Below are 57671 nucleotides of genomic sequence, written 5' to 3'. Positions count from 1 at the left end.
CAGATTATAAGGATATTGTCTTTGAGCTCGTAGACATAATCGAGGGTATCACCAGTCGAGCTATAAAAGCGCGACATGATATCTTTGCCGGACTCTTCACCAAATGGCTTGAGGTGTCCAATCACCTCCAGTCCCTTGATCACGTGTCCGTTATGCTCAAAATCTACATGTTGCAAGAGAAAAAATCCTCCCTCCATCCATTCGTAGCTTACCTGACCCGTTGTATCACCGGAGAGGGTCCAGGTTCCAATCAATTTCTCTAAGCTTTTCAAATCGGCATCAGGCAAAACTGGCAGGTCTGCAACTTGTGGATTTGTCTTCTCTGTCATAGGTGGTCCCTTCCTGTAATCTGGCGAGACCATTTAGCGCTATTCTCAACTCGCCATGCCTATTCATCAACGCTTTACCCGACTGTCATACCAGGGTTTGCAGAAGCTCTTCAAGTCGAGAAAGGAGTTCTCTGGTCCCCTGCTCCATCCCGGAATTGAGATGCGCGTTGCGGTCTTCTTCACTCTGGTAGAGCGATCGACTCATCAGCGTTGTCTTACCGTTATCTTCCTCAAAGGTCAGCGTGACCACGGCTTCATGTCCCGGCATCCCTTCGAAGCCATCCGTGTAGACCAACTTTGTATAGGGCACGACCTCACGATATACTCCTGAGAAGGCATACTCCTGACCGGAAGTATCTTGCAAGACATAACGATAGGCTCCTCCTGGACGCAGATCAATCTGGCAGATTACCAGAGTCATATCCCTGGTTCGATACCAGTGCTGTACATGCTCTGGCCTGGTCCATGCCTCAAAGACTAGTCGAGGGGGTGCGTTAAAGGTCCGTGTGATAACGATCTCTTGATCCGATGGCGTCGCGAGGGTAGTAGCAAAACGCTCTGTCTCAGTCATGTTTCTTCTCTTTCTCTTTCTCCTGCAAACTGTCCAGATAAGTATCCAGATACTGGAACCGCTCATCCCAGAGGTGATGATAGGATTCTAACCATGCATAGACTTCTGCTAATGGTTCAGGCTGTAGCTCATACCAGTGCCGTTGCGCATCCTGGCGCACCCGCACCAACCCCACTTCGCGGAGTACACGCAAATGCTTGGAAATACCCGGCTGACTAATAGAAAGCAAGTCAGTTAACTCCCCCACCGTATGGGGTCGCTCACGGAGTAAGTCCAATATACGTCTGCGCATGGGATCAGCTAATGCATCAAAGGTTGTCATCATAAAATTAATATACCATATTAGTTATATAACTGTCAATGCATATAACCAGATCAGCATATAAAAGCCGCCAACCTTCCCGAAGACTCAGCACGTCAGCATACAGCCTTGATATATAATAGAGTGATTGAATGGGCACCATTGAAATGAGATTGAAAATGAAAATTGTAATTCCTGACGATTACCAGGATGCGGTACGCACCCTTGACTGCTTTGCCAGCTTGACTGGACATGAGGTGACAATCTACAACGATAGCACGCAGGATGTCAAAAAGCTGGCCGAGCGCTTTCAGGATTCCGACGCTCTGGTACTGATCCGCGAACGTACGGCGATCACAGAGGATCTGCTGTCCCAACTCCCTAAACTGAAGTTTATTAGCCAGACTGGTCGCGGTATGCCGCATATAGACCTGGACGCCTGCAATCGCCATGGTATTCCTGTCGCGGCCGGTGGCGGTTCTCCCTATTCTACGGCTGAACTGACCTGGGGACTAATCCTGGCGACGCTACGCCATATTCCACAGGAGGTTGCTAATCTGAAGGCGGGTCGCTGGCAGTCGACGCTAGGACTTGGCTTGCATGGTCGTGTACTTGGTATCTTTGGTTATGGCAATATTGGTAAACTGGTAGCCAATTATGGTCGGGCCTTCGGAATGCAAGTCATCGTATGGGGACGCGAAGGCTCCCTGAGCCGTGCGCAGGCCGATGGCTTCGCGGTCGCCAACAGCCAGCAGCAGCTGTTTGAGCAGGCCGATGTGTTGAGTATCCATGTCAAACTCCTTCCAGAAACACGTGGCATTGTCACAGCCAGCGATCTGCAACGCATGAAGCCCGACGCCCTGTTCGTCAATACCAGCCGGGCCCTATTGGTCGCACCTGACGCACTAGAGGAGGCACTCCACACTGGCCATCCTGGCTATGCGGCCGTCGATGTCTACGAAGTCGAGCCACTCACCACCTCTCCCTTACTTCAAATGGATAACGTTGTGTGTACGCCACACCTTGGCTATGTCGAGAAAGGTAGCTACGAAGTCTATTTTAAGGAGGCCTTCGACAACCTGCTCGCCTTCGCCGCCGGCAATCCCCTCAACATCGTCAATCCACAGGCTCTCGCCTGAAGCCACTTCTACAAATAGAAAAACAGGCCAGGGCATGATGTCCTGGTCTTCTTTCTCACATATCATATCCTAGCTCTTATTGCATCAGCGACTATTCATTCTTGTAAATATCTTAACTGCTATTTACCTATTATAAACGAGACAGGTTTGAGACAATTCTAAAACATAAATAAGACATCTTTATGCTAGTCTATAACAAAGTATTTTTAAAAGCTGGGAGATATTTTATGCTTAAGAATCTGTTTTGGAACCAGAAAGAGCGACGCGTTCGTGCTCTCTGGAGACTGCTATTGCTTTTTATCCTGGGCACTCCTGCGATTTACATAGTTGTCTATGCTCTCTACTTTCCTCTGGCTATTATTTTATTGCTTGTACACTTGAGAATGGCGCTTCCCCTGCTACAACTTGTCAATACTATGTTGGCAAGCGCTGTTGCAACACTTGTACTGACCTGGCTTGTAGTACGTTTTCTTGATCACGATCGTTTTAAGCACTTTGGATATCATCTCAATAAGAATTGGTGGCTTGATTTTATATTTGGATCCTTATTAGGAGTATTCTTAAATAGCGCACTTGTGCTGGTTATGTGGCTAGCTGGCTGGATATCTGTATCACGGCTCTTTTTCAATCAAGTTACAACATTACCTTTTATCGTTGTTCTGGGGGCCTGGTTGCTCAATTTCCTGCTGGTTGCTCTCTTCGAAGAAACATTCGCACGTAGCTATCCACTACGTAACTTTGCTCAGGTCTTCAACACACCATCTATTGGCTCCCGGAGGGCCATCGTACTCTCCTGGTTACTTACATCGCTGCTCTTTGGTTTTGGGCATTATTCTAATCCACATGTCACTTTGCTGGAAATGATCAGCATCAGCATGGCAGGGCTGTTAATGGGACTGGGATACATTTTAACCGGCAATCTCGGTTTTGCCCTCGGTCTGCACATGACCTGGGATTTTACTCAGGGCAACATCTATGGCTTCCCCATCGCTGGACAGACTCCCAACAACCTGGCTTCCCTCTTCATTTTCCACCAGCATGGACCCATCATATGGACCGGTGGCATCGCCGGCCCCGATGGTGGTCTCCTCTCCATCTGTGCCTTCCTGCTTGGCATACTCATCCTCTTGGCCTATATCCGCTGGCGCTATGGAAAAATACAGCTTTTTACACCACTTGCCCTGTATAAAAACGAGCAGACGAAAGCTACCAAGTTAAATAACACAACGAGTCAGGCTGAAATTTAAAGTGTATATTCCAGCCTGACAACTAGCTTAAGCTGATTTGCGAAGGATGCTGACCTGCCTGAATAAGTCAGGTCAGCATCGATACTTTATTGGGGAGCACTCAAGACATATCCAAGAGATTGTTCAAAGGTCTGGCCTTCACAATTAGCATCGGTCGAGATGAAGTGGTCACTTCCAGCTCGACAACGGTAGATGTGGGTTGTAGCGACACCGCCTGGTTGTGTACTATAGATCCAGCCTTCAGTTCGCAGGACGGTATAGCCTTCGCAGTTAGAGTTGGGTGAGATAAAGTGATCTGTTCCAACGCTACAACCATACAGGGCAATGGTGCCGCTCTGACTATTGGTATAGAGATAACCGAGGGTACTTTCTAGATGATATCCGGAGCCGACGCTACCGCTGGTAATCCAATGGTCTGCGATGGCAGTGTTGTAGTAACGATTGAGAGCAGGTGTAGCTGTACCTGTATAAGCAATGGATGGTGTCCAGCTGGTGGTGTCGTAGGTGTTGTCGCCATTGTTGGCGATTTCGAAACGCACAACGTCCTGGGCGCTGACGGCAAGGCCGTCAAGGTTGCTCTCACTACCATTCTGGTCGTTATAGGCGATGGTCTGCGACCCCCAGATGACGCTCCCATTTTTGGTGATGCGTGCGACAATCCCATTGCCGCCATCAGTATCAACTTTGAGGACACGACCACGGATACTGATGGTGCCTCCAGCTGGCGCTGTCCAGGTACGCCCAACCCAGCATGCCGCACAGCTATCTGGATGCATGCCAAAGCGGGTGATCTGCGGGACAGATGAGGTGGTTGGTTTCCAGGTGCTGGCACTGGTATCATATGGCAGATTGCTCCAACTGCTACCATTGCTACTGGCTTGATAGGACCAGTTCTGCTGCCCTTGCGTGCCACTGAAGTCGTTGCTTGCGTTGTATAGCGCGCTGGCGGCGGTAGCCTGGATGTTATTGGTTAGCGTAAAACCGTTAAAGTTGGCGCCTCCAGCGGTAGTCGTCAGCCCGGCTGCTTCGGAGTATAAATTATCACGGATAGTTCCGGTTGGTGTGATGTCATTGCCCAGTCGTTCAATACCTCCGTTACCATTGTTACGAAACAGGTTTCCGGAGACCTCGCCATTAGTACTCTGATCGCTACTACCATGGATGGCCAGAAACTCAATGCCGGCGCCCGCGTTACCGGCAATGTAGCTATTGCGGATACGTACCTGATTATTGCAGCATTCATAGTCAAATCCGGTCTGGTCAGGTGAACTGGTGTTGGGAACATTGGTCATGATACTGTTAACGAATGTGACATTTTGCAGGCGACCAAAGATAATCCCTGCGGTACCTGTGGGACTATGGCAAGCGGCCTCGTTGTTGAGTTGGGAGTTCAAAATAGTAACGTTCTGCATGTTGACCAGGCGCATACCTTCATCACAACCGGCGGCAGGACCATTGTCATCATGGAGATACAGGTTGCTCAGAGTAACATTCTGGACCAGATTGTGTCCATCGCCGCCATCACTGGAGGTTATGCCATTAAACCAGTCGAATGAGATGCTGTCCTGGTTATGCGTACCTTCGATAGCGTCCAATTTGATATCCTGGAGCGCATACTGGCTGGATGTGAATGTAACACTACCGGTAATCTCGATGCCGGCGGAATTCCAGATGCGGTCATTCTGGCCACTGGTCGTGTTGCCTTGATGGATGCCACGAATGTCGTGCACATAGATATTAGAGAAACGCAGTCCCTGGTGTGAGAGGGTACTGTAATAAACCAGGATGCCTGTGCCTGCTGAACCAAGCTCCAGGTTGTTGACGCTCCAGTAAGATGGATCGTTCATACGGATCGCACGCTCGGCTTCATTGCCATTGCGGATAATCTTTGGACGCGCTCCTGTTCCATAGGCATCGATCCTGGCATAGCTGGTGGCGCTTCCAGAGCCGTTGATGGTCATCTGCTGGTTCCAGCTAGCTCCACGTGCGAGCAATATCTGGTCGCCTGCTCCAAAAGTACGGCTATTGACTGGCGTGAAATCACACCAGGGCGCGCTTTGTGTGGTACCGGAACCTGCATTATTACAATTTGTGCCACTCTGATTGTTTATATAATAGGTCGTGCTGGCTGCCCGTGCTACCTGGACAAAATTCAGCGTGAGTGCAGCTACCAGCAATGCAACCACAAAACCACTGATAGGCCAGTATCCCAACTTCCTTATTGGCATGTGCTTCCTCCCTTTTGTGCTGAGAAAACATAAACTGGACAATTATGGACGGTTCCGAACAACGTTGTTCCATAAGCCAAACATATAGTAGAGCTCAGGAAAAGCTAGATGAGGAGGGCACCTCCTTCGATTGGTAATATAATGCCGGTAATAAAAGCTGCTTCGTCCGAGACAAGGTAAAGGACGCCGTTGGCGTAGTCCTGGGGGACGCCATGACGTGGGATCAGGGTGTTACGCAGGAGCAGGGGAACTCCACTTCTGGCCCAGGCCTCTTGCTGTACTTCGACGTTCTGGTTGATGGCAGTTGCGGCTCCCAACGGGGCCACGGCATTGACGCGTACATTGTAAGGCGAGAGCGCCACAGCTAGCGCTCTGGTCAGGGCATCAACCCCACCTTTGGAGGCGATATAATGTACCTGGTGTGGACTGCAAAGTTGGGTCGAAACGGTAGAGATATTAATTATGACTCCGCTCTGTTGCTCTTGCATGATTGGAGCTACGGCCCGCGCCAGATAAAACATACTACTAAGATTGACGTTCAGGGTCTTGCTCCAGATCTCGTCTGTAATTGATAAGAGATCTCCAAACGGGCAGATGCCAGCGTTGTTGACCAGGATGTCGATGCGTCCATAATACTCGCTGATCTCCTGAATAGCAGCATTGACCTGTTCGGACTGTGAGACGTCGATCTCGATGGTCTTGACTTGCCGACCCAGTTTCTCAATGGCATGCACAATCTGGTCTGACTCTTCATCCAATTTCCAGTCCAGGATGGCAATATGCGCGCCATGCTCGGCCAGGGTCTGGGCAATACTGGCTCCGATCCCTCGGGCCCCACCGGTTATGATCGCGACCCGCCCATCTAGTTTAGGCATAGTGTATTGTCCCTTCAGGCTGGTCTGAGCACATCTTCATTTAAATGCATACCCAGTCCTGGCTCTTCACCAGGCCGAATACGCCCATCAATTGGATCAGGAATGCCCAGCACGCCTGCAGCCGGACGCCCGCTATCCCGGTTCCAGGTGCGTACCCATTCAGCGAATGGACAGTTGACCTGACTCTTGATCAGATGCAGGCCCGCAGCCTGCAACCCTCCTGCGTGTGGACAAACAATCAATCCCCAGGCTGAGGCCATGGCACAGATCTTGCGCGTCTCGGTGATGCCCCCAACCCAGTTGATATCAGGCTGGAAGACAGAGATAGCTCCAGTTGCCAGTAGGTCGCGATGTCCCCAACGTGAGTATTCATGTTCTCCAGTTGCCAGCGCAATCGGACCAGTATAACGGGCGAGCTTTTCATAGCCATGAATATTGTCCGGGGTCAAAGCCTCCTCGATCCAGCGTACTCCATAGGGTTCGACCAGATCGATCATGCGAATGGTGTACTCAACATCCCAGGCCATATAACAGTCCAGCATAATATCGCGCTTCTCGCCAATGCGCTCACGACATTCTTTGACCAGATCGCGATTCTTGAGTAGTCCTTCGCGCCCATCAGCAGGACCATAGGGCATGGCAAGCTTGACGCCAAAGAAGGCAGCGTTATCCCAATCGACTCGATCATTGGTGGTTTCGTAGACTGGCATATCCTCTTTGGTGGCTCCCCCCAATAGGCGATAGACCGGCTGCTGGAGTGCTTTACCAAGGATATCCCATAACGCGCAATCTACGGCACTGATTGCGAACATGCTCAGTCCTTTGCGTCCATACGGTAAAGAGGCACGGAACATCTGGTCCCACAGGAGCTCGATATCGCTCGGATCTTCTCCCACCAGCAAGCGCGCAAAGTGTTGCTCGATGATGATCTGTACGGCCGCGCCACCATCAGCCACGGCCAGTCCCTGGATCCCTTCGTCTGTATCTATCAGGACCGCTAATCCCGAAAAAGGAGCCATCCAGGACGAGCGCCGGGCTGCATAACGTGGATAGAGCGACATCGGATTGGCAATGACCGCTTCCGATAACCACGAGGGCTGCGATGATAACTCCTCTTTTAGTTGTAATGTTCGGCAATGAACGCCGGTAATCTTCATGATCCAACCTTTCCAGTTGAAGGCGCCCACAAATGTGACATGCCCCCATGGCAGAAGGCATGTCAATCGGCTGCTTATTTGGCCCAGCTTTCGCTCTGCCAGTTCGGATTCTGCTGAATTTGATAGTCGGCCGCCGCTTTCCAGGAGGCGTCTAGCTTGCTCTGGGTGGCGGACAGGCTGGTGGTGCCCAGCAGGTATCCTTGCATGATCTGGGTATAGTCTTGCCCTTGCTGCGGTGAAAGTCCTTGCAGGGAGTAGCCAGCCGATTTTGGAGCTTCACCCCAGGGGCCATCGGAGAAACCTTTGATCACACCGGGAGCGGTAATGCCGGTGATTGAGGGTACTCCGGTAGTGGCGGTAATCCAGCTCTGGGCATATTTGGGTGCGGTCATGAATTGCAGGAAGCGTACCGCATATTTGAGGTGATCACCTTTAACGGTTGATGGGATCATGTAACTGGTTCCACCGGTGGTGACACCAAATTGAGCTGGCTGGTTGGTCGAGAGTGGGGTGGTCTCAGTGGTGATCGTTGGGAAACCCATACTACCAACTTTAAAGGTGGCTTTGGATACTTCGGCGGCTCCGAAATTGACGCCCCAGGCCATGGCGGTACGACCAGCCAGGAAATCATCCAGGTTGACGCCCGCACCTGATAAGCCTTTGATACCGGACCAGTTAGGGGTCGCTCCGTTGGCATACATGTCCTTGGCCAGTTTCAAAGCTTCGACGACTTCGGGCAGGTTGGCATTAAGCTTGCCGCTTTTCACCGCTCGGATCAGGTCTTTAGTGGTCAGGTTTGTATAAGTTCCGGGTTTTCCGGCGGCGTCAAACCAGTTGAAGTCGTTGTAATATTTGTTCATCATCTGGTTCAGGATCGAGCCAACGGGAAATGCAATGCCGATCTGTGAGTTGTCCATGGCCATGGGCGTAATGCCGGCGGCTTTAAATTTCTGGATGGCTGTTTCCCATTCCTTGTAGGTCTTGATTGGATAGCTGACTCCGGCTTTCTGGAAGAGATCTTGGTTGACAAACAGTCCTACGCTCACCAGGTTGAGCGGTACCCAGTACAAGTGCCCATCAGCGGCCCCTGAAAGGGTCGGATTGTAGGCTCGTGAGTCAAACCAGTCCATCCAGTGTGGCTTCTCGGTAGCATAGGGGTTGGGCTGCTGTAGATAACTATCTAACGGGGTGACCTGGTAGGGCTTGTAGCTGGTCTGGTTGAAGATCAGGTCGGGTGCACTACCGGAGGCCAGTTCGGTGGCTTCAATCTGTGAGAAGTTGGATAGTGGCAGGACGGTAATTTTGACTTTGACGTTGGGATTCAGCTTTTCAAATTGCTGGACCGCTGCATCCCAGCCAGTTCCAAAGCTTTTACCACTACTATTCCATTGGTTAGGACCGGCCAGCGTGATAGTGATTGGACCACCCTGGCTCTGCTGCTGATCATTGCCACAGGCCGAGAGCAGCATTGCTCCTAGCAAACAAAACAAACCCAGCAGATAGGTTGAACGCCGCACAGACATTGTCGTGTTCATAAAACATGAGTCCTTTCAAATACAACCAATAAAGAAAGATACGCGATAAATTCAGTTAAACTACCTGTGCTACCATACCTACTTGAGCATCTCCCCACCACCTACAACACCACCCACTCCAGCGATAAAGTAGCGTGAAGCCAGGAAATAGACGACGACCAGGGGCAGACTGGCCAGGACGTAGCCGGCGAACAGCGGTCCCCACAGGGTAACGTTCTGTCCCTGCAAAAAGGCCAGACCTGTGGTCACCGTTCTCAGGCTATCATCGGTCAGGGTGAGTAACGGCCAGAAGTAGTCGTTCCAGACATTGGTTAAGGTTAACAGGATGATGGTGCCGATGATCGGTCCTGAGAGGGGCAGCATGACATAAAAGTATGCCTGCCAGCCGGCCGCTCCGTCGATGTGGGCGGCCTCAAATAGTTCCTGCGGCACCTGCTGAAAAAATGTACGCATCAAAAATGTGGCAAAAATGGAGCCGCTGGCAATATACGGCAGGATCAATGCCAGCCGTGTATTGACCAGTCCCATGTCGCGGATCAGGATAAAGAGTGGGACCAGACTTGAGATGGATGGGACCATCAGGAGAATGGCGATCATGGTAAAGAGAAAGTTACGCCCCAGGAAGTTATAGCGGGCAAAGACGAAGGCGGCGATTGAACTGAGTACGAGTACACCAATCATCGAACTGATAGCGATGATCAATGAGTTCATGATATATACGCTGATCTGCCCCCATGCTACAGCATAGTTCTCAAAGTGTAATGGGAACGAGGGAATCCAGTAGGATGCGCGAAACTGGTCGTTATCCTTTAATGAGGTAATTAACATAAAGAGAAAAGGAAATAAGGTCAGGATGACCAATATCATCAAGATACTGCCGATGAAAAAATCACGACGTCCCTGGCGTGTTGACATGCTCAATGATCCTTTCAAGCTGGTGGGCACGCTTAACGATCTACAAGGGTGCTATATATTTATATGTAACAATCTATCCTTGCACAGGAAGAGAATTTTTCAGGCATCCATTATGCGGTTGTAACAGCTTGCCTTCTTGTACGTAGGGAGACCACACTAAAGAGCGCAGTAATCATGAAAAGGATGGATGATAAGGCGGCTGCATAGCCCCAATTGCCGTTGTAAAATGCTTGATTGACCATATACAGGGCTGGTGTCATCGTCGAGTAGGCAGGCCCTCCATTAGTCAGCAAGGCCATTGGAATCGCAAGCTGCACATAGTTGATGATGGCCAGCACAAACAGGAGCCGGAACTGGCCTGTTAGGAGTGGAATATCGATTTTCAGGATACGGGTAAACCAGGATGCTCCATCAATTGAGGCTGCATCAAAAATTTCACCTGGAATCGTCTGCAAGCCGGCCAGGAAGAGCAGGAATGGAGTACTGGCAATCCAGGGAAAACCCAGAAACATTAGTGAGTAGAGCGCGATATTTGGATCACCCAGCCAGTTGCGCTCCAGGCCACTTAAGCCGATTGCATGCAGCAGTGTATTGAGCATGCCAATATTCGGCTCATACATAAATCCCCATAGATAAAATACTACGACCATCGGAAACGCGATCGGCACAATCAACAGGGTGCGGAAAATAAACTGCCAGCGCTTACTTGAATGTGCCAGCACCAGTTCTGCCGCAAATAACGGCACGACCCAGGCCAGCGTTACCCCGAAGATAAAGAACTTGATGATATTAGCAAATGACAACACAAAGATGCTATCTAGGATCATGGCTGCAAAGTTCTTAAAGCCCACAAATGGAGAATCAAAACCTGGTCGCCAATCAAAAAATGCATGATAGAGGCCGCTAAAAGCTGGATAATAACTGAAGAATCCCAGGCACACAAAGAGCGGCAAAAGCGGAAGATACAACATCCATGTCCGCCGCAAGAGCCCGAATAGCCCCGCGCGTCTCTTTTTACGCACAGGACTCCCCACCTCAGCCTGATCAGGACGAAAAACAGTCTGCATGCCAATGCTCCTTCGACATCGATACAAAATAATCGCACCGCCTGCCGCGCCACTGCCAACAGACGACCCCGTGTTATTGTATGCAAATGGATGATCTCATTCATCCATAGAAGCTAGCAAACAAATAATAATTCGATTTAGTAAATCAGTTTACTTATCCAAAGTATAAGCATACATCCTTGATAAGTCAAGGCTCCCGAGAAATATTGACAAAAAATGCGCTGCTCGGTATACTTCGAATGAGGTAAATCGAATTAGTAAAACGTTTTTCTTAGGTATATGCGCGTATGATAGAGGGTACAGGTAGCTTTGGAGAACTCACAGGTAAAAAGACCAACGATACGTGACGTGGCTCTTCTGGCAGGGGTCTCTCGCACGACTGTTTCGCTGGTCTTGAATAATGTGGCAACGGCTAATATTTCGCCAGAGACGCGGAGCCGGGTGCATAACGCGGTGATGCAATTAAACTATCATCCTCTGGAGGCGGCGCGCAATCTGCGTACTCAGGCTTCTCAGACGCTTGGCGTGGCGATCCCGGATGCGAATAATCCACACTATATGCAAATTGTGAGTGGCATCAATAGTTATGCACAGGACCATGGTTATAGCACGTCGATCTTTATTACTGATTTCAGCGAGGATCGTGAACGACAATGTTTTACCTGGCTGCAGCAGAAGCGTAGCGATGCTTTGATCCTGCTTTCTGGCACTGGTCGCGCTCTACTTGCTGAGGTGCGCTCGCTCCATGAGCGTGGCTATGCCATCACTAGTCTCAGCTTCCGTCGCGATACGCTCTTTGATGCCGATATTGATAGTGTAGTCCCCCAGGCTACAACGGGTGAACAATTAGTATTACAGCATCTGGCTTCAGCAGGTCATCGGCGTATTGGCTATATCTATGGCGTCGCTAACCATCAATTGCTCAATGACCGTCTGCAGACCTGTCTGCAGATCCAACAGCAAATGGGCATTCCTGTCCAGGAAGAATGGATCTCTCGCTGTGGTCCTACTATCGATGATGGCTATAACGCAACATCCGCTCTGCTCGCGTCCCAACCAGTAGCTACACGTCCAACTGCACTGATCGTCGTCAATGACCTGCTGGCCATCGGTGTCCTAGCCGCTCTTGCCGAGCAAAAGATCCAGGTCCCCGCTCAGATGAGTGTGATTAGCTTCGATAATATTCCTCAGGCCAGATACAGCGTTCCACCTTTAACCACCATCGACTATAATGCCCGCCTCATCGGCGCGAAGGCCGCGCAACTCACCCTCGAACGTCTCAGCCAGCGTGACCGTCCACCTGTCTTGATGGAGGTACCCGCCCAACTCATTATCCGTGACTCAACCGGACCCGCCCCGGAGTCTACTTGATAACGCAGACATCAGACCTCATCTCTCGCTGCCTACTTTATCTAGCTTTTCGCTTTCTAGACACCGCAAACTCAGGATCATGTATTTTCAATATTTATGTATAAAAACAACGATTGCCGTAGATGTGAGTTATCAGCCCAAAAACCTACATATATAGTTAAATAACTTCATGTTCAATTTTTCCACATACCCACTTGTTTTGAGGAGGAACATGGCGAGGCGGTTGCAACCGCCTCGCCATGTTCCTCCTCAAAACAAGCGAGAGCCGTAGGCGCGAGGTGTGAGGGATAAAACTTGCACATGAAGTTATTTAACTATTCATATGGTATGATCATAGTTGACATTTGTTTGTTTTATAATTACATGAGTTACTACTGGAGGATAAATGACTGTCGATGCGGTAACAGATCTTCTTCCATCACCACCACTGGCACCAGGATTGCCATTACTTGGTAGCGCGCTGGCAATGCGTCAGGATCTAGTGGCTTTTCTTGTCGAACAATACAGACAGCTAGGACCAATTTTCCGCGTGCGTGCGCTTAACCAGGAAATGGTGGTTATGGCCGGGCCGGAGGCAAATACATTTGTTACAAAAGAGGGGACTGATAAATTCAGTTCTTATGAACTCTGGCATAAATTTGGCCTGGAGTTCGGCGCTGAACAGCACTTATCAGCTATCGATGGGGAAAATCATGCACAGCTGCGCAAGCTCTTTAAGCCAGCTTATTCAGTGAGCCGGTTACTTGCAGATATACCCATGCTGGTGGATATTGCCGAGGCTGTTCTTAATCGCCTCCCGGTTGGTGAAGAGATACCCGCCCTCTATCTTTTTCGCATGATTGTGACCGAGCAACTGGGGCGCGCGCTGGCCAATTATGCTCCCGGCGATAATCTACAATATATGATCACCTCAGTCCGCTTTGCACTAAATGTCTATGTAACCAAACAAATGCCAAACTTTATGCTGAAATTGCCAGTTTACCAGCGGGCCAGACAACATTATTTGAAAATGGGACAGGATATCGTTGCCGAGCATCGAGCTACTACGCGTACGACTAAAGATTTGATTGATGGTATTTTGACGGCCAGCCAGGATCCGGCTTTTCAAGAGATGTTGAGTAGTGAAGAGCAGATCGCCTTTGCCTCTCTCGGTCCATTCGTAGCGGGCCTGGATACGGCGGCAAATGAATGTAGCTTTATGCTCTATGAATTGCTAAAGCATCCTTCAATTCTGGAACAATGTGAAGCCGCGGCCGATGAGCTCTTCTCGCAGGGTCTCCCGACACAGGAACAGATTCGCGGCCATGGCGTGCTCCATTCTGCCATGATGGAGACACTACGCATGCACTCGATCAGTCCAGTCGTCAATCGTATCGCAGCCAAAGATTTTGCCTTTGCTGGTCACCAGATCAAAAAGGGACAAAATGTAATTATTGCGACTACGGTCAGTCATTTCCTGCCTGAGTTCTATCCCGATCCCTATACATTTGATATCGAGCGTTATAGCGCGGAACGCAAAGAACATAAACAGCGTGGCGCATACGCTCCCTTCGGCATCGGCACCCACCTGTGCCTGGGCGCGGGAGCCGCCGAAGCCCAGATCGTATTGGTGCTGGCAACCCTTCTACATAGCGTCCGTCTGGAACGTGTTGATCCCCAGGCATCTCTGCGTGTACGCAATGATCCCGCTCCCACCTTTGGCTACTCGTTCCGCGTACGCCTTCGTGAGCACCGCCACTAAACATACGCTGATTGTTATACCTTTACCTATCCAAGTAGCGCTTCACTCATTGTGCTAAGCGCTACTTTACTATCAGGAGCTAAAAACTATGGATGTAACCTTATTGCATTCTCCACATATGCGCCGCGTCATTGAGGCCATCAATCAAGATCAAATCAACGACTTCATGCCTCTCTTCACACAGGATGCTATCGTTATGGATGGCCCAACCTACTCAGGATACGATGCGATCCGTACCTGGGCACAACGAGAAACATTTGGCGTCCAGATGCATATCGATGTACTACAAGAAATAAATCCTGCCGGCACGCTCGTAGCACTACAAATCAAATCTACTGGTGGCTATACTGGACCTGCTACCTTTTCTTTGACCCTACGAGGAGAACTGATCGAGCGCTTGGAAATCCACTAGCATCACAACACCAACTCGTGAGGTGGACTGCTTTGTAATCCAGCATAGAAAGAGGGATTTATGGCATCATTGCTACCAGATCAGCAAACACTTGCCGCACATATCAGCACGTTGCTTCTTACGTTGGAGACGACGGCACAAGCCTATTTTCAGTCTGGCCAACTGGAACCGGCGCTTGAAATATGCCAGATGGGTATGCAATTGATCCAACGACCAGAAACTACTGCAACAGCACAGGCTCAGCTGAAACTTGTTTATGGAAATATGCTAGCCGTCAAAACAAATTTTGAAAATACCCCGATTGAAGATGCTCTCTTGGTGTTGGAAGAGGCAAAAGTTATTGCACAAAAGACGGATACTCCCCATCTGCTGGCTGATGCTTTGCAAAGCATCGGATATGCTCACTATATGGCCGCTTCAAACAAGCGCGAGGGAGACCCCCATCTGCTTCTACCTTACTTTCAGCAGGCATTAGAACATCGACGTCGCCTGCAAGATAATCGAGGTATGAGCGAATCTCTCTTTTATGTCGGACTCATTTCAGATGTCCTTGGCCAGATGGAGACGGCACGCACATACTATACCCAGGCCCTCCAGCTTGCCCAACAACATAATTATCCACGGGAAGCCTTTGAAGCCCTGCGTCATCTTGGCTTTCTTGAACAGGTACGTGGAAATTTATCCCAGGCACATCACTACTTTGCTGAGTCACTGCAACAGCTTGAGCAAGCAAACATCTATGTTTATCTTCCCTTCGCGCACATTGTCCTTGCAGATGTCTGTCTCGACCAGAAAAACACTGATCAGGCCTCCTTCCACTGTCAACAAGCATGTGAACTGGCAGAGGAGATGCATATCCAGAAAGCTCATATTTTTGCTTTGCTCACCCATGGTCGTATCTGCCAGAGCAAACAAGCATCAGAGCAGGCCAGAGAGGCTTTTGCACAAGCATATGCTATCGCCCATACTATCAAGCTCACCTATGCCATGCAGCAAGCATCTACAGCACAACAAAACCTCAGCAGCAACTGAACTGCGGCCTTCGCATTTGCAGAAGACACACAAACAGGTCGCGGCTTCTGCTCTTTGAGAGAATATCCAGGCCTTGCCATTTTCCACAGCGTATCTGCTCGTTATTATCCCTTCCCAAAAGGCTGTCATGCATTTTTTGCCAGCGCAGCCATGAGAAGAAAAACCATACATACCCCAGCGATCCCCTCCCTCATCACGACCACGTTCCCGTAGTTACGGCCCTCAGCGGCCGTTTGCCACCCGCCGCAGCGTGGTGGCCCGGTCTCCCCGCGATCCGGTTTCCTCTCGCCTGACACGTTCCCTCTCGCGGTGCCCAAACGGGACCTTCCTTGAGCGCACCATACAGAACCATCCGGCGCTATCGCAGGGGTTCCATCTCTGAGCGCCCCTGGTAAGAGGGTGCCATTCATTTTTTTTGCAACGGCATACGTCCCATCATGAACATGCTCAAGGACCTTCACATGGGGCGAGAAGACAGCGATCATGGTCGTAAACAGGGGCTTTGACATAGGGCGAGGAGACGGCAACCCGCAAGGGGATTGCCCTACATCTGTCTTTTTTTCTTGTTTCGTTATTTAAAATATACCATGGTACTCATCCATTTTTTGTATGATAAAGTGGCCTGGACATGACTATTGTAGGGCAATCCCCTTGCGGGTTGCCGTCTCCTCGCCTCTCGATTCGGTTGCTTCAACACGCTTCGGTTTCTCCGTTCCAGGCGGCACCCATGATGTGAAATGAATTGGGTCTCCGCTCTTCCGCTCATAGGTGTGGTTGCCAAAAAATGAATGGCACCCCTGGTAAGAAAACCTCTATAAGGACCCGTAAAAGTGTGCTATACTTGTCAGCATGAGTTACCAGATTTTGTTGTATTACAAATATGTTGAGGTTGCCGATCCGGAGGCGGTGAAGCTGTGGCAGCGGGTTCTGTGCCAGTTGCTTGGCTTGAAGGGACGCATCATTATTGCACCTGAGGGCATCAACGGCACGGTCGAGGGACCGGTTGCTAAGATCAAGCTGTATGTCCAGGCGATGAATGAGTATCCACCGTTCCGGGAAATCAATTATAAGCGTAGCGAGGGGACCGGCGAGGCTTTTCCTTCTTTGTCGGTGAAGGTGCGCACGGATATTATCAGTAATAGTGTGGCGGATTGGGGTGTCAATCCTAATCAGTTGACTGGTAAGTATCTGTCGGCGGATGAGTTGCATCAGTGGTATGAGAGCGGAAAGAAATTTTATCTGGTCGATATGCGCAATGATTATGAGCATAAAAGTGGGCATTTCGAGAATGCGATCCTGCCTGCAATTGAGAATTTCCGCGATCTGCCTGCTGTGCTACCTGAATTGAAGCAGTTGACGGATGCTCCGGTGGTGACGGTCTGTACAGGCGGCGTGCGCTGCGAGAAGGCTACGGGTTTGCTGCTCAAAAATGGGATGCAGGATGTCTATCAGTTGAAGGATGGCATCGTGACCTATATGGAGAAGTATCCTAATCAGCATTTTAAAGGCAAGCTGTATGTCTTCGATAATCGTATCTTGATGGATTTTGCCAGCGATCGCGAGCCGGAACATGAGGTTGTGGGTCGCTGTGTCTATTGCCAGCAACCATCGGAACAGTATATCAATTGTACCAACGATGCCTGCCATCGCCACCTGATCTGCTGCTCGGATTGTCTCGCTGAACATACTCCTTTTACCTGCCCCCAGGGTTGTCGCGCATAACTTGTAGCTGCCTGCACGCTGTGCAGGCTCTATGCGCAGCACCATAGCTGCGACTTTCACCACATTGCCAGACAACATCAACCCTGTTTCCAGTGCTCACCGATTACAATGATGCGCATCTCAGACACATAGCAGCAATTCTAGCTATCCCTTTTTGGCGCCTTTTACGCTATCATTTAGCTAACGACGATGTTACTCCCTATTTATGTATATCATTTTCAGGTATACGGAAAGGATGCACAAAAAATGATTGCTGCGGATATAAAACAATTCTTTGATGAAAATGGTTATGTGGTTGTAAAACAGCTTTTTACTGCCGCTGAGGCCGATTTTTTTCGGGATCATTATATGGATCTGCGCGCTAAGGGTAGTTATCCTGGTGATGTGGCGGGTGTTGATGCTGATAGCAATGATCCGTTAAAACGCTATCCACGTATGATCCATATGCACCACTGGGACGAGGCCAGTCTGCGTTTCTTGATTGATGCGCGTCTGAATGAGGTATTGACCTCACTGCTCGGTGGCGAACCCTATGCGGCACAGACAATGCTCTACTTCAAACCACCCAGGGCTCGTGGCCAGGCCCTGCATCAGGACAATTTCTTTCTGCGTGCCCGTCCCGGTACCTGCATGGCGGCCTGGATGGCCCTTGATCCCTGCGATGAAGAGAATGGCTGCATGAAAGTCGTTCCCGGTAGTCAGCACTGGCCAATTCTCTGCACCACTGAGGCTAATACGAAAGACAGCTTTACCAATATCCAGGTCCCGGTCCCTGAGCAAAAGGAAGTACGCTCAGTGATCATGGCACCCGGCGATGTCTTGTTCTTTGGTGGCTCGCTGGTCCATGGTAGCTATCCCAACCAATCCAGCGATCGCTTCCGCCGTGCCTTGATTGGACACTATATCTCAGGCGAAGCTGATACCGTCACCAAATATATGAAGCCTCTCTATCGTATGGACGGAACCACGCTTGACCTCAATTATAGTGCCGAGGGTGGTCCCTGCGGCGTCTGGGTCGATTCCGAAAACGGCCAGCCCGAAATCGCTCTCACCGGCACCCTTGCCAGCGTTGGCGGCACCGAGTAGACTCCACACAGTACTGTACACAACAATCAAGGATCCCTGGCAGTGTTACATTGCCAGGGATCCTTGATTACCTTAAAAGGCTGTCTCATACAGGACCAACTACTTGGATGTGGATCGTGTGCTATAACGATCAATCTGACTCCCAATTTGCATGCCAGCGCGCTCATAGAGGCGCAGTGCTCCATGCTGGTTATTCAGACTCACGGACAGCGCAACCGTACGTAGTCCACGTTGATAAAAATCTCGGATAGCATGCTGGAGCAGTGTCTGGCCTATACCACGTTTACGCCAGGCAGGACGCACGCCTAGCTGATCAATCCAACCAAGCGCAGGCTGCTGGGCTCCAATCAGAACTCCAACAAGTTGATCCGCCTCCCAGGCCAGATGCCAACAGGTAGGATCAAAATTGGCATGGTTCGTGTACACTTGATCCCAATGATTAAACGGTCGCTCAAAAGCCTCTTCGATTGTGGCTTTCACTAACCCATCATCCTGTCCCGGTTGAAAAGTTCTTACACTGATACCAGCGGGCCATAACACCAGTTGTGGCATCTGGCCCAGTTTGACCTTCATTTCGACCACGCTATGCTGATCCGGACTAAAATCCTGTTTTGTCAGGAGTCGGCGCGCACGTTCATTGCGTGGATTAATCCACGTGGTCATACTAAGCACATCCATTGCATAGCATTGTTGGAACCAGTGGTGAGCAAAGTCCAGCAACGCACTGCCAATCCCACGACCAACAAAAGCCGGATGCACGCCCGAGAAGGATTGGATGCCAGCATATTGCTGCTTACGCTCAGCATCCACAAAATTCATCGTGACACCCAGATAACCGACCAGCCGTCCATCAGGAGCAAACACAACACGACTATCAGCGGCCAGATTCATACCTCGCCATTCAGCCTCAATGTCATCAACCGTATAGTCCGGCTCATAATCAAGTTCCGGCGGATATTCAGTTTTATCCCGTAACGCAATCAAGGCGCTCAACTCTGCCGCATTCTCCATCAATGCAGGCCGCATACTAAAACCGGAGGTGGATAAGATGTCCATTCTTTCTTTCTCACTGTCCTTTTTGCCCTTCACGCTGTAAACACTCATACACATGAATAAGAACTGCTAGCAAATATGACAGAGGATGTCATGGTGCTGGGGTTATACTACCCAAACGATTTTGAGAAAGCAATAGACAATAAGAGGAGATTGCGATGAAATATGGTCTTGCTCTTCCAAATGGAGGAGTATGTGGCGATGCGCGGATCCTGGCCGAGTTGGGATGTCTGGCCGAAGAAGCAGGCTGGGATGGGGTGTTTCTGGAGGATTATATTGTGCATCAAAGCGCTGGAGCAGTGCCAACCTGTGATCCATGGATCGCGCTAGCAGCAATAGCCATCGGCACCAAACGCATCATATTAAGCACATCCGTGACACCACTCCCCAGGCGTCGACCTTGGAAGGTTGCCCGCGAGGCGGTGGCCCTGGATCAACTATCCAATGGACGTTTTATGCTCGGGGTTGGTTCAGGTGATGCCAACGAAGCTGGCTTCAGTCTGGTCAATGAGGCCAGGGATGCTAAAGAACGCGCACAAATCCTCGATGAGGCCCTCGATATCATCGTTGGACTGTGGAGCGGCGAGCCTTTTAGTTATCAAGGAAGCCACTTTCAGGTAGATAATATGACCTTCCTCCCTACCCCGGTCCAGAAACCGCGCATCCCCATCCTGGTCGGAGGTGGCTGGCCGCTCAAAGGACCATCGCTGCGCGCCGCGCGCTATGATGGCTGCTGCCTCTACAAACAACAACAACCCGGTAAGTCAGAGGATTGGACCCCCGCTGATGTACAGGAACTCAAAACATTCATTGAAAACCATCGTAGTGAACAGCAGAAAGCCACACCATACGAAATCAAGCTAGGCGGCCGCAGTCGCTCCGAGGACTGGGAGAAAGATCGTGCCTTGATGCGCTCATTAGCTGGAGCCGGCGTCACTTGGTGGGTAGAATATGTCCCTGCCGGTGAGTTAACAACTATGCGTGCAAGCATCGAACGCGGTCCCTTACACATTGAATAGCCTGTCAAATGTTTTGTATAAAAAAAGCAAGTGGCCAAACAATACGTTGGCCGCCTGCTTTTTGGTCTTGTGTGTTCCTAAGCTACTGGCAATAATTTCCCTGTTTTAACATCGTAGATATAACCACTCACGGTAATACTTTTAGGAATGAACTCAGAGTCTTTTAAGTAGGAAACATCATCGCGCACGGATTGCTCAAGGTTCGAAAATGGTAGAAAATCAATATTCTCAGCATTAATGTGCAGCTCTTGCTGGAGTTTTGTGCGCAGATCAGCATTACTAAACGTGAGCATGCCACAGTCTGTATGATGGATCACAACAATCTCGGTTGTCCCCAACAACTGCTCAGAAATGATCAGAGAGCGCAGAGCATCCTGTACCCGTCCACCTGCATTACGAATAACGTGTGCATCACCTTCTACCAGACCTAAAAATTTGGCTGGATCGAGTCGTGCATCCATACAGGTCACCACAGTAACTTTTCGTGCTGGTGGCATAGACAAATCCCCTTTACCAAAAGAGGCGGCATAGGCTTCATTGGCGGCTAAAAATTCATTGGTAACACTCACAGAATAATTCCTTTCGCTACATGCTAAAACTGATAAGCAGCTTTAAAGCTTTCGACCATCTATAACACTTCAACTTCATTCCTTTATTTCCCGATTAGCTCCTACCAAAATTACTGACATATGATTGTCTCTTCCTGGCCCCTATATTCATGCCTGACAACCCTTTAGTTTGTGCGGGCTGGTCGGCACAGCAGCACAAATGTGAGCAGGGTCGCCAGACTGAAAGTAGCGATGGCGATCGCCATAGGCAAAGCGGTACTACCAGCAAGTCCAACCAGAGGGGCAAAGATGGCCCCGATACTGAATTGCAACACCCCCAATAAAGCCGAAGCACTACCAGCGGCTTTCGCACCACTAAGCGCTAAGGTGGTTGCGTTTGGTGCGATCAGTCCCAGGCTGGCAGTGATGATAAAACAAGCAATCAGTACACCTAAAAAGCCGATGTCACTGACTACAGCTATAAGCAGTATCATACCGCCAATAACACTGGTAATGATACCCCAATACATAAGTTTATACGGCGTGACACGGTCAACCAGGCGACTGCCAGTCTGAGCGACCAGGGCCAGACCAAGGGCGTTAATGCCAAAGATAAGACCAAAAATTTGTGGTGAGAGGTGATAGACGTTTTGCAGTACAAACGGTGAGACCGAGATGTAAATGATGCCGGTAGCAAAAGCCAGGCTACAGGAAAGAGCATAACCGATAAAACGACGATCGGTCAGGAGTTCCCGAAATGCTTGCAGGATGATGGCAATGCCTCCCTTCTGGCGATGCTCTACTGGCAAGGTCTCGCCAAGTCCAAAGGTCGTGGCCAGAAAAAAGCTCAGACCGATAAGGGTCAATACAATGAAAACTCCACGCCAGGAGGTGAAGTTAAGTAGTTGGCTTCCAATCACGGGTGCAAGAATCGGAGCCAGGGCGTTGACCATCATTAGGAGTGAGAAAGAGCGTGCCAGGGCAGTTCCAGTATACAGATCACTGGCTATAGCCAGGGCGATCGAGATGCCAGCAGCCCCTGCGATACCTTGTATGAAACGGAATATGGTTAATATTTCGATCGTGGGAGCAAACGTACAGAGTAACGAAGCGACTACAAAGGCGGCTACCCCAATTAACAACGGCCGCCGCCGGCCCTGCGCATCACTCATTGGTCCCGCAATTACTTGTCCCAATGACAACCCCAGGATACAGGCGCTCAAGGTAATCTGCGCCTGCGCCATGGTCGCTCCCAGATCATGGCGCACCATCGGCAGAGATGGCAGATACATATCGGTGGCCAGTGGTCCAAACGCTCCCAATCCACCCAGGATCGCTATATGCCATGGCCGAATACGGCCGGACTTGCTTTCCTGCTGGTCCTTTACGAATTGCTTGCTTCCTTCAGTCTGAGGTGTGCTTGATGCTTTCTGATTGCTCTGTTCCATGGCTGAGAAATCCCTTCTGTGCATAATGATAGCGGCCTTACATTTGCCTTACTTGTCAGCCAGTATAGGCGAATGTTATAATGAGCGCAAATCATAATCCTCATAAGCTTATGAAAGATATACATAATGAATTTCTCACAACTACAATGCTTTGTGGCCCTGGCCAAGACGAGTAGCTTTACTGAGGCAGCCTATGAGGTTGACCTGACACAGTCAGCTGTAAGTCATGCGCTGGCCGCCCTCGAAAGCGAGTTAGGTGTAACCCTGCTCGAACGCAACCGCAAAGGTGTGGTCTCGCTAACTCATGTGGGGCAGAAGATTCTGCCTCATGCACAGGCGCTACTGGTGCAGTCAGAGACAATTGAGCAGGAGGCTCGTTCCGCGCAAGGATTGGTTAAAGGAAAATTGCGACTGGGGCATGTCCTCTCGCTCTGTCCTGGCTTGATTGCCAGACTACTAACTATCTTTCAACAACAATATCCGGACATAGAAGTAGTGCTTTTTGAAGGTTCAATGCAAGAGGTCTATGAGTGGATTGAAGGTGGTATCGTTGATGTCGGCTTCATCCTCCATCCCGCCCGCGCTATCAAAAGCACCTTGATTGCGACCGATGAGCTCTGCGTCATCCTACCATCCAATCACCATTTCCAGACAGAGACAGGGGTACCGCATAATAGACTATATGAATATGATTTTATTATGGCAAAGGCGGGTTGCTCGTTTCAGATGCTGGAGATGGCCGGACTGAAACTGGGTAAGATTAAGCCGCGCATACGCTATCAGGCCAGCGATAGCGCTACCATCCTGGCCATGATCCGTGAAGGACTGGGCATCGGGATCCTGCCCAGGATGATGGTGCCTAAAAAGCTTGAGGGTGTAGTCGCTCTCCCTCTAGATCCTCCCCAACAATTACAGATCGGACTCGCCACGAAATCCTCGGAAATGTCGTCGCCGGCGGCTAAACTCTTCATCCAGACCGCTTCTACTGTCCATAGCGACTGATAAGCCAGGCGGTGGCGACAAAAAGGATACCTTCAACGGTAAAGTTGATACCTCCAAGTGAGAAGTAGCTAAGCCCCTGTTCAAATGTGGGCTGAAAGAAAGATAGACAGATATAGGCACCACCGTACAACGTCATGCCAATGCCGATGGCCCAGGTTGCGATCAGAACCATCCATTGCGCGATATTGTATTTTCGTGGCCTTATAAAAGCCACAATCACACCTAGCACACATACGCCGACACCAAATCCGACCGCCCCTGGTTCATTTTTGGCCAGCACAAGTTCATAAAGTGTAAATCCAAGCATCCCAATATACGCCAGAACCAGAGTAATCATCTGCAGACGGGATTTACGTAACCAGTGAAATGGCCAGATCAATGACAATGGGAATAGTGCGGCTGTAGTAAACAAAAGGACCGAGAGGGTTGTAAGGAGGATATACAGCCATCGAGAAATGTTGGGAATATCAAAGGATCCTCCGCCAAAGAATAGCAGAGCGTGGAGGGTGGCAAACCATATTCCCCAGGCGCAGGCAGCATATCCCACCCATAGTATCCAACGTGAGGCTCGCGAGGACGAAGTATCTGTTCCCTTGTTCATGAATTTGATCATAGTGGTGACATCCTTTTTTCTAACAGCATTGTGCAAAAGAGGTCTGGTATGCCAGACATGTTCGGTCTTCTGTCACCAAGCATAGGGCAAGGAAGGTATGTTGTGATGGGTCCACAGTCCTGTTGATAATAAGACAATTGACCTGCTGCTCGTGTTCTAGTACGCTTAAACTAGAAATATGCATAGTTAGTTGTGAAAATCATTTGCAGAAATGAGGGTACTTTGACAATTTCAATGATAGCAGGACTCACATATCATGAAGCTTATCTAGCAGAAAAAGAACAGGCAGCGTTGATCTCGCTTATTGATCAGCAGTCGTGGATTACAGATTTGAAGCGACGCGTACAACACTATGGCTATCGCTATGATTACACTCGTCATACAGCCACCAGTCCTCAACTCTATCTGGGATCACTACCGGAATGGCTCGCTACGGTCGCACAAAGATTACACGCCGATGGATTTGTCGCTCAAGTACCCGATCAGGTCATTGTAAACGAATATGAGCCAGGACAAGGGATCTCAAGCCATATCGATTGTGTGCCCTGCTTTGATGATACGATACTTTCTTTAAGCCTGCTCTCACCGTGCGTGATGCAATTTACGCATACCTCTTCCACTCAAAAAGTGCCTGTCTTACTAGAACCCGGCAGTTTACTTATCATGCAAGGCGAGGCCCGCTATGCCTGGAAACATGGCCTACCCGCACGTAAGACCGATGTCTATCAGGGACAAGTACTCGCACGCAAACGTAGAATATCTCTTACCTTTAGAAATATCCTTGCGCATTAAATACCTTACAAGCTGGTTGTACCATATGGTTTATGCCATTACCATCATCCTTTCATTCACTTTTACCAGATTGGCGTTCATAAGTAAATAGAGCTCGACTTTGTACAAAAGTCGAGAAATGAGCTCGCAGTACGAGACAAATCAGGACCATTCTCAGCTCAAAGAGCGAAAAATGTACAAAGTCGAGTAGAGATAGTGTTTGCTTCGCATGAAATCCATGTCCCGCTGATCGTTTTTTCGCGCCTTTGGCGCTCCAACGGTTTTACGTGTGCTGTCAAAAAATGAGCTTTGCTCATTTTTTGACAGCACACGTAAAAGAAGCATGGGCCCGTCAGAGCCCGCGTGCGGCTAACTGCACGCTCCTCGATAATGATGAGCATCAAACACTATCACGATAAAATGCAGGAAAAATTATTTTATCTCGCTTTATTACATTAAGCCCGAAACATTCATTCCAGCTGTAGCTTATATGAATGCATGGCGGATCACCGTACGCATTTTGTCTGGGGCAACTCTCCGCATATCGTTCAGATAGATCTCATGATGCTTACCTTGAAAAATACATCCATGTTCCTCCATAAAACGATGCAGTTTCTCGATGGTTGGTCCTTCGTCTGCAAATGGACCAATATGCATGATCTGGGCAGCATTCCCTTCATGAAAACGCTCCAGGCGAATCTTTTCTAACGCAGGCAGCTTCTTTTTTCGTTGTGCTTGTTTGCATGCTTCATTAAACCATTCATTCGTCACACAATCCGGCTGCATAATCATCATTGTCCACTGCCAGTTTTCACGTGGAGCATCCCTCCCACCATCAGCCCACCAGAGGCCTTCAAGCGGCATCACAGGATAGTCAATACCTATTTCTTTCTTGAGCAAAAATTTTGTGGTATAGGCCAGCGAATACAATGCTTCGACTGCATCTTTGTATTCCTGTGCCGTGTTGGGATCACCTTTCCCATCCAGCATCAGAAAATTCATGTCAGGAATCTCTACGATTTCCACCTTCTGCACCGGTGGAGAATATAAGTGTTTTAAATCTACTTTGAGATCGAGTCTGGTTGGCTCAATGCTTCTACTCATAAACTCCTACTTTCTGCGTTCGCTTTTCGCTTGAACAGCTATCACTAACACATACATGTATCGCTATCCTGCATCTGGTAATAGTTCAATACCTTGTGCTTGACTCATAGCATACTTGATCCTCCCTGACACCTTTTGTCAGGGAGGATGCAACATGGTAAACTGAACTGAACATTTGGGATAAACAGAGGAGCATTGGGGATGAGAGCGGATCGTTTACTGATGATTTTGTTGCTGCTACAAGCACGTGGGCGCATGACGGCCCAGGAACTGGCTGGACGGCTGGAGGTTTCGGAGCGCACCATCTACCGTGATCTTCAAGCTCTCGGCCAGGCAGGAATTCCAGTTTATGCGGAAACAGGGACAGGAGGTGGTTACTCACTGATCGAACAGTATCAGACGCGCTTGACGGGCTTCACGAAGTCTGAAGTGCGCGCCCTGGCCCCATCTCAATCACCTGGACCGCTTCACGATCTGGGCCTGGGATCAGCCTTGGAGGCAGCATTCCTCAAACTTGAAGCCGTACTCTCGCCACATTGGCATGGAGACATAGATACGGTAAAACGCTCAATCCACCTGGATTCCACCGGCTGGCTCTGGACAAAAGAGTCTGTGCCGTTTCTGCCTCTGTTGAATGAGGCCCTCTGGCTTGGTCAGAAGGTGGAAATAGAATACCGGCGCCACGATGGTCAAATACGCCAGCGCGTCATTGATCCATACGGATTTGTGGCAAAATCTACGGTCTGGTATCTGATTGGCGCGGTTGATGGCCAGCTTCGGACGTTCCGCGTTTCGCGCGTATACGCGGCCCGCATGCTGGCGGAGACCAGCCAGCGCCCGCTAGACTTCGATGTGCGAGAGTATTGGGAAAAGTGGCATCGCACGCTGGAAGCTAGCTATACTCCCTATGCCGTCCGTCTCCGCCTGGCGCCAGAAGGAGTCCAGAGGCTCTTCGAGATAACCGATGAAACGGTACGAGCCTCGATGACAGAAGAGCCGCTCAGCGACGATTGGGGATGGCGTCTCATTACGATGACCTTTAGCTCTCTTCTTCATGCGCAAACAATTACGATGGGCGTTGGAAATCTCCTGGAAGTCTTAGAGCCGCTGGAACTTCGTGAAGCCATTCGTGCTCAAGCCCGGCAAATTGTTGCCCTCTATGAATAAGATGTGGGGCTGTCCTGTCTCCATTATTTATCGTCTCTACTCTTTACTATGAACAGAAAAATGAAATAAAGCATATCTGCAAAGAGACAAATAGAAAGGCCAATCTTCGATTGAGGATTGGCCTTTCTATTTCAACAACACTATCTACGTATCTGCCCCTCATCAAATGGTATCAATGCTTTATTTGGAGAAAACTTGCGAAAGATTTTTCTCGGCTTTCCCACGTTTAAACCAGCCGATGATCACGGCAACCAGGCTGATTGCGGCATTGACGATCAAAGTCAGCGAGATACCAATTACACCAGCCAGCCAACCAGTGAATAGATTCCCAATCGGGGTGGTGCCGTTAAAGACGAGCATGTAAACGCTCATGACACGACCACGCAGATGGTCTGGCGCCACGGTCTGCAAGGCAGTATTAGCGGCAGCGGTAAAGGTGATCATACAGAAACCGGTCACCATGGCGAGGGCCAGCGATAACAGATAGTTATGGGAAAACCCGACTAACCCCAATCCAATACAGAAGAAGGCGGCACGTGTCAGCATCTTCTTGAAATTAGGATTTTTGTGTCCAGTAGCAATCGAGAGTGCTCCGATCAGGGCTCCAATACCAAATGAAGATGAGAGCAAGCCAAACCCTTGCGCCCCCTGGTGCAACAGGTCGGTACTGACCAGTGGCTCAACAACATTGAAGTTGATGCCAAACAGCGATACGATCCCAACCACAGCGATAATCAAGAAAATCGCTGGTGTCCGCCAGACATAATTTAATCCTTCATGCAGACTCTTGAGCGGACCAACCTGTTCCGCATTCTTCTGGGGCTTACCAGCAAACAACTTTGCAGGATCCAACAGGAACAGGCAGATCAGAACAGGAATAAAGCTGATCGCGTTCCCAAGAAACAGTGGACCCTCACCAAAGCGTGCGATAATCAGTCCCGCAACGCCTGGACCTACGATTTTTGCCATGTTAAAGACTGATGAGTTTAGAGCCACCGCATTTCCCAGCGCTTTCCGCCCCACCATCTCTACCACAAAAGCCTGACGTGTCGGCATGTCGATTGAGTTATTGATGCCCAGCAGGAAGGCCAGGGTATACACATGCCAGATCTGCACGGTATGCGTTATATAGAGCACAAACAATGTAGTTGCTAATACACATGCGAATGTTTGTGTTCCAAACAGTACCCTGCGCTTGGGCAGCCTATCGGCGAGGACGCCACCAAACAAGGTGAACAGCAGCACCGGCAAAAATTGTAGTGCGCCAACCGTTCCCAATGCCAGCGAATTATGCGTCAACTGTAAGACCAGCCAGGACTGTCCGGTGGTCTGCATCCAGGTGCCGATCAATGAAATAAGCTGCCCAAACCAGAATAGCCGAAAGTTTCTATGCTGCAAGGCAGGAAACGCCTGCAAAAACTTTCCACCCTGCGGCTCGGTCAATTGACCAGTAATGTGTATTCCATTTCTTTCCGTCGTTTGCATTAATCCTTTTTCCCATCTATAATTTTTTAAATATATATAATCGCTATAAGAACCATCCATTTCTATTCCAAATAGAACAGTATAACCTCCCCTAAAAAAGTCACAGCCACCTATCCATCAGAACACAAAGAGGAGCCCATAAAAACAGAGTATCGGACAGATTTCCGAGGATGCCATACAAGCTACCCACCACCACGCATCTACCATCCCCTTTTAGCTCACTTATAGTATACAACAAGATTAACGTTAACGTCAATGTCATTCTATTACCTACAACATCGACCTGAATTTAAGTGTGAGCGTGCAAAAAAAGCCTTGAACATAAATAAATGTTTGAGTTTCATGAGGCATTCCTGATGTTCTCACCAGCATACTAGGAGATATATTGGTGAGAACATCAGGAATGTAGTGGAGCGTCTTCGGGGGATGTAATTGGTTGGGTATCGGAAATATAATGATGCTCAACAAAGCGCTTCCAGCCTTTTTTCGTTTGCGACTCCACAGCCCAATGGAATCCCTGGGTTTCATCTGGCCAGTAGATCTGGCGGGCTATCCCGGCAGGCATCTGGGCGATAAACCCAAGGGCTTCAGGATGAATATCAATGGTATCAGTCTGCTCCCCGCTAGATTGTTTTCCGTCAGAGGTAAACGACCAGAAGCGTATAGTTCTCGCCGCATCACAGCCAAAGAAGGCCCGTTCCTCATAGCCATTCTCTCCCAGATGCCAGATAGCGGTCAGCTCAATATATGAGCCATTCAACACTTTCTGAAAACTGCGTGTACAAAGGACCGCCCCCTGAGGAGTATCGGCAAGCGTATGCCAAGTTCCTATCAATGGAGTGAGAATCCCTAGTTTTCCACGCCCCTTTTTCCAGATTAGTTTCATACTCATCCTGTTCTCCAATTCTTCATCCTTATGAATCAGACCGATGTATCTCAATCCGGGAATTATCACAAGTATATAACATTATACATAAAAAACTTCTCGAATCTTGCTCATCTAATGGTCTGTATACTTCTAAAACACAATATGAAACCACACTTAAGAAGAAGGCTTCTTTGTAGGACCAGCATATGAGAGAAGGATCCTCTGGCATATGCACCAGAGGATCCTTCCTTTGCATAAGTATTTCAAAAAACCTCAGTTGGCGGGCTCAACTGGACCTACGCCGCCTGCACGTACTTCGATAGCGGCGACAGGTGGCCGTAACATGCGTATGGAGAAGGTGATAAGTGCCAGTAAAATTGCCAGTCCCATAATTGGTGTGAAGATGGGCTCAAGGAAACGTGCATCAGTAATCAGACTAATAATAAAGCCTGCGGCACCGAGATTCATACCCCAGAAGGCTACGTCTTCCGCCCAGGGCCAGAAATCGCGTCGCTCGACCGTGGCCTCGATGATCAGGCCAAAGATGGCATTAGTCATGACACCGACAAAGGTTGTGTGGTCGAGCGCGATGATCAGGTTGTCAGGTGCATGTCCGTTGGTGGTGATCTCCAGGATAGTGACGATCGTTGTCAGCACCACCTCTGCCACGATGAAAATCGCGCTGATCGCTAGAAAACGATTACCGCCACGCCCCAACCAGCTCAAACGTAAGACGCGAGGAATGATACGGATGAGAAAGAGTATGCCTCCAGCGATATCCAGCAATAGCGCAAGGCCGAGCAAAGGCTGTGCATTAAAGAGCAGTCCTATTCCTAGCGCCAGACCTGAGATAAGGAAACAGAGGATCATGGCTAAACCTAGACGAGGCAAACGTTCCGTACTGGGCATCAAGCCATGTTCACATAACGCGATACCGATCAGGATCAAGTAGCCTGCGACAAGCGAAGCGGGATGTGCGCCAAAGGCTCCGGCAGGCAGTAACGTGGTAGCACTGGCATACTGGAATTGTAAAAGTACCCCCACCAGCGCTCCTAGGATCAGTGTGAAGAGCGCACATAGGACCGCTAAACGTGCCAGACTAAGGCGAACCTTGTTGACGCGACCGGCGATCCAAACGAAAAATCCCAGAATGACCAGGAGCACGGGTACACCAAAGATGGCTCGCGCAAGATAGTTTCCACTCAGGAAGGCTAGAACGTAGAGGGGAACAGCGATAGCGGAGATAATACTGAGCCAGCGTAAGTAGCGATCTCTTAACGTCGAACTTAGTCCTTCGCCAAAGAACCAGAGCCCCACAGCAAAGACACTAAGTGTAATCCATCCCAGCGTTCCCGCATGAACGTGGGTCAGTAGTACATCATGACTGAGCTTAAATACACGCTGCCCATTAATGAGTCCAATAATAACAGTAACAACAAAGACAATCATAGCAGTGATGAGCAGGATACGCATACCTGCGCGCAGAGGGCTCGACTGAATGTTCCAGCGAGATGTTTCGACATCTTCTTGCATCGCGATTCTTCTCCTTTTGGTGCCTTGTTGAATACAGATAAATACAACAATAAACAACGTACACAGACCTGGAAGTTGCGATGGTTACCATAATAATAGACGCAATAAGCTCTACATTTTCGCTGGGAAATTTATCCAGTCTCGATCCTTTACAGGAAAAGCAGAGGGCAGGAGCGGCAGTCCTCGCAACCCTCCTCCTCCAGCTTTCCAGAGAAAGAATGAAGAGCCTATTCTGAATGTAACCTTCATATTCAAAAAGGCGTGCCATAGCTAAAGCCAGAATGACAATGGCGGTAGAATATGTAGATGGAACGTTAGCAGTTCAGAGAGCAGGAGAGAAGCCATGGGTGTAAAACAACGTGTGGCCTTAGTTACAGGAGCCACATCTGGTATCGGAGCCTGTATTGCCCGCCGCTTCGGTGAGTGTGGAGCGAGGGTCGCCGTGGCTGGTCGTAACAGAGAGCGGGGGATGGAGGTGGTGGAGACCATTCAGCGATCAGGTGGGCAAGCGATGTTTGTCGCACATGAGCAGGAAGATGAACAGGCTCCCACACAAATAATCACCGCGGTTGAAGAGACGCTTGGACCGGTCGAAATTTTGGTCCATTCCGCTGGTTGGTCCATCTTTGAATCAACCACAGATGCCACACCTGCTCTGTTTGATATCATTTTCCAGCGCAACGTCCGGGAACCTATTTTCTGACTGCGGCGGCTCTACCAGCTATGATTAAACAGCAGCATGGCCGTGTTGTCATTATATCCAGCATCGCCGGTCTGCGTGGTGTTAAAGATCAATCATTATATGGTGCCACCAAAGCTGCTCAGGATCAGTTGGCCCGTGCCTGGGTCGTTGAATATGCGCGCTATGGCATCAATTTTAACACGGTCGCTCCTGGCATGATTGAAACACCGATGACAGAGCAACTCACCTCCAACCCACAACTGGTTACAGCAACCAAAGCAGCCACGCCCGATGGACGTCTGGGTACCCCTGACGATGTTGCTAACGTTGTCCTCTTCCTGGCTGATGATCATTCATTGCACATTCAAGGGAATACCATCGTCGTCGATGGCGGCTGGATCACCCAACCCGGTGGATGGATTTAAAAGCTTTATACAAGTAACAGTTTTTCAGCATTAGAAAATCCCCGACCATTTTATGAGATGGTCGGGGATTTTATGATGTCTTCTGCCTATCTTACTGCTGGATAAACTCTTGCGCGAAACGGTAAAGTGGAGTCAGGTCGGCTGCAATACCTGGGAAATCCAGGATCAGCTCATGAATGCCCGCACCTTCTAGATCGGCAACACGCTGTCGAATTGTTTCAGGACTACCAACGAGTGAGGTTTCGCCCACCTGTGCCCTGACACGCTCGGGCAACGATGCCATAGCTTCAGCATCGCTATCAGCAATAGCGCAAACAGTACCTGAGGTACAGTTGATGGTTGAATAATCACGTCCCACGTTATCACAATGCTGCTTCAAAACGTCCAGCTTATGCTTAATGGTCTGCAGATCACCACCCACATTACAACCATCACCATATTGCGCGACCAGTTTAAGCGTGACTTTCTCGCCACCACCACCGATCAGAATCGGGATATGCGGTTTCTGTACTCCCTTTGGTTGGTTTATCGCACCACGAATCTGGTAATACTTACCTTCAAAATAGGCCTCTTCCTGTTCCCACATCGCATGGATGACCTGCAAAGCTTCTCGCAACATGCGCAGGCGCTCTGGGGCATCAGGATAAGGATAACCATAAGCTCGATACTCATGTTCGTACCAGCCCGAACCAATACCAAAATTCAAGCGCCCATGCGAAAGCACATCCATCGTACTGGCCATTTTCGCCAGCAAGGCAGGATTGCGATAACCATTACAGGTCACAATCTGGCCGATACGGATCCGTTTGGTGTCACGTGCAATAGCCGCCAGCGACATCCACGTCTCAAACGTTACTTCCTGCGAGGGGACAGGAACTGTATGAAAGTGGTCAACCATCCAGAGAGACTCATAACCAGTCTCATCAGCAGCCTTGGCCACATTGGTCATTGCTTCATAAGCATCAACAGGATCTGGAATCATTGCCAGATTCATTTTCCAGCCATTTGGAATTTCAGCGCTAAACTTCATGTCTAACCTTCTTTCATTGTTAGCACAGTTATACTATTGGATATACGCATCACCTATGGGAAACAGATGTGCGTTCTGCGGTCCACTTATCGACCAGAACTGCTTGTGGAGCCCAATGGATGAACGAGAAAAGACACCATAAAGCTGTCAGTCAGCCCTTTTCCATCATCTGTAACAAACGATTTATCCACGACGTGTGTGCTGGTAGGGATAACATAATAGCATGCACAAGAACGGACAATGTTACAATGAACAAAAAGGCGCTGCGTGAAGCTCTGGTAGCTGCTGGCTTATCGCGCCTGCTCAAGGATTTGCCAGCCTTGATGGCTCCTGCGATCAGTCTTGTGACTGCGCCAACGCCAGAGGCCGCTATGGTTGTGGGTAACTCTAAAATCGGCGGACTACCAGATCTTCCCATGGATATCGAGTGGCCGCGATGGAAGCAGTTGCCGCTGGCCTTTGTAGCACAGCTACGGCTGGAGGAGCTATCATCCTATGATAGTGCGCGTGCGTTACCTGTCCATGGGATGCTCTGGTTTTTCTATGCGGCTCGCCAGCAGGTATATGGCGCCAATCCCGATGATATGGGGAGCTGGTCCGTACTTTTCCGCCACGATGCCACACACCTCCGGCCCAGGTTACCTCCTGTCTCATTGCCCTGCTCAGATCGCTTCTCCGCCTGTCGGATCAAATTCGCTAACGACTTCACACTCTCCCAGTTGCCCACATCGCTACTCACCCATTTCGATTGGAGCGATGATGAACAGGATCGCTACGATCAACTGGTGAGCTCACTATACACGGGTACGGAACCAAGCCATCACGTTCTGGGACATCCTTATATGCTACAGGATGATATGCAGGAACAGTGCCAGTTGATGCACGCTGGTGTACGGGATGCTACAGATCCACGCATAGAACTCCTGACGACCAGAAGTCGAGACTGGCGCTTATTGTTACAGGTCGATACCGATGAGCGCATCCATATGCGCTGGGGTAGCACCGGCATGCTTTACTATTGGATCCGCTGGCCCGATCTACAGGCCAGTTATTTTGATGACACCTGGCTGATTCTGCAATCCGATTAAACATTAACGTGTGCTGTTATGGACTACAGGAAAGGAGCATTATGTACGTCAAATCTCTGTTGATCTTGATCGTAATTCTCCTGCTACTCGTGATCCTGTACAGTTATAATCTTTTGCCACTATCAACACGCTGGTCACAATCATCGGTGGTTACCAGTAACCGGTCAGGCCAATCTTATATCGAGCCGGACTGGGGTAAGCAAACCAAAACTTCTGGCTGCAGGATAGATGGACCGCTCCAGGATAGTGAGTGTACGCCGGGCGCTATTTTTCCGCAGGCTACGGCCCAGGAGATCTGCACTCCTGGCTATGCTGGCTCTGTTCGCAACGTTTCTCAACCACTTAAAAGAAAGGTCTACGCCTCTTATGGCATCAAGACCCGCCTGCCCGGACAATATGAAATAGACCATCTCGTCAGTCTCCAGTTAGGAGGCTCTAACGACATCTCCAATCTCTGGCCAGAACCTGAAAAGCCTTTCCCTGGCTATCGTCAGAAAAATCAAGTTGAGAATTACCTCCACGATCAGGTATGCTCGGGCAAAATTTCGCTACGCGAGGCCCAAAGCGAAATCGCCACCAATTGGCTCCAATACTACAGCCAGATCCCTCCTGATACCAATCCCAATGATGCATCTGATGAATCATAGTACTTGACAACAAATTTGTTTATCAGGTAACCTATAATTATACTTCGCTGGTAATAGCGAGTATCTACATGCTCTGGATGTCTTATCTCAAAAAGGATGCGAGGCTGTCAATGGTATCCAAAACCACCAGACCTGGCAATTGCAACATACTCTGCGGTCCGCGCTCAGGCGCCCAGGGCCGGAGTATGCCTTTTTTGAGGTTATATTCATCCTATACCTCGCAGTAAGAAGCTCTCTTACTCCACCACAAACAGGCCATGGGCGACCAGAAAAAACAGACGCCATGGCCTTGCTGTCAGCATTTCTCTGCTTCCCTTTAGCAAACTGATCAGGCAAGCTGTGCGCGGCTGCATATCTGCTTGCCCCGGCTTTTTTGTGCTTGTTGATCGTTGTTTGCTATTCAATGGAAGGAATCTCTACTCATGACTATTACTCGTCATCCGTTCCGTGGTGAGGCTGATTTGCCTCGTATTCAGGACCTTATAGGTAGTATGCCGTTTTCGTGTCGCCATGTTATCGATCTGCCCTGGCGGATCAGTTCACCGATGATCAATGAAGCTCCCAATGCGGTATTCTGGACCGATGAGGACAAAAATGTGGTTGGCTTTGCGGCCTGGCAATATTATTGGGGAGTCCTGGATCTTTTTGTTTTGCCAGGCCCTACATTTACAGCCGTGACCACGGACCTTTTCGCCTGGGCCGATAAGCGCTTCCTTGAGCTCGATGCAGAGCGGGGCTGGCCTCTCCTCTATTGGGTGGAGTTTCGTGATGATGATCTGCCACGCCGTCAGCTCGCATTGGACCATGGCTTTATCCTGAATGAGGAGGATCACTATGTCTTGCTGCAACACTCGCTAAGCGATCTTCCAGCCGTGCCTGCTCTGCCGGATGGTTTTCAGTTGCGCCCTTTACGGGGTGAACAGGAAGTTGCGGCTTACGCCGAGTTGCATCGGGCAGCCTTTGAAAGTACGTCCATGACGCCCTCGTGGCGGGCGCGTACCCTGCGTATGCCACAGTATCGGCCTGAGTTGGATATCGTGATCAGCGCCCCTGATGGATCCCTCGCCGGATTCTGTGTCGGCTGGCTTGATACTGCACGCAAAATTGCTGAGGTGGAACCACTGGGGGTTCACCCACGCTTCCAGCAGTTCGGCCTGGGCAGCATCCTGCTCCTTGAGATGCTACACCGTTTCAAGGCACATGGTGCCGATAGTGCCATCGTCGAAACCAGTTTGGATCGCACACCTGCCCGCGCAGCCTATGAAAAGGCCGGCTTTCAGCAGGTCCATACCATTCGCCACCTCGGCAAATGGCTAAACCAGCCCTAAGCCATCCAGTCAATTCAGGACAGCAGCGGATCTATAATGGAACTTCTGCTGTCCTGGAGACGTCAACAAAAGATAGTATCTTTTACAGTTTTGACACTTTCCTAAAACCCAGGCCATTCTGCAACGTAAAAACAGAGAAAGATCTTTAGTGCACTTTGCCAATGCAGCTATGATCTACCTACCGGCTCCGCTCATGATGGTGTTGCTACTACATTGATCTATCACATAGAATAGTGTAAACAAGCATATCCATAAATACTACTAACGAAGGTAAAAGCAGTATGACACTAGCATCAAAGAACAGTATTAGCTTCACAAAACAGACTCCCCAGTTACAGGCGTTACTGGACTATTTGCATCCAATCGAGGATCTGGAGGCACTTTCGGCTCTGGCGAGTTGGGACCAGCAAACCTATATGCCAGCTGAGGCTGGCGTGGCGCGTATGCACCAAGTGACGATCCTACAAAGTCTTATCCATGAACGCCTGACAGCTCGCACATTGGGTGAATTGCTATCGGCCGCAGAACAGTCCAGGACAGAGTTTTCAGATGCTGATCGGGCACTGCTACGCCAGACCCGACGCGCATATGATCATGCGACAAAGTTGCCACAAAATCTGGTAGAGGAGATGGCCCGCCTGCGCTCAGAAAGTGTAGATGCCTGGCTGAAAGCTCGTGCCAACAATGATTTCGCGCTCTTTGCTCCCTATCTCCAACGAACGGTAACCCTCAAGCGTGAGGTCGCTGATCGCATCGGCTATACCGAGTTCCCATATGATGCGCTCCTGGACGATTTTGAGCCTGGCCTGACCACACGGAAGGTGGAGGCAATGTTTGATCCGGTGCGCTCGGTGAGCACCACCCTGCTCCAACGTATCCAGCAGAGCGGTCAGGTCATTGATACTGCCAGCCTGCATGGACATTTTCCAAAGGATCGGCAGGAGGCTCTGAGTGAGCAGCTATTGCGTGTGATCGGCTATGATTTCTCCCATGGACAACTGGCCAGTTCACAGCATCCTTTCACCACTTCGTTTGGGGCTCCCTTTGATGTGCGCGTCACCAATCGTTATGAAGAAGAATATCTACCGATGGGCATTATGGCTGGACTACATGAAGGTGGTCATGGCCTCTATGCCCAGGGTATCTCGGCCAATCTAGCGCGTACCTCTCTGGCCAATGGAACTTCACTGGGCATCCACGAATCGCAGTCACGTCTCTGGGAAAACGCTATCGGCCGCTCGCCTGCATTCTGGCAGGCTAACTATGCACTGCTCCAGCAGGCGTTTCCAGATCACTTTAAGGAGATCGAGCAAGCAAACTTTGTCCGCGCCCTCAATGCCGTGAAACCCAGCCTGATCCGCGTGATGGCCGATGAGGTCACCTATAATCTACATATATTGATCCGTTTCGAGCTCGAGAAGGGACTGGTCAATGGCGAGCTTGCGGTGGAGAGTCTGCCCGGCCTCTGGAATGCCAAATATCAGCAGTACCTGGGTATTACCCCACCAACTGAGACTGAAGGCGTTCTGCAAGATGTGCATTGGACCTCACAGTTCGGCTATTTCCCAACCTATACCCTGGGCAATCTGTATTCTGCTCAGATCCTGCACACGCTCCAGCAAACCTTCCCGAATTTCCAGGCACAACTGGCTGGCGGCGATACTGGCTTCATCCTCAACTGGCTGCGCGAAAATATCCATCAATATGGAGCTATCTACCAGCCCGAAGAGCTCATTCAACGTGTCTGCGGTGAAGCACCCAACCCTCAATACTTCGTCGACTACCTGACCCAAAAATTCGAACACATCTACAATCTACCACCAACCAGTAACACGACAAAATAAATTATCGCAAAAGAGGCCTCGCTATACAATTTGATGATGTATGGCGAGGCACATAAATATCCCTGTGCTCACAGAGCTATCATGGATGAGCTAAAGTCCACAGTTATGCATCAGTGGTCATATTTGAGGCTAAATTTTAGCAAGATTGAAGAAGTTTTGTAGATTTTTTCATGGTATATTGCTCAGAAATGATACTTCATTCATAGAGGAGAAAAAAATCATGTCCATGAAGCCAGAGGATCAACAGGGAAGTGATCTGCCCAAACTAAGCCAACCTGCTCAGCGAGCACTTATAGGGGCTGGCTATGTGCGCTTGGAGCAGTTGACAAAAGTGAGTGAGGCTGACCTTAAAAAGCTGCATGGTATGGGGCCTAAAGCACTCGTTCAGCTCCGCGATGCCCTCGCTGAACGTGGTCTGTCGTTCGCGGACAAGGGGTGAGGTATTGAGTAACCTCACCGGGATACCGGGCCATAGTAGGAGCACCGCACACCATCAATGATAGATCAGGCCCGGCACTTCGTCATAGTCACGGGATGCCTGCATGCGTGGCAGAAAAATACGCTCGTATAGCTCCACCGCATCTTCAGCCTCTTGATCAAAGTCCGGTGGATAAAGTCGAAAATCTGCTTCGACTTTATTATAGAGCACATAAAAATGAGTGGAATAATCCAACTCTTCGCTCATATGATAAAACTGATCTGCGACATCGGTATCCAGGTTGCGCTCCACAGCCAATGGCTGCTCCGCATCTTCAATCGAGATATAGAGCACGCGCAATTTCTCGTTGTTCGCTAGCTCCACCTCCAGCACACGTACCTCTTGTTCGTCAATCTTCACCTGCACAATATGACCAGCATCAGCTAATTCGGTCACATACTGGCAAAAAAGCGCCAGGTCGGTCCCGGGCTGCCTCAGGGAAAGTTCAAACAGGATATCATCTATATCATCAATACCCTGTCCGTTGGCAAACACCTTCTGCTCCTCATCCACTTCAATCTTGCTTTGAATACGGAGAGAAGTATCTTCCAGATCAATCATAGTTGATTTGGTTTCCACTTCGTTTTCAGCGGGCGTTTCCTGCTCAATGATTGTATGCATCTCCACTACGCTACCAGCATCCAATAATTTTTGCAGTATATTTACATAAATAGTAAGTATTGTGGTCATCTTCTCCTCATTCACCACCTGTATCCATCAGGTCTCATCATGTCATTCAATTATGCTCACACGATTTTTATTCCTGGCCACTCCACTATTGATGTAATGCCATAAGGTAGATCTGCGGCGGGCGGAGTTTCAAATCTGGGAATAGACGAACGATACAGTTTGAATTTCCATCATTTTACCACACAACACATTTATTACACAATGAGACATTTGCTGCATCTGGTTGTATCACGTTTATCATTGTTGATAGGACCTCATTTAGGAGAGATAGCGAGGTCCCTTACGCGCACTTTCCAGGGCCTGTTGCAATGGATCGCCAGGACCTTGTATACCCCATTGCACCAATAATTTACCTCTACGTTCCAGTTCTGCTGCATAGGCTCCTCCCTTATAAAGCCCAGGATCAGCACGTGAAGCAGTTAATTCTTCTACCTTTCCAAAGTAAAGGATGGCATCGGCCATGCTGGCCCGGGTCAAAACCTGGACATTGCTGTTGCCAACTATTGTTTCGGACCCTAACCATGTACCAGCTAACCGCACAAAGCCAGGTTTCGGCCAGGATAACAGTGCTTTGCCTTGCGCACTCTGATCTTCAGGAATGGGAATCAAGACATCAATGACAAATACGCTACCTGGATGGGCGGCCTCTAAACGCGTGGTCACATTGATTGGTGCCGTATCAGGTGCTTGCGCTGGATCTCCTTCACCACGGATACCACGTAAAAGATGGTTGGTGCCGGCAATCAATAATGCTTTATGCCCCTTCTGTAATACCTCGCGCTCCACAACTCCGGCATAATGCTCATCACGCCGCAGGGCCAGTCGCCCCCAATCATCTTTCCGCTCTACCTTTGACCAATCGATGGCTGGATCTCCCAGCAGGACACGTATTTTTTGCGCTTGGGGTAAGGATGCATTTAGTGTGCGCACTGTACGGAAAAAGCGCTCATACACTGGTGCATCCCAGACAGGATTAGCTCCCGTGATCAGTGTGTTACGCCATACTTGCTGTAATACCGCATCCTCAACCGGCTGGCCCGTCATAAAACGATCCATAACATCTTGATAGCCTGCGTTTCCGAACTCTACCACAATATCGTTGATTGTGCCTGGCTCCAGGCTTTTTAGTACATCTATTATGAAATCATGTTCCTGTTGTAGCTGGTGGGCCTCGCCCAATGCAACCAGCTTATAACTTGCCAGTGCGGCTGTGACGGCCTGAACTGCGTTCTCTACCTGGACTTCCACCAAACCTGGAACCGCATGCACGCCAACCTTGCTACCATAGATACTCAGGGCCGCCACCCCCACTGTCGCCGCACTATACGTCAGGAATCTGCGCCGGGAAACTTTCTCTTTATCATTTACGTTGAACATCTCCTACACTCCTTCTTTATACAGGTCGATAAGAGGACGCACATCGCTTTCTCTCTCCACAATAATAAAGCTAATCTCCCCGCTTGTGATGCGCCCACAGAACCGTTTCTCCAACCCGACTGCAGAACTATCTCACTTGACTTTCCAGATAGTTTCGTTTACCATTATTCTGTAAATACTACTTCTTCATTAAGGAGAGCACTATGCCCGACCAGCGCTAACGTATGCCAGATCAGTAGAACCGGAAAAGCAGGTCTGTCGCTGTTTTATGCAGTGCGACAGGAATTTGTTTTATCCATAACGGTTTCTATGGCATCGCGTTAGCAACTTTTCCTTTCGGGTTCGGCATGGCTTTTTCGTTACGTTCCTCATTTTTCCGACCTTCACTGGAAGTTGCCTTTCCGTTGCAGAACAGTGAGCAGGCGCCTTTTTCGTGTGCATTTCTGGCATATCTCCCTCTTGTACTTTATCTAGAATGGACACACTTCATTAAGCTAGAATTTCATATGGAAATGAAGGAAAAGAACAAAAGACTATGCTCAAAATTCATCTTATTGGTGGCCCTGGCAGCGGTAAGACCACACTGGGAGCACAACTGGGGGAACGCTTTAACATTCCTCATTATGATTTAGATCAAATTGGCTGGAAACATGGTATGGGGCCGCTATCACTCTATGTGCGGGAGGCATTGACGATCCTGAAACAACCAGGTTGGGTAACTGAGGGTAACTATCTCTTCTGGACCGACCCACTCCTGCATGAAGCCGATTGCATTGTCCTGCTGGATATTCCGCTAGCACTAGCGCTATGGCGCGTGCTCTATCGCCATGTGGATAAAAGTCTACGTGGCACGAATCCTTATGCCACTAAATTGATGATTCCATTACTAAAGGACATGCCTCGCTTCTATGATCATACCAATCGTCCACCTACAGAGTTTATGCGTAAATATCTTGACCTGTATCGCGCGCAAACCAGGGTACCTACCACAGGTTTTGATGAGGAGTTTGCCGCCCACTACCTGGTCACCTATCAAACAATCTCAGAGCCACCAACCGCCGAATTTTCGCAACACTATCACGAATCCTATCCCGCTGGCGTAGAACCACCGGCCCTGGATTTTCTGCGGATGTATCATGACAAATTCAGAATGAGCGAGCTTACCAACACGATAGCAACTATGTATCAGTACCTTGAATATTATGCTGGAAAAGTCTTTGTGCTCAAAAACAAAACGGATCGCCAGCGTTTGCTGGCACACCTGGATCAGTTGGATCAGAAGCAATCTGACTAATTCCTGTCAGAGATGGATCTAGTCCAGTACCAGCAGGTTGCCAGGTAGCAACCTGCTGGTACTGGGCATTTAGTGAAATCTGTGCTATAAAAGTGATAGGCTGTTCAATCGTGTGGATGAAGTAGGCTGCCAGGCTCTATCATTTCGCGACACTGATTAGCTTACTGTTGCCAGTCTGTGGCAACTTCACTGGCCGCGTGTGAGCGGCGTTCATAATCGCTTTTCACTACTATGGTATTACGTTCAGAAATACAATACGTTCAGGTAAATAATCTTTGGGTGCGCTATCAGCGCGTGGGCTCTGGGCCGCCAGTTGTAATGCTCCATGGGCTCTCAGGCTCGACCCGCTGGTGGTCACGCAATGTGGAGGCACTGGCCCGCCAGTATTGTGTCTATCTGGTGGATCTGCCAGGATTCGGATCTATGGCCCGGGTGCGGCAGCGTTTTGCTTTATTGCAGGCGGCTAACTGGATGGTCCAGTGGATGGATGCCATCGGGTTGCAGCGCGCACATTTTATCGGGCATTCGATGGGTGGCTTTGTCTGCTTATGGATCGCAGCACATCGACCAGAGGCGGTCGAGCGTCTGGTACTGGTCGCTCCGGCAGTCATACCACACGTACACTCCATTTTTGGTTATATCATGCCGCTACTCAAGTCGATGCGTTATATGACGCCACAGTTTTTCATGGTTGTCTCAACGGACACACTCCGCATGGGATTTATAACCCTGCTACGCGCTGTACATGATCTCATATCAATACATTTAGATGATGAGATCGAGACAGTACAGGTTCCTACACTGCTCATCTGGGGTGAAGATGATACGCTGGTACCTCCTTCCCTTGGTGAACTTCTGCACCAAAAAATGCTACATGCTTCACTACGCATCATTCCAAAAGCTGGCCATGTCTGCATGTTTGATCAACCAGCAATATTCAACGCTACAGTAAAAAATTTTTTGGCAGGGCATTAGCGCCTTTGGCGCCCCAAGGTTTTTACATGTGGTGTCAAGAAGTGTTTGGAGAACACTTCTTGACACCACATGTAAAAGAAGCATGGGGTCTTCAGGGCCCGAGTGTGGTTGGCTGCACGCTCCACGATGAAAAGTGGGAAACAAACACTATCTAAGCTTCCCCAAAAGATAAGAAAATTCTTATCTTCTACAAGCGTTGATTAAAGTTTGATTATAAAATTGAAAACCACTCATTTTTCCAATAAAGTCTATGGAATTTCCTATAAGGGGATGTTATTGTTAGATACATACTATAATATCTCCCCTAGATTAAAGGTAAAGTGAGGCAACTCTATGGGCGCTACAATGCTGCAAACAAATACCTACCAGAATTATTCTGATACTCAGCTGATTTATCTTTGTTGTAATAGTGAGCAGCTAGCGTTTGAAGAATTGCTGCATCGCTATAATCGTATGATCTTCAACTATTTATATCGATTATTAGGAGATAGTGGAATGGCTGAAGATCTATCGCAGGAGGTATTTCTACGCGTCTATACAGCGCTACCAAATATTAATGCGGAACGACCATTTAAGCCCTGGTTATTTCAGGTGGCCCACAATTGCTGTATCGATGAACTTCGACGCCGTCGTCGGCAGGCATTGCCTTTCTCATCGGTCACATCAGATGCCGATACAGAAGATGAGAACAACCTTGCGATGATCACGGATCCCCGTCCTCTACCAGATGAGATGACCGAACATTTTGAATTGCGCCGTATCCTGAGTGAAGCGATTCAATCACTTCCAATCAAATATCGAGCAGTAACGACATTACGCTACCAGTCACAACTTAGCTTCTCAGAGATCGGGAACGTTCTCCATATGCCTGAGGCAACCGCCAAAACATACTTTTCGCGCGCAAAAAAAACGCTGCGTACAATTCTTACTGAGAACTACCACTATGCATTATCCTGACACAATCCATGGCATCTGTTCTTTGGGCTCGATTTCCTGCAGATTATGGCGATAGTTTAGAATCGCCATCTCTTGCTGGTCTGTTTCATCCATCGCATAAATCACCACGCCATTAACCCGACCATCACTGACATACAAAGGTACTATAGTGGTCACCAGCTCAGAGACATTTTTATTTATCTATATTAGAGCGCACCAATAATATACTTGCTACCCCCTTCCAACCTGCACAAGCAATAATTACCAAAAATGGAGTGTGCCAGTGGTGCGGTCGCGACCGCACCACTGGCACACTCCGTCTCTCCCCAATCTGGTGACGTAAGCGCTAAATCTGAGCTGTTCTAGTATCAATTTTAGATAAATACTCTTATTTAATTACTGGAATTTTCTTCGAATTTCTTCCATTTTTTGACATTTCTCGGAAATGCCTGTATAATAGTTAACTAATTAGCTTCATCTGTAGGCATTTGAGGAAACAGCACTCAAGGTGTCTCTTATTAATCAATCATGCCTGAAGAAAGGAGCCTCCCCATGCAGATGCCCATTGGAGAGTTTATACGGCAGGCACGACGCCAGCGGGGGCTCACACAAACAGAACTGGGCAATCCCGAATTCTCAAAATCTTATGTCAGCGCGGTTGAACGCGGCCAGATTACACCATCCTATGCCGCCTTGCATTTCTTCGCCCTTCAACTTAATCAACCAGCAGAAGAGCTCGAAGCTTTGCTGGACCAATCACAAAAACAGACAACGCTTGCTCCACTACCCTATGCAGAACAATTGGATGAGCGCATGAAAGATCAAGATGCAGCTATGTTGCTGAATCTGATCCAACAAGGTCAAAGTCTGGATACCTTCTCATTTTCAATGGAGACACCGGAGATTGCACTCGATCCAACCCTGGATGCCTGGCTTAAGAAGCATGCGCGAGCCGTCCTACTCAAAGGATTACTGGCTCAGGAACATGCAGATTTCGCGATCGCCCAGACACAACTGGAATATGCTCTGGCGCTCTCCTCAAATGAATATAAGCCGATGATCCTGGATGCACTTGGAAACAATGCCTATTTACTTGGCGATTATGCTCAGTCTCTGAACTATTATCTGCGCGCGCTCCAACAGATGAAACTTTTATCTCTCCCTCAACCAGATCTACTCTTTCGGATTGAACTGCACAGTGGTCATGCTCTACGCTTGCTTGGACAGCATGAGGCCGCGCAACAACACTATACTGAGGCCCACAAACATCTCCGCCCCACCCACAATATGAAAATTGCAGGTCAGCTCTACCTGGGATTAGGCTATAGCACCTACGCTTTCCTCTTTCAAGCTGGCGCTGAAATTGAGCCTTTGCTGACCCAGCTACCTCAAGAAAAGGTTGAGGAACATTTCCGGCAGTCATTGGGATATCTTCTCCAGAGCCGAACGCTTTTTCAGGTGGGCAGCGATTGGGATGGCGAGGTTCAAGCCCGCCTGAGTCAGGCAGCAATTCTGCTGGATCTCTGCTCCTGGCGACAACATCAGGCACTCTTGAAAGATCATGATTCACAACGGCCAGTACATATTAATGCCACAGTATTGCTAGATGATGTGACGGAACAATGTCGACAAATACTGTTACGCCTGTTAGAACTGTATCAGACAGCACCAAAGCTATCGGTTGAGCATGAAAATATTGCCTATATGGCGCTGGCTTACTTTATTCGCTCTTACAATCGACGCGCGACGATTGCGCGTCTGGGAGGCGATACAGATACAGCGATGTGGGAAAGTTCTCTGGCGGCGGTGCTGAGTCAGCATGTCTCGCGCTCTCTGGAAGATCAATCACTTTCCTGGGCCATATTGAATGATGTTGTCCATCTCTCTGGCCACCATGCCAGCAAGACACTTCAACCCAAACTCTATCTTCCCTATATCCCAGATCTTGAGGATACATCTCCTGGCCGTCTGCTGGCACTGGCTGAACTTTACTTTGCAACCGGCGAAGTATCTGAAGAAATCGCTTACTCAATCAAAGATTCAGACGTGCGGCAGAAGGCTTATAACAGAGCAGATCAATGCTTTGTTGATGCAATCACAGTCATCTCCAAACTCAATAAACTCCCGGTGGACACACATGGGGATATCACGTCCATCTATGAGCCCGGCTATATGGTCCGCTTCTATCAACGCTATCTGGAGATCCTCAAACAACGCGAGAAGATAGCATCTACAACTGCTAACCTCAATAATACTCAGCAAATACAAACATTGCTTAACAAAGCCATCCTCTCACATACCAGACCACCATATCTCCTCCTGACTTCAGATACACACCAGAACCACCAGAACTAAGCCAACCAAACGCGGGAGGAAATCCCCCTGCTAGACCAGGTCATAGACAAAAAGACATGCATGATTCGTTAAAAAATGTGAGTCACCATGCGACATTTTTTACATCACTCTGCAAGAATAGTCTGGAACAGTCAGGGCTTTTTCATTTTCAACCGGGAGTAACTGTCAGGCAAATCATATACAGAGTATTTCTGGTGTGGTGTGTGTTCTGTGGGCGGCTGCGGCCGCCCACAGAACACACACCACACCAGACTCCGGCGCCATAGGCGCCAGGAAGTGGAAAATTAAAAAGCCCTGTGGAACAGTTGTGATACTGGACATTGTCGAGCAGAATATGCTATGATAAATCCGTATTCCAGTAAATTCCATAGACTTCAAGATTACAATGCTCAGAAAGATATTTAGGCGAGGAGCAAAGAAATGGACTCCCCAAAAACCATTCTGGTTGTTGAGGATGATGAGATGACTGCCTGTATGCTTTCGGAATTATTGTTACAAGAACGAGGATACAGTACCCTTGCAACCAGCAGCGCCCGGGCTACTCTTGATCGTATTGATACTGTAAAGCCTGATCTCCTCATCATTGATTATCATCTACCATACATGAATGGGCTGGAACTTCATCAGGTATTGCGCCAGCAAGAAAAGTGGCAACAAACTCCCGTTATTTTCTTAAGTGCTCTACTCACACAACAAGAAATGCTTCTGCATAACGTTGTAGGACTTGAAAAGCCTTTTGAGGTTGAAGATTTACTCTTATTGATTGACCGCTTTCTACATCAACAATATGCCCATACTTGATCCTGCTACAACATATTCCATAAATCACACACCACGATCCAAGCAGGATCGTGGTGTGTGATTTATATATGTGTGACCAGCGCTCATCTAGAACAAGGTGGGAAGCTTCGTTAACAAGCGACCGGACATATTCTGGTGTAGCTAGAAATCCTGCCAGCACGTGTCAAAGGGTGATATACTCTCATTGGTCGGTTATTCTTAACGGCCCCAATAGCAGTCATTTTTAAGAGGAGACTTGAAAGATGTCAACACGATTGACAACATTACCCTCATGGAGGGCGCTCGAAGATCACTACAAAAAGGTTAGTAACCTTCATTTACGCACACTGTTTGCTGAAGATGCTCAACGCGGTGAGCGTTTCTCAGTTGAGGCTGAAGATATATATTTTGATTATTCTAAGAACCGTGTCACGGCGGAAACTATACAATTACTGCTAAAACTGGCTGACGAAGTTGGACTGCGCGCACGCATTGATGCGATGTTTAGCGGCGAGAAAATTAATATCACAGAGAAACGTGCGGTTCTGCATGTGGCCCTGCGCGCCCCTAAGGGTGAGAAAATCATAGTGGATGGCGAGGATGTAGTTCCTGAGGTCCATGCTGTCCTGGAGAAGATGGCGAACTTCTCAAACCGGGTCCGCAGTGGCGAGTGGAAGGGCTTTACCGGCAAGCGCATCCGCAATATTGTCAATATCGGTATCGGCGGATCAGATCTCGGTCCCCACATGGCCTATGATGCCCTACGCTACTATAGCGATCGCAACCTGACCTGCCGCTTTGTCTCCAATGTCGATGGCACCGACTTCGCCGAGGCGGTCCACGATCTAAATCCTGAGGAGACGCTGTTCATCGTAGCCTCTAAAACCTTTACAACCCTGGAGACACTAACCAATGCTCGCTCAGCACGCAACTGGCTGCTAGCAACATTGAAGGATGATACAGCGGTGGCCAAACACTTTGTGGCCGTTTCTACCAATGATAAAGAGGTCTCAAAGTTCGGTATCGATACCGCGAATATGTTTGGCTTCTGGGATTGGGTCGGTGGCCGCTATTCTTATGATTCTGCCATCGGTCTCTCTCTGATGATCGCAATCGGCCCTGAGCATTTCTATGAGATGCTGGCTGGCTTCCATGCTATGGATGAGCATTTCCGCACCACTCCTTTTGAGAAGAATCTGCCAGTCTTGCTGGGCCTAATCGGTGTCTGGTACAACAATTTCTTCGATGCACAGACTGTGGCAATCCTGCCTTATGATCAATACCTGGAACGCTTCAGTGCTTACTTGCAGCAGTTAGATATGGAGAGTAATGGTAAGCATGTGGATCTTGAGGGTAATAAAGTCAACTACCAGACTGGCCCAATCATTTGGGGTCAACCCGGCACCAATGGACAACATGCCTTCTATCAATTGATTCACCAGGGCACCAAGTTAATTCCCTGTGATTTCATCGGCTTCAGCCAGACACTGAATGCCATCAAGCCACATCATGATCTGCTGATGGCCAATTTCTTTGCCCAGACCGAGGCCCTGGCTTTCGGGAAAACTGCTGAAGAGGTTGCCGCCGATGGCGTAGCTGATTTCCAGGTGCCACATCGCACCTTCGAAGGCAATCGCCCTAGCAACACCATCCTGGCGAACCGCCTGACACCAGCTATGCTTGGCAAACTGGTCGCGCTCTACGAACACAAAGTCTTTGTGCAGGGCACAATCTGGAACATCAATTCCTTCGATCAGTGGGGCGTCGAGCTCGGTAAAGTCCTGGCGAACCGCATCATTCCTGAACTGGAGAGCCCACAACAACCGGACCTCAAACATGACAGTTCAACCAACACTCTTATCAACCGCTACCGCCAACAACGCAAAGCCGAATAAGCCAAAAGAAGTACATCACATAATAGTGTCACGTTGAAAAATGCACGTATCGCATTTTTCAACGTGACACTATTATAGTGGGCCCTTTAGGGCCCGAGTGTGCAAAGAGCGCAAGCGACGAATCTTATTAATCGCTAACATTCTTGCGAACAGAAGTGTTAACACTAATAACCCCTTTGAGCACATGGAGCTTGTCAATGGCCTGAGCCATGACACGTTTGTCATCACAATAGCATTCAATGCGCAAAGTTCTCAGGCGAACCTCACCTTCACCAGCTTTGCTGTGAATATCCATGCTGATGACGTTTATCTGCAATTCGTCCAGAATATCATAGATGCTGCCGATCAGGGTTCCTTCTGCGTCACTATCACTATTAATCGTAATGCTATGGACATGCCGGTTCTTATATGGCAGGACGGCGGCCTCAAGGTAGCGCATCGCGATCAGGACAATCAGGGCCATGATGGTAGTGATGGCAGCTTCGAGCAGAAAACCAACTCCACAGGCCATACCGATCGCCGCTACCACCCAGACTGAAGCAGCGGTGGTCAGTCCTTTGACTTTCTGGATATCCTGGCGAAAATAGATTGAGCCCCCGCCCAGGAAGCCGATACCAGCAATAATGTAGGAGGCGATACGCGTTGGATCAAGTTGGACATGTGGGATCTGGGTGAGGTCATGAAAGGCATAGCCAGAAATAATTGTGAACATGGTAGTGCCCAACGAGATTAGCGCATTGGTCCGAATACCGGTATTATGCTCGCTATACTCTCGCTCCCAACCAATCAATCCTCCCAACACCAGAGAGGCTACCATACGCAATAAAATTTCGGGAAATGTAATCATACCAGTTTTTTTCCTGCCGAGTTTTACTGAAACCATTTACGTCAATTGGACGAGATACAAGTAGAGGCCAAATTAAACAATATCCACAGCCGCATTCTATTTATCGGCTTTCTCTCTCTGTTGGAGGTCGTGAGCATGGATAAATACTTCATCCATAACTCCATTTATCCTGGAATTTATTATATTCCATTTTTTGTGCGTTCGCTAAAAATCCCACTCTAACTTCTAGCCTCTGCTATACCTTCACGGCAGTTTCTCCTTCTCCTTTTACGATTATCAGGAACATTCCATTATCGGCGGAAAAACTGCTGCTAGAATTGTTGATGTTATACTCTATTTACAAACTCACAAGAGAAAGGATCTATTGTATGGAGTATCGTACATTGGGAGCCAGTGCATTAGAGGTGCCAGTTATCGGTATGGGCACCTGGCGCACATTTGATGGACGCGGCGAGCCCGCTCAGAAAAATGCTCATATGCTGGTGGATACAGCGCTTTCCAACGGAGTGTCGTTCTTTGATTCGTCACCGATGTATGGTGTCGCCGAACAGGTGCTGGGCGAAAGCTTACGCGAACGCCGCAAGGATGCACTTGTCGCCACAAAGGTCTGGGCGAACAGCCGCGTTGAGGGACAGGCCCAGGTTAAGCGGGCATTACAGTTCTTTGGGGGCTGCATAGATGTGTATCAGATCCATAATCTTGCTAACTGGCTCGAACATCTGGCTATGCTAGAAAGCCTCAAGGAGAGTGGCCACATTCGCGCCATCGGGGCTACCCACTATAGCGCTAGCGCCTTTAATGAATTACGCAAAGTCATCAAGACTGGCCGCATCTCAGTAATCCAGATTCCCTATAATCCATTACAACGTGAAGTTGAGAAAGATATCCTGCCATTGGCCGCAGATTTGGGACTGGGTGTGATCGTGATGCGTCCCTTTGGGGAGGGCAGCCTGATGCGTAATCCACCGACTGCCCGGCAACTGGAGCCGCTCGCCCCCTTTGGTGTTACTACCTGGGGCCAGGCCCTGCTCAAATGGATCCTCAGTGATCCGCGCTGCCACATTGCGATCCCGGCCACTACCCGTACTCAACGTGTTATCGAAAACGCTAGCGCCGGTGCGCCTCCCTGGTTTGGGTCAGACGAACGCAAACTGGTTGCTCGCCTCGCCGGCTCATAAATAACCATCACCTACGGTCAAAAACTGCCACGTTCTCAAGCATTCAGACGTGGCAGCACCTCTTCAGCGAGCAGTCGTAGCGATGTACTATCAGGGAAGCCCTCGTTTTTGAGCATGAAATAATCAACGCCCAGATCAATAAATGGCTTCATCTGCTCAATGATCTGACTGGGAGTGCCTACAAAAGGGTTTGGTGAGCTAATTTGCTTCCTATCAATACTGGCGGGATCTGTGCCTTCGGGAACACAGAGACAACCTCCAAACCAGGTACGCCTTAGTGTAGCTGGATCTCGTCCGACCACATGACAAGCCTTTTCGCTCTCCTTGACCTGTTCTCGGTATTCTTCAATAGTAACCTGTGAGACGTTCCACCAGTCAGCATAGCGCGCGGTCAGACGTAGCATACGTGGCTGAGATGCACCAACCATAATCAGTGGCAAAGGATCAGGTTTAGGTTCACAATAAGCGTCAATAACCTGATAATGCTTGCCCTTTACAGTAGCCCTGGGCTGAGTCCAGAGTGCTTTAACGATCTGTAGCGTCTCTTCTAGCTCTTCGACACGCGTACCAGGTCCAGGAAATGGGTAGCCATAGGCATCATATTCTTCCTGATGCCAACCCGCACCAACCCCCAGTATAAAACGTCCCTCACTCATAAACTGGGCAGTCGAGGTCATCTTGGCCAACAAAGCTGGATTACGAAATGATTGGCAGAGCACCACATGACCAAACTGAAAGGTTGGATACAGAGCCGCCATATGCGTCAGAGCAGTCCAGCCTTCCAAAATCGGACTATCTTTAAACTGTACATGATCAACAAACCAGATCGAGTCAAAGCGCTCCACTACTACATCCAGATTTTTCCGTGTCTCCTCCAAAAAACGGCCAGGTGTCTGATTTTCCAATGGACGAGCGCGCAAAGCTAACCCAAACTGTATACGTGCCATAAATACTTTCCTTTATATATCTAATCGCGACACTGCTAAATGAACGAATAAAAACAGTATCGCACATCTAACGCCCTCATGTCAGGTAGAAGCAACAATCAGCAAGGCTCTTTCAAATAGTGTTTGATTCGCATGAAATCCATGTCCCGCTGCTCGTTCTTTCGCGCCTTTGGCGCTCCAACGGTTTTACGTGTGCTGTCAAAAAATGAGCTTTGCTCATTTTTTGACAGCACACGTAAAAGGAGCATGGGCCCTTCAGGGCCCGCGTGCGGCGGGCTGTATGCTCCACGATGAGAGTGGGAATTAAACACTATCTCATTTTCAAGTAGAAATTGTAAGGCCTTACTCAAACAACGAACTGCATAGTATTTTGTTAGATGAGGTGTACCAGTGGAGAAAATCCATGTCATGCAAACAGACAAATGTATCATCTGAGTATACAAAATGCGCTATTTGCGTTATTCTTTTGAAGAGTTATGTTTATCACCCGGCGCCTATGCTGGTTATAGTTTAGCTTAGTTAGGAAAAGAATGCTTACGGAACAAAAACCTGGTGGACAGAAAAATACTATTACTATGCTAGATGGTGTGCGAGGGTGCGCCATTCTGATTGTGATTATTTTTCATGTAAATTGGACTAATAGAAACATCCTCACTATTGTGGATTGGCATAAAGATCCACTGGCTGCTTCAATCGCTCTAGCCGGGGGAACCGGGGTGACGTTGTTCTTTGTTCTGTCCGGCTTTCTCCTCTTTCTACCCTATTCAAAAGCACTCTTAACGGCTGGTCGCTGGCCGCTGGCTCGTACGTTCTATGTGCGACGCATTATGCGCATCGTCCCTGGCTACTATATCTCACTCATTGCATTGATCTTATTGACTGCACCACAATATTTACAGTCGCAAAACCTGAAAGCACTACTCTTATTTCTCACTTTTTTTATGGATTCTTCAGCTCATACATTCAGGAAATTAAATGGACCTTATTGGACCCTGGCGGTCGAATGGCAATTTTATCTGATATTACCCTTGCTGGCGCTGGGCATACTTATGCTTGTCAAGCGGGTACGTTTAGAGAAGCGGCTACACGCGGTGACATTGTGCCTGCTCGGTATCATGATTATAAGCATGGCTGTGCGTTATGAAGGCGACTATTTAGTAATCCATCCTACGACTATCTTTCTCGTATCCCATGGTGTAACCAGGATATTACTCTTCTTTGGTTATGGGCTATCGGGCAAATACATTGAAGAATTTGCGGTGGGTATGCTGGGGGCTCTTGTCTATGTCTATACTCAGAATATCTCACCCGAAGGCATATTGGCCAATAAGTTACGCCAGTTAAGCCTCTGGCTCTGGGGGGTGGGAATACTTATCCTGACCTTCTCAGCCATCTGGCATTTGCGATCAGCACCCGGCTCGAATGCCTGGCCACTTCTAAATCCGATCATGCCATACTTTTACTGGCTAAGTGAGTTTATCCTTTCCATCGGCTACCTGTTCTGCATTATGGCCATCCTCTTTGGTCCTCGTGAATTGCAGCGGCTATTTAACTGGAAACCGCTCCGCTGGATCGGCTTGATCTCCTATGGTCTCTACATCTGGCATCTGCCATTCATCATGCTCTTCGAGGTGCAAGTGGTACCCCGCTTGCCTAAAATGAACCGCTATCTACTGTATGGACTCCATTGGGTCTGGATCGCTGTTGTACTGATACCTTTCTGTATCCTCTACTATTTATATGTGGAGAAACCCGGCATAAAAATTGGCGATCTCTGGCGCAAATCGATCGAAGGCCGCCGGCGTGCTCGTCTGCAAACAAAAGAGGTACCAGTCGTGCCAGAACAGCTAGAACTCGTGAGCACCCAACCTGGCCGCCTGACGCAAACGATAGATAAATAAATCCAGGTTACCCACCATGTGGGGATGCGCATGGTGGGTACTGGTCTTCCTATCCCGCCATCTCAGCCTCTTGAGGCGGCGCGAAAATGCTGCGCAGTGTTGATGGATGGATTTTGGGTCCAAGTCCAAAGAATTCGCAGAAATTCATAATCAAGGGGCTCCATTTTTCTGGATCAATATAGTTTTTAGCGCCAGGGATCAGCAGACGTTCCTCAACATGCACACGGATAATACGTGCCTCAATAGCTAGGACATGGTCCTCCGGTTGACCAAAGGCAGACACTTTTTCAATTACCGCTTCCATCTGTACTGGACACTCAACAACACATGGTGCCTTGACGAGTTCTGAAACGGCCGGAGTTAGTTGGGCACACGCAAATTTATCGGGCACATAACAATATCCCTGCGCTGCCTTATGTGGAGGAACAGGATTACTCCCCGTAGTTAACGCCAGGCGATTTACCGCCGCGACCAGGTCCACCGAAGGCAAATTCAATACGCATTCTCTTTCACGCAACAGATTATTCACTGTCCTGGAGCGACTACTCATGCCCAGCATACACGATTGGTCCAGCCACCAGGCCGAAGACATCGGCGCCAGATTTGGCGTCCCATCTTCATTCAATGTACTGATCAACACGACCGGCGTACCCCAATACAAAATACTTGGCTCAACGCATTTATGCATATTCTTTATGACTCCTATGCCTGCTATTAATAAGGGCTCTGTGCTCTGCTCTAAATCATCCAACAAGCCAAGTATATGCTCAATCTCACCACAAAACTATCCAATTCTTGCTCTTTAAACTTCAACCTTTCTATACCCCTGAGACATGCAAAAGAGAGAAGGCGACCGTTGTGATGGTCGCCTTCTCTCTTTTACTGCTTACGCGATTTTAGCCGTTCAGGGCATCATTACACTGCTGTTCCATTTTGGTCAGGGCAGCATCGGAGGTGCTCTGGCCGTTGAGGACGCTGGTGTAGCCGTTGGTGATGACGTCGCGGCACTTCTGCCAGCCTGGCTGGATGGAGGCGACAAAAGCGTTGTTGATCTGATCCGATCCTACCTTACGGGCCGGGGTCTTGGCATAGTAGGCCTGCAATTCAGGACTGTTATAAACGGACTGGCGGATGGGCAGGTAGCCGGTTTTCTGGACGAAGGTGGAGTTGGCTTCCTTGCCAGTCAGGAATTTCAGGTAATCCCAGGCCACTGCTCGGGTGTCATCACTGACGCCTTTGAAGAGCGAGAGGTTGGTGCCATAGAGGACGGTATACTGTCCACCAGGACCACCAGGGATAGCCGCCTGATCAAACTTAAAGCTATCTTTGATTGAGGATTTCAAGAAGCTATAGCTGGCAACGGTGCTGATGCCAAAGGCAGCTTTCTGAGAGGCGAAATCGTTCTGCCAACCATATTGCTTGGTAACATGGACGGCACCAGATTTAACCAGTGGGGTCAGAGCATCCAGGGCGGCTTTCGCGGTGGTTTTGTTGTTGTCCTGCGTAAAAGCTACTTTCTGACCATCGGTGGTCACGAAGTCTTTACCACCCATGGCTTTATACAAAATGGACCACTCATCGACGCTCGGTGTTATGGAGAGTCCCCACTGTGAGCCATCGCTCTTGGTGAGTTTGGTCAGGTCCTTTAACATCTCTTCCCAGCTGGTAGGTGGAGTAATATTATTCTTCTTCAAGACATCAGCATTATAATAAACGACTTCATCACTCTTGTTGAAAGGCATCATATACTGCTCACCGTCAATCTGGCCGTCCTTTAACAGGGAAGGATAAAAGTCGGCACGATCCGTTTCGCTGATACCATTCTTACCATCTAAATAGGGTTTCAAGGAGACGATGTTGCTGTTTTGTTTGTATTGGACAGCCCAGCTCTCGTAGACCTGTGCGATAGCCGGAGGATTCTTGGCTGCGATGGCTGCGTTCAACTTTGTCTGCAAGGTTGGATATGAATCATAGGCCTGCAGATTAATTTTGACGTTTGGATGCTTGTCCATATACTGCTTGGTCAGGCCTTCCAGCGCAGTCTTGTTGGCTCCAGTCGCGAAGGCCTCCCAGAAGTTGATCGAGTACTTTTTGTTAGCATCAAAGCTGGTTGGGTCACTGCTGTTGCTTGTCCCTCCCTGGTTGCTCTGATTATTATTATCAGCAGTTGTGCCACAGGCGGACAACAACAGGATGCTCAAGACGAGCAGAACAAAGGTTGGATGAAACCATTTACGATACATACAATTCCTTTCCTTCATGTGTGAAGAAAAACAATGAACACAAAAAAATATATCAGGAAAGCAAGCTAGTCCAAAGACACAAAAAATCAGCCTTTGGTGCTGCCCGCTGAAATCCCTTCAATGAATTGGCGCTGGGCCAACAAGAATACGATCAGGACCGGTATAGTGGTAAAGGTCGCGGCTGCTGCCAGGCCGGTTGGATCGGTGCCACCTTCACCGCTCATAAAGGCTTGCAGGCCGACTTCGATCGGTCGATGGGCATCTGAACTGGTGACCAGATACGGCCAGAGAAAGGCGTTCCAGCTACCGATGAAGGTCTGCAGGGCGACAACCGCAATCGCAGGTCGGGCCAGCGGGGCCGCGATGCGCCAGAGAAATCCGAAACGTGAGCAACCATCAAGTTGGGCCGCTTCCCATAGAGAAGGAGGCAGGGACAGGAAAAATTGTCGGATCAAGAAGATACCTGAGATACTGACGGCATATGGAATGATCTGTGCCTGGTAAGTATCAATCCAGCCCAGCGTTGAGACGATCAAATAACTGGGAATCAGGGTGGCCTCGCCAGGAATCATGATCAGTCCCAGTACCAGCAGGAACAAAATGGTGCGACCGGGAAACTTCATGGTGCCAAAGGCATATCCAGCCAGCAGTGAGGTCAGGACAGCCAATACAACGGTACAGGTGGCGATAAAGATGCTGTTCATAAAGAACTGCAGCCAGGGCGCGAGATTCCAGGCTCGTGTATAGTTGGACCATTCCCAGTCTGGCCAGAAATGAGGCACGATATCGGCGGCACTATGCGTATTAAGCAGGGATGAGATCACCACCCAATAGATCGGGAAAAAGGCACAGATAGCCGCTACGATAATGAAAAAATAGCGCACAACAAGCTGCGTTTGTTGATAGCTCCAACCCCTGGTTGTTCGACGTCTGCTCGCCATAACACGAGACTCCTCCTTCATCTTCATGCATCCACCGCCTGTGTGCCACGTCGAGACAGACTGAATTGCACGATTGAGATAATGAAGACTAATAAAAAGAGAATTACCGAGATGGCCGCTCCACGTCCGTCATGAGGGTCTGTAGAGAAACCTTCCGAGAAAAGGTAGAGTCCCAACGTGTTGGCGGCATTGTCGGGTCCACCCACTGGACCAACCAGCAAAAAGGCTGGCTGGAACATCTTGAAGGCTTCAATAGTACTCAATAACATCACCACCAGTGTAATCGGAGTCAAGATCGGCCAGGTAATATGGCGGAAAACCTGCCAGCTACCAGCCCCATCGACCCGCGCAGCATCCCTGAGATCCGGTGGTATATTTCCCAATCCCGCCAGAAAGATAACCAGACTAAAACCAGACGACTTCCAGGTGGTGTAAAGGATAATACTAAAAA

General features: G+C 49.0%; 52 protein-coding genes and 1 pseudogene (2 of these 53 running past the window's edge). 26 read left to right on the top strand and 27 right to left on the bottom strand.

The genetic code is table 11. The features are described from left to right. From EL633_RS34775 to EL633_RS34765, 3 genes are all read right to left on the bottom strand, one after another. Positions 1-329 carry the 5' portion of a hypothetical protein gene (locus tag EL633_RS34775; RefSeq protein ID WP_126631791.1) on the bottom strand. 130 nt of this gene lie to the left of the window's left edge, so 329 of the gene's 459 nt are visible here — the first part of the coding sequence; the start codon lies at positions 327-329; its stop codon lies off the left edge, out of view. 85 nt (positions 330-414) lie between these two features. Then, positions 415-900, bottom strand: a complete 486-nt coding sequence (locus EL633_RS34770; protein ID WP_126631790.1) for an SRPBCC family protein — start codon at positions 898-900, stop codon at positions 415-417. Further along, on the bottom strand, positions 893-1225 hold the full coding sequence (locus tag EL633_RS34765; protein WP_126631789.1) for an ArsR/SmtB family transcription factor: 333 nt from the start codon (positions 1223-1225) through the stop codon (positions 893-895). The genes EL633_RS34770 and EL633_RS34765 overlap by 8 nt, the downstream gene beginning before the upstream one ends. Positions 1226-1380: 155 nt before the next feature. On the opposite strand from EL633_RS34765, the gene EL633_RS34760 reads away from it, so the two are divergent. After that, positions 1381-2340 (top strand): D-2-hydroxyacid dehydrogenase family protein, encoded by a 960-nt coding sequence (locus EL633_RS34760; protein ID WP_126631788.1) that lies wholly within the window; start codon positions 1381-1383, stop codon positions 2338-2340. Between the two features lie 227 nt (positions 2341-2567). Continuing rightward, the gene (locus EL633_RS34755; protein WP_161982698.1) at positions 2568-3587 is read left to right on the top strand and encodes a CPBP family intramembrane glutamic endopeptidase; all 1020 of its coding nucleotides are present in this window, start codon (positions 2568-2570) and stop codon (positions 3585-3587) included. Positions 3588-3673: 86 nt separating this feature from the next. On the opposite strand, the gene EL633_RS34750 is transcribed toward EL633_RS34755, so the two are convergent. The 6 genes from EL633_RS34750 to EL633_RS34725 all read right to left on the bottom strand — a co-directional run bounded on the left by EL633_RS34750 (position 3674) and on the right by EL633_RS34725 (position 11364). Continuing rightward, entirely contained in the window at positions 3674-5815 is a 2142-nt protein-coding gene (locus EL633_RS34750; RefSeq protein WP_126631786.1) for a hypothetical protein, read from the bottom strand. Positions 5816-5919: 104 nt separating this feature from the next. Further along, entirely contained in the window at positions 5920-6690 is a 771-nt protein-coding gene (locus EL633_RS34745) for an SDR family NAD(P)-dependent oxidoreductase (protein WP_126631785.1), read from the bottom strand. Between the two features lie 14 nt (positions 6691-6704). Then, complete coding sequence (locus EL633_RS34740) at positions 6705-7847, bottom strand: enolase C-terminal domain-like protein (RefSeq protein ID WP_126631784.1); 1143 nt, start codon at positions 7845-7847, stop codon at positions 6705-6707. Between the two features lie 74 nt (positions 7848-7921). Then, entirely contained in the window at positions 7922-9382 is a 1461-nt protein-coding gene (locus tag EL633_RS34735) for an ABC transporter substrate-binding protein (RefSeq protein ID WP_126631783.1), read from the bottom strand. 78 nt (positions 9383-9460) lie between these two features. After that, positions 9461-10297: a carbohydrate ABC transporter permease gene (locus EL633_RS34730; protein ID WP_126631782.1), complete on the bottom strand. Its 837-nt coding sequence runs from the start codon at positions 10295-10297 to the stop codon at positions 9461-9463. Positions 10298-10407: 110 nt separating this feature from the next. Further along, positions 10408-11364: a carbohydrate ABC transporter permease gene (locus EL633_RS34725; RefSeq protein ID WP_218027644.1), complete on the bottom strand. Its 957-nt coding sequence runs from the start codon at positions 11362-11364 to the stop codon at positions 10408-10410. Positions 11365-11673: 309 nt separating this feature from the next. On the opposite strand from EL633_RS34725, the gene EL633_RS34720 reads away from it, so the two are divergent. From EL633_RS34720 to EL633_RS34695, 6 genes are all read left to right on the top strand, one after another. Continuing rightward, complete coding sequence (locus tag EL633_RS34720; RefSeq protein ID WP_126631781.1) at positions 11674-12735, top strand: LacI family DNA-binding transcriptional regulator; 1062 nt, start codon at positions 11674-11676, stop codon at positions 12733-12735. Positions 12736-13120: 385 nt separating this feature from the next. Beyond that, positions 13121-14476 (top strand): cytochrome P450, encoded by a 1356-nt coding sequence (locus EL633_RS34715; RefSeq protein ID WP_126631780.1) that lies wholly within the window; start codon positions 13121-13123, stop codon positions 14474-14476. A gap of 88 nt (positions 14477-14564) precedes the next feature. Further along, entirely contained in the window at positions 14565-14888 is a 324-nt protein-coding gene (locus EL633_RS34710) for a Cif family virulence factor (RefSeq protein ID WP_126631779.1), read from the top strand. 60 nt (positions 14889-14948) lie between these two features. Further along, positions 14949-15920, top strand: a complete 972-nt coding sequence (locus tag EL633_RS34705) for a tetratricopeptide repeat protein (RefSeq protein WP_126631778.1) — start codon at positions 14949-14951, stop codon at positions 15918-15920. Positions 15921-16769: 849 nt separating this feature from the next. Continuing rightward, entirely contained in the window at positions 16770-17642 is an 873-nt protein-coding gene (gene trhO / locus EL633_RS34700; protein ID WP_126631777.1) for an oxygen-dependent tRNA uridine(34) hydroxylase TrhO, read from the top strand. Between the two features lie 246 nt (positions 17643-17888). Then, positions 17889-18728: a phytanoyl-CoA dioxygenase family protein gene (locus EL633_RS34695; protein WP_126631776.1), complete on the top strand. Its 840-nt coding sequence runs from the start codon at positions 17889-17891 to the stop codon at positions 18726-18728. A gap of 99 nt (positions 18729-18827) precedes the next feature. On the opposite strand, the gene EL633_RS34690 is transcribed toward EL633_RS34695, so the two are convergent. Next, complete coding sequence (locus EL633_RS34690; protein ID WP_161982697.1) at positions 18828-19784, bottom strand: GNAT family N-acetyltransferase; 957 nt, start codon at positions 19782-19784, stop codon at positions 18828-18830. A gap of 155 nt (positions 19785-19939) precedes the next feature. Between EL633_RS34690 and EL633_RS34685 the strand changes: the two genes are divergently transcribed. Next, positions 19940-20800: an LLM class flavin-dependent oxidoreductase gene (locus tag EL633_RS34685; protein WP_126631774.1), complete on the top strand. Its 861-nt coding sequence runs from the start codon at positions 19940-19942 to the stop codon at positions 20798-20800. 77 nt (positions 20801-20877) lie between these two features. Here the strand turns inward: EL633_RS34685 and EL633_RS34680 are convergent, their stop codons facing one another. Both EL633_RS34680 and EL633_RS34675 read right to left on the bottom strand, forming a co-directional pair. After that, complete coding sequence (locus EL633_RS34680; RefSeq protein WP_218027642.1) at positions 20878-21369, bottom strand: beta-class carbonic anhydrase; 492 nt, start codon at positions 21367-21369, stop codon at positions 20878-20880. 164 nt (positions 21370-21533) lie between these two features. Continuing rightward, the gene (locus EL633_RS34675) at positions 21534-22796 is read right to left on the bottom strand and encodes a multidrug effflux MFS transporter (RefSeq protein ID WP_126631773.1); all 1263 of its coding nucleotides are present in this window, start codon (positions 22794-22796) and stop codon (positions 21534-21536) included. Between the two features lie 126 nt (positions 22797-22922). Between EL633_RS34675 and EL633_RS34670 the strand changes: the two genes are divergently transcribed. Continuing rightward, positions 22923-23798, top strand: a complete 876-nt coding sequence (locus EL633_RS34670) for a LysR family transcriptional regulator (RefSeq protein ID WP_126631772.1) — start codon at positions 22923-22925, stop codon at positions 23796-23798. On the opposite strand, the gene EL633_RS34665 is transcribed toward EL633_RS34670, so the two are convergent. Continuing rightward, positions 23779-24411 carry a hypothetical protein gene (locus tag EL633_RS34665; RefSeq protein ID WP_126631771.1) on the bottom strand — a complete coding sequence of 211 codons (633 nt, stop codon included), beginning with the start codon at positions 24409-24411 and terminating at the stop codon, positions 23779-23781. The two genes, EL633_RS34670 and EL633_RS34665, sit on opposite strands and share 20 nt — an antisense overlap. Before the next feature lie 222 nt (positions 24412-24633). Between EL633_RS34665 and EL633_RS34660 the strand changes: the two genes are divergently transcribed. Then, the gene (locus EL633_RS34660) at positions 24634-25203 is read left to right on the top strand and encodes an alpha-ketoglutarate-dependent dioxygenase AlkB (protein WP_218027641.1); all 570 of its coding nucleotides are present in this window, start codon (positions 24634-24636) and stop codon (positions 25201-25203) included. Between the two features lie 465 nt (positions 25204-25668). On the opposite strand, the gene EL633_RS34655 is transcribed toward EL633_RS34660, so the two are convergent. After that, positions 25669-26286 carry a GyrI-like domain-containing protein gene (locus tag EL633_RS34655; protein WP_126631770.1) on the bottom strand — a complete coding sequence of 206 codons (618 nt, stop codon included), beginning with the start codon at positions 26284-26286 and terminating at the stop codon, positions 25669-25671. A 201-nt stretch (positions 26287-26487) separates the two neighbouring features. Between EL633_RS34655 and EL633_RS34650 the strand changes: the two genes are divergently transcribed. Beyond that, the gene (locus EL633_RS34650; RefSeq protein ID WP_126631769.1) at positions 26488-27453 is read left to right on the top strand and encodes a helix-turn-helix transcriptional regulator; all 966 of its coding nucleotides are present in this window, start codon (positions 26488-26490) and stop codon (positions 27451-27453) included. Positions 27454-27633: 180 nt separating this feature from the next. Here EL633_RS34650 and EL633_RS34645 read toward each other — a convergent pair whose 3' ends face one another. The 3 genes from EL633_RS34645 to EL633_RS34635 all read right to left on the bottom strand — a co-directional run bounded on the left by EL633_RS34645 (position 27634) and on the right by EL633_RS34635 (position 31339). Beyond that, a complete protein-coding gene (locus tag EL633_RS34645; protein ID WP_126631768.1) occupies positions 27634-28938 on the bottom strand; it encodes an MFS transporter in 1305 nt (434 codons plus the stop codon). Between the two features lie 397 nt (positions 28939-29335). Continuing rightward, positions 29336-29830 (bottom strand): hypothetical protein, encoded by a 495-nt coding sequence (locus tag EL633_RS34640; protein ID WP_126631767.1) that lies wholly within the window; start codon positions 29828-29830, stop codon positions 29336-29338. A gap of 249 nt (positions 29831-30079) precedes the next feature. Beyond that, entirely contained in the window at positions 30080-31339 is a 1260-nt protein-coding gene (locus EL633_RS34635; protein ID WP_126631766.1) for a hypothetical protein, read from the bottom strand. A 343-nt stretch (positions 31340-31682) separates the two neighbouring features. Between EL633_RS34635 and EL633_RS37740 the strand changes: the two are divergent. Then, a pseudogene (locus tag EL633_RS37740) lies at positions 31683-32446 on the top strand (SDR family NAD(P)-dependent oxidoreductase). Between the two features lie 91 nt (positions 32447-32537). Here EL633_RS37740 and EL633_RS34620 read toward each other — a convergent pair. Next, positions 32538-33476 carry an LLM class F420-dependent oxidoreductase gene (locus tag EL633_RS34620; RefSeq protein WP_126631763.1) on the bottom strand — a complete coding sequence of 313 codons (939 nt, stop codon included), beginning with the start codon at positions 33474-33476 and terminating at the stop codon, positions 32538-32540. A 248-nt stretch (positions 33477-33724) separates the two neighbouring features. Here EL633_RS34620 and EL633_RS34615 point away from each other — a divergent pair, with 248 nt between their 5' ends. From EL633_RS34615 to EL633_RS34595, 5 genes are all read left to right on the top strand, one after another. Beyond that, positions 33725-34564: a YwqG family protein gene (locus tag EL633_RS34615; RefSeq protein WP_161982696.1), complete on the top strand. Its 840-nt coding sequence runs from the start codon at positions 33725-33727 to the stop codon at positions 34562-34564. A gap of 41 nt (positions 34565-34605) precedes the next feature. Further along, positions 34606-35211 carry an HNH endonuclease signature motif containing protein gene (locus EL633_RS34610; RefSeq protein WP_126631761.1) on the top strand — a complete coding sequence of 202 codons (606 nt, stop codon included), beginning with the start codon at positions 34606-34608 and terminating at the stop codon, positions 35209-35211. Positions 35212-35633: 422 nt separating this feature from the next. Continuing rightward, positions 35634-36539: a GNAT family N-acetyltransferase gene (locus tag EL633_RS34605; protein WP_246039322.1), complete on the top strand. Its 906-nt coding sequence runs from the start codon at positions 35634-35636 to the stop codon at positions 36537-36539. A gap of 281 nt (positions 36540-36820) precedes the next feature. Then, positions 36821-38383: a carboxypeptidase M32 gene (locus tag EL633_RS34600; RefSeq protein WP_126631760.1), complete on the top strand. Its 1563-nt coding sequence runs from the start codon at positions 36821-36823 to the stop codon at positions 38381-38383. Between the two features lie 226 nt (positions 38384-38609). Then, on the top strand, positions 38610-38822 hold the full coding sequence (locus tag EL633_RS34595) for a helix-hairpin-helix domain-containing protein (protein ID WP_126631982.1): 213 nt from the start codon (positions 38610-38612) through the stop codon (positions 38820-38822). Between the two features lie 54 nt (positions 38823-38876). Here EL633_RS34595 and EL633_RS34590 read toward each other — a convergent pair whose 3' ends face one another. Together EL633_RS34590 and EL633_RS34585 are read right to left on the bottom strand one after the other, a co-directional pair. Next, complete coding sequence (locus EL633_RS34590; protein ID WP_126631759.1) at positions 38877-39551, bottom strand: hypothetical protein; 675 nt, start codon at positions 39549-39551, stop codon at positions 38877-38879. Between the two features lie 258 nt (positions 39552-39809). Then, positions 39810-40928 (bottom strand): ChaN family lipoprotein, encoded by a 1119-nt coding sequence (locus EL633_RS34585; protein WP_126631981.1) that lies wholly within the window; start codon positions 40926-40928, stop codon positions 39810-39812. 535 nt (positions 40929-41463) lie between these two features. Between EL633_RS34585 and EL633_RS34580 the strand changes: the two genes are divergently transcribed. The 3 genes from EL633_RS34580 (at position 41464) to EL633_RS34570 (ending at position 44154) form a co-directional block, all read left to right on the top strand. Continuing rightward, entirely contained in the window at positions 41464-42222 is a 759-nt protein-coding gene (locus EL633_RS34580) for a P-loop NTPase family protein (RefSeq protein ID WP_126631758.1), read from the top strand. A gap of 279 nt (positions 42223-42501) precedes the next feature. Beyond that, complete coding sequence (locus EL633_RS34575; protein WP_161982695.1) at positions 42502-43197, top strand: alpha/beta fold hydrolase; 696 nt, start codon at positions 42502-42504, stop codon at positions 43195-43197. A 333-nt stretch (positions 43198-43530) separates the two neighbouring features. Continuing rightward, positions 43531-44154 (top strand): RNA polymerase sigma factor, encoded by a 624-nt coding sequence (locus tag EL633_RS34570; RefSeq protein ID WP_126631756.1) that lies wholly within the window; start codon positions 43531-43533, stop codon positions 44152-44154. Here EL633_RS34570 and EL633_RS36860 read toward each other — a convergent pair. Next, positions 44146-44310: a hypothetical protein gene (locus tag EL633_RS36860; RefSeq protein WP_161982694.1), complete on the bottom strand. Its 165-nt coding sequence runs from the start codon at positions 44308-44310 to the stop codon at positions 44146-44148. The two genes, EL633_RS34570 and EL633_RS36860, sit on opposite strands and share 9 nt — an antisense overlap. A gap of 375 nt (positions 44311-44685) precedes the next feature. Between EL633_RS36860 and EL633_RS34565 the strand changes: the two genes are divergently transcribed. The 3 genes from EL633_RS34565 (at position 44686) to pgi (ending at position 49163) form a co-directional block, all read left to right on the top strand. Next, positions 44686-46488: a helix-turn-helix domain-containing protein gene (locus EL633_RS34565; RefSeq protein ID WP_161982693.1), complete on the top strand. Its 1803-nt coding sequence runs from the start codon at positions 44686-44688 to the stop codon at positions 46486-46488. A gap of 420 nt (positions 46489-46908) precedes the next feature. Continuing rightward, complete coding sequence (locus EL633_RS34560; protein WP_126631754.1) at positions 46909-47289, top strand: response regulator; 381 nt, start codon at positions 46909-46911, stop codon at positions 47287-47289. A 242-nt stretch (positions 47290-47531) separates the two neighbouring features. Beyond that, entirely contained in the window at positions 47532-49163 is a 1632-nt protein-coding gene (pgi, locus tag EL633_RS34555) for a glucose-6-phosphate isomerase (RefSeq protein WP_126631753.1), read from the top strand. Positions 49164-49290: 127 nt separating this feature from the next. Here the strand turns inward: pgi and EL633_RS34550 are convergent, their stop codons facing one another. After that, complete coding sequence (locus EL633_RS34550; RefSeq protein ID WP_161982692.1) at positions 49291-50010, bottom strand: MgtC/SapB family protein; 720 nt, start codon at positions 50008-50010, stop codon at positions 49291-49293. Between the two features lie 368 nt (positions 50011-50378). Between EL633_RS34550 and EL633_RS34545 the strand changes: the two genes are divergently transcribed. Beyond that, a complete protein-coding gene (locus EL633_RS34545; protein WP_161982691.1) occupies positions 50379-51188 on the top strand; it encodes an aldo/keto reductase in 810 nt (269 codons plus the stop codon). A gap of 35 nt (positions 51189-51223) precedes the next feature. Here the strand turns inward: EL633_RS34545 and EL633_RS34540 are convergent, their stop codons facing one another. After that, positions 51224-52135: an LLM class flavin-dependent oxidoreductase gene (locus tag EL633_RS34540; RefSeq protein WP_126631750.1), complete on the bottom strand. Its 912-nt coding sequence runs from the start codon at positions 52133-52135 to the stop codon at positions 51224-51226. A 530-nt stretch (positions 52136-52665) separates the two neighbouring features. Between EL633_RS34540 and EL633_RS34535 the strand changes: the two genes are divergently transcribed. Continuing rightward, positions 52666-54036, top strand: coding sequence for an acyltransferase family protein (locus EL633_RS34535; RefSeq protein WP_126631749.1), 1371 nt, complete (start codon positions 52666-52668; stop codon positions 54034-54036). A gap of 49 nt (positions 54037-54085) precedes the next feature. Here EL633_RS34535 and EL633_RS34530 read toward each other — a convergent pair whose 3' ends face one another. From EL633_RS34530 to EL633_RS34515, 4 genes are all read right to left on the bottom strand, one after another. After that, on the bottom strand, positions 54086-54724 hold the full coding sequence (locus EL633_RS34530) for a flavin reductase family protein (protein WP_126631748.1): 639 nt from the start codon (positions 54722-54724) through the stop codon (positions 54086-54088). A 208-nt stretch (positions 54725-54932) separates the two neighbouring features. Next, positions 54933-56279 carry an ABC transporter substrate-binding protein gene (locus tag EL633_RS34525; RefSeq protein WP_126631747.1) on the bottom strand — a complete coding sequence of 449 codons (1347 nt, stop codon included), beginning with the start codon at positions 56277-56279 and terminating at the stop codon, positions 54933-54935. 86 nt (positions 56280-56365) lie between these two features. Further along, entirely contained in the window at positions 56366-57220 is an 855-nt protein-coding gene (locus tag EL633_RS34520; RefSeq protein WP_126631746.1) for a carbohydrate ABC transporter permease, read from the bottom strand. A 23-nt stretch (positions 57221-57243) separates the two neighbouring features. Further along, positions 57244-57671, bottom strand: the final stretch of a protein-coding gene (locus EL633_RS34515; protein ID WP_126631745.1) for a carbohydrate ABC transporter permease. 532 nt of this gene lie beyond the right edge of the window; 428 of the gene's 960 nt are visible here — the last part of the coding sequence; its start codon lies off the right edge, out of view; it ends in the stop codon at positions 57244-57246.

The sequence above is a fragment of the Dictyobacter alpinus genome, assembly GCF_003967575.1.
GTDB lineage: Bacteria > Chloroflexota > Ktedonobacteria > Ktedonobacterales > Ktedonobacteraceae > Dictyobacter > Dictyobacter alpinus.
The sequence above is the reverse complement of the archived record's forward strand: the minus strand, read 5'-3'. Positions and strand labels throughout refer to the sequence as shown.

What these genes read in the sequence shown, in the direction of transcription:
- EL633_RS34540 (WP_126631750.1), bottom strand. Translation starts at nt 52,135, where the DNA reads ATGGCACGTATACAGTTTGGGTTAGCTTTGCGCGCTCGTCCATTGGAA.
- EL633_RS34600 (WP_126631760.1), top strand. Translation starts at nt 36,821, where the DNA reads ATGACACTAGCATCAAAGAACAGTATTAGCTTCACAAAACAGACTCCC.
- EL633_RS34520 (WP_126631746.1), bottom strand. Translation starts at nt 57,220, where the DNA reads ATGGCGAGCAGACGTCGAACAACCAGGGGTTGGAGCTATCAACAAACG.
- EL633_RS34550 (WP_161982692.1), bottom strand. Translation starts at nt 50,010, where the DNA reads ATGATTACATTTCCCGAAATTTTATTGCGTATGGTAGCCTCTCTGGTG.
- EL633_RS34715 (WP_126631780.1), top strand. Translation starts at nt 13,121, where the DNA reads ATGACTGTCGATGCGGTAACAGATCTTCTTCCATCACCACCACTGGCA.
- EL633_RS34685 (WP_126631774.1), top strand. Translation starts at nt 19,940, where the DNA reads ATGAAATATGGTCTTGCTCTTCCAAATGGAGGAGTATGTGGCGATGCG.
- EL633_RS34730 (WP_126631782.1), bottom strand. Translation starts at nt 10,297, where the DNA reads ATGTCAACACGCCAGGGACGTCGTGATTTTTTCATCGGCAGTATCTTG.
- EL633_RS34560 (WP_126631754.1), top strand. Translation starts at nt 46,909, where the DNA reads ATGGACTCCCCAAAAACCATTCTGGTTGTTGAGGATGATGAGATGACT.
- EL633_RS34735 (WP_126631783.1), bottom strand. Translation starts at nt 9,382, where the DNA reads ATGAACACGACAATGTCTGTGCGGCGTTCAACCTATCTGCTGGGTTTG.
- EL633_RS34620 (WP_126631763.1), bottom strand. Translation starts at nt 33,476, where the DNA reads ATGAAGTTTAGCGCTGAAATTCCAAATGGCTGGAAAATGAATCTGGCA.
- EL633_RS34585 (WP_126631981.1), bottom strand. Translation starts at nt 40,928, where the DNA reads ATGTTCAACGTAAATGATAAAGAGAAAGTTTCCCGGCGCAGATTCCTG.
- EL633_RS34650 (WP_126631769.1), top strand. Translation starts at nt 26,488, where the DNA reads ATGAGAGCGGATCGTTTACTGATGATTTTGTTGCTGCTACAAGCACGT.
- EL633_RS34530 (WP_126631748.1), bottom strand. Translation starts at nt 54,724, where the DNA reads ATGCATAAATGCGTTGAGCCAAGTATTTTGTATTGGGGTACGCCGGTC.
- EL633_RS34710 (WP_126631779.1), top strand. Translation starts at nt 14,565, where the DNA reads ATGGATGTAACCTTATTGCATTCTCCACATATGCGCCGCGTCATTGAG.
- EL633_RS34525 (WP_126631747.1), bottom strand. Translation starts at nt 56,279, where the DNA reads ATGTATCGTAAATGGTTTCATCCAACCTTTGTTCTGCTCGTCTTGAGC.
- EL633_RS34645 (WP_126631768.1), bottom strand. Translation starts at nt 28,938, where the DNA reads ATGCAAACGACGGAAAGAAATGGAATACACATTACTGGTCAATTGACC.
- pgi (WP_126631753.1), top strand. Translation starts at nt 47,532, where the DNA reads ATGTCAACACGATTGACAACATTACCCTCATGGAGGGCGCTCGAAGAT.
- EL633_RS34695 (WP_126631776.1), top strand. Translation starts at nt 17,889, where the DNA reads ATGATTGCTGCGGATATAAAACAATTCTTTGATGAAAATGGTTATGTG.
- EL633_RS34665 (WP_126631771.1), bottom strand. Translation starts at nt 24,411, where the DNA reads ATGATCAAATTCATGAACAAGGGAACAGATACTTCGTCCTCGCGAGCC.
- EL633_RS34545 (WP_161982691.1), top strand. Translation starts at nt 50,379, where the DNA reads ATGGAGTATCGTACATTGGGAGCCAGTGCATTAGAGGTGCCAGTTATC.
- EL633_RS34635 (WP_126631766.1), bottom strand. Translation starts at nt 31,339, where the DNA reads ATGCAAGAAGATGTCGAAACATCTCGCTGGAACATTCAGTCGAGCCCT.
- EL633_RS34670 (WP_126631772.1), top strand. Translation starts at nt 22,923, where the DNA reads ATGAATTTCTCACAACTACAATGCTTTGTGGCCCTGGCCAAGACGAGT.
- EL633_RS34745 (WP_126631785.1), bottom strand. Translation starts at nt 6,690, where the DNA reads ATGCCTAAACTAGATGGGCGGGTCGCGATCATAACCGGTGGGGCCCGA.
- EL633_RS34640 (WP_126631767.1), bottom strand. Translation starts at nt 29,830, where the DNA reads ATGAGTATGAAACTAATCTGGAAAAAGGGGCGTGGAAAACTAGGGATT.
- EL633_RS34595 (WP_126631982.1), top strand. Translation starts at nt 38,610, where the DNA reads ATGAAGCCAGAGGATCAACAGGGAAGTGATCTGCCCAAACTAAGCCAA.
- EL633_RS34570 (WP_126631756.1), top strand. Translation starts at nt 43,531, where the DNA reads ATGGGCGCTACAATGCTGCAAACAAATACCTACCAGAATTATTCTGAT.
- EL633_RS34770 (WP_126631790.1), bottom strand. Translation starts at nt 900, where the DNA reads ATGACTGAGACAGAGCGTTTTGCTACTACCCTCGCGACGCCATCGGAT.
- EL633_RS34755 (WP_161982698.1), top strand. Translation starts at nt 2,568, where the DNA reads ATGCTTAAGAATCTGTTTTGGAACCAGAAAGAGCGACGCGTTCGTGCT.
- EL633_RS34605 (WP_246039322.1), top strand. Translation starts at nt 35,634, where the DNA reads ATGACTATTACTCGTCATCCGTTCCGTGGTGAGGCTGATTTGCCTCGT.
- EL633_RS34580 (WP_126631758.1), top strand. Translation starts at nt 41,464, where the DNA reads ATGCTCAAAATTCATCTTATTGGTGGCCCTGGCAGCGGTAAGACCACA.
- EL633_RS34565 (WP_161982693.1), top strand. Translation starts at nt 44,686, where the DNA reads ATGCAGATGCCCATTGGAGAGTTTATACGGCAGGCACGACGCCAGCGG.
- EL633_RS34655 (WP_126631770.1), bottom strand. Translation starts at nt 26,286, where the DNA reads ATGAGTAGAAGCATTGAGCCAACCAGACTCGATCTCAAAGTAGATTTA.
- EL633_RS34725 (WP_218027644.1), bottom strand. Translation starts at nt 11,364, where the DNA reads ATGCAGACTGTTTTTCGTCCTGATCAGGCTGAGGTGGGGAGTCCTGTG.
- EL633_RS34535 (WP_126631749.1), top strand. Translation starts at nt 52,666, where the DNA reads ATGCTTACGGAACAAAAACCTGGTGGACAGAAAAATACTATTACTATG.
- trhO (WP_126631777.1), top strand. Translation starts at nt 16,770, where the DNA reads ATGAGTTACCAGATTTTGTTGTATTACAAATATGTTGAGGTTGCCGAT.
- EL633_RS34690 (WP_161982697.1), bottom strand. Translation starts at nt 19,784, where the DNA reads ATGGACATCTTATCCACCTCCGGTTTTAGTATGCGGCCTGCATTGATG.
- EL633_RS34740 (WP_126631784.1), bottom strand. Translation starts at nt 7,847, where the DNA reads ATGAAGATTACCGGCGTTCATTGCCGAACATTACAACTAAAAGAGGAG.
- EL633_RS34760 (WP_126631788.1), top strand. Translation starts at nt 1,381, where the DNA reads ATGAAAATTGTAATTCCTGACGATTACCAGGATGCGGTACGCACCCTT.
- EL633_RS34590 (WP_126631759.1), bottom strand. Translation starts at nt 39,551, where the DNA reads ATGACCACAATACTTACTATTTATGTAAATATACTGCAAAAATTATTG.
- EL633_RS34750 (WP_126631786.1), bottom strand. Translation starts at nt 5,815, where the DNA reads ATGCCAATAAGGAAGTTGGGATACTGGCCTATCAGTGGTTTTGTGGTT.
- EL633_RS34675 (WP_126631773.1), bottom strand. Translation starts at nt 22,796, where the DNA reads ATGGAACAGAGCAATCAGAAAGCATCAAGCACACCTCAGACTGAAGGA.
- EL633_RS34705 (WP_126631778.1), top strand. Translation starts at nt 14,949, where the DNA reads ATGGCATCATTGCTACCAGATCAGCAAACACTTGCCGCACATATCAGC.
- EL633_RS34615 (WP_161982696.1), top strand. Translation starts at nt 33,725, where the DNA reads ATGAACAAAAAGGCGCTGCGTGAAGCTCTGGTAGCTGCTGGCTTATCG.
- EL633_RS34765 (WP_126631789.1), bottom strand. Translation starts at nt 1,225, where the DNA reads ATGATGACAACCTTTGATGCATTAGCTGATCCCATGCGCAGACGTATA.
- EL633_RS34610 (WP_126631761.1), top strand. Translation starts at nt 34,606, where the DNA reads ATGTACGTCAAATCTCTGTTGATCTTGATCGTAATTCTCCTGCTACTC.